The organism is Enhygromyxa salina, from assembly GCF_002994635.1.
In the GTDB taxonomy this organism is placed as follows: Bacteria; Myxococcota_A; Polyangia; order Nannocystales; family Nannocystaceae; genus Plesiocystis; species Plesiocystis salina_B.
In genome coordinates, this window is record NZ_PVNL01000045.1 from 1 (window position 1) to 57223 (window position 57223).

At 68.6% G+C, this 57223-nt stretch carries 51 protein-coding genes and 2 pseudogenes (1 of these 53 cut by a window edge); 19 read left to right on the plus strand and 34 right to left on the minus strand.

The genetic code is table 11. From position 1 onward, the window contains the following. Window positions 1–112: 112 nt before the first annotated feature. A complete protein-coding gene (locus tag ENSA7_RS11055; protein WP_181233634.1) occupies window positions 113–1339 on the minus strand; it encodes an MFS transporter in 1227 nt (408 codons plus the stop codon). A gap of 118 nt (window positions 1340–1457) precedes the next feature. Here ENSA7_RS11055 and ENSA7_RS11060 point away from each other — a divergent pair, with 118 nt between their 5' ends. Next, window positions 1458–2375, plus strand: a complete 918-nt coding sequence (locus ENSA7_RS11060) for a LysR family transcriptional regulator (protein ID WP_106089215.1) — start codon at window positions 1458–1460, stop codon at window positions 2373–2375. Between the two features lie 60 nt (window positions 2376–2435). Here the strand turns inward: ENSA7_RS11060 and ENSA7_RS43515 are convergent, their stop codons facing one another. From ENSA7_RS43515 to ENSA7_RS11080, 4 genes are all read right to left on the minus strand, one after another. Continuing rightward, complete coding sequence (locus tag ENSA7_RS43515) at window positions 2436–3065, minus strand: class I SAM-dependent methyltransferase (RefSeq protein WP_181233635.1); 630 nt, start codon at window positions 3063–3065, stop codon at window positions 2436–2438. A 61-nt stretch (window positions 3066–3126) separates the two neighbouring features. Next, window positions 3127–3879: a class I SAM-dependent methyltransferase gene (locus ENSA7_RS11070; protein ID WP_106089217.1), complete on the minus strand. Its 753-nt coding sequence runs from the start codon at window positions 3877–3879 to the stop codon at window positions 3127–3129. Between the two features lie 93 nt (window positions 3880–3972). After that, window positions 3973–5139: an NAD(P)/FAD-dependent oxidoreductase gene (locus ENSA7_RS11075; protein WP_181233636.1), complete on the minus strand. Its 1167-nt coding sequence runs from the start codon at window positions 5137–5139 to the stop codon at window positions 3973–3975. Next, window positions 5132–5593, minus strand: coding sequence for an Rrf2 family transcriptional regulator (locus ENSA7_RS11080; protein WP_106089220.1), 462 nt, complete (start codon window positions 5591–5593; stop codon window positions 5132–5134). Before ENSA7_RS11080 ends, ENSA7_RS11075 begins: the two co-directional genes overlap by 8 nt. Window positions 5594–5764: 171 nt before the next feature. Between ENSA7_RS11080 and ENSA7_RS11085 the strand changes: the two genes are divergently transcribed. Continuing rightward, entirely contained in the window at window positions 5765–6253 is a 489-nt protein-coding gene (locus ENSA7_RS11085) for a macro domain-containing protein (protein WP_106089221.1), read from the plus strand. 27 nt (window positions 6254–6280) lie between these two features. Here ENSA7_RS11085 and ENSA7_RS11090 read toward each other — a convergent pair whose 3' ends face one another. Further along, complete coding sequence (locus ENSA7_RS11090; RefSeq protein ID WP_106089222.1) at window positions 6281–6727, minus strand: hypothetical protein; 447 nt, start codon at window positions 6725–6727, stop codon at window positions 6281–6283. A 239-nt stretch (window positions 6728–6966) separates the two neighbouring features. Here ENSA7_RS11090 and ENSA7_RS11100 point away from each other — a divergent pair, with 239 nt between their 5' ends. The 4 genes from ENSA7_RS11100 (at window position 6967) to ENSA7_RS11120 (ending at window position 13461) form a co-directional block, all read left to right on the plus strand. After that, window positions 6967–8841, plus strand: a complete 1875-nt coding sequence (locus ENSA7_RS11100) for a choice-of-anchor I family protein (protein ID WP_244923773.1) — start codon at window positions 6967–6969, stop codon at window positions 8839–8841. A 368-nt stretch (window positions 8842–9209) separates the two neighbouring features. Continuing rightward, window positions 9210–11168 (plus strand): PAAR-like domain-containing protein, encoded by a 1959-nt coding sequence (locus tag ENSA7_RS11105; protein ID WP_106089226.1) that lies wholly within the window; start codon window positions 9210–9212, stop codon window positions 11166–11168. After that, window positions 11165–11977 (plus strand): hypothetical protein, encoded by an 813-nt coding sequence (locus ENSA7_RS11110; protein WP_106089227.1) that lies wholly within the window; start codon window positions 11165–11167, stop codon window positions 11975–11977. Before ENSA7_RS11105 ends, ENSA7_RS11110 begins: the two co-directional genes overlap by 4 nt. A gap of 152 nt (window positions 11978–12129) precedes the next feature. Next, on the plus strand, window positions 12130–13461 hold the full coding sequence (locus ENSA7_RS11120; protein ID WP_181233637.1) for a Vgb family protein: 1332 nt from the start codon (window positions 12130–12132) through the stop codon (window positions 13459–13461). A gap of 267 nt (window positions 13462–13728) precedes the next feature. Here ENSA7_RS11120 and ENSA7_RS11125 read toward each other — a convergent pair. The 5 genes and pseudogenes from ENSA7_RS11125 to ENSA7_RS11145 form a co-directional block, all read right to left on the minus strand. After that, window positions 13729–13995, minus strand: a pseudogene (locus ENSA7_RS11125) (IS1380 family transposase); the annotation flags it as partial. Between the two features lie 45 nt (window positions 13996–14040). Next, on the minus strand, window positions 14041–15036 hold the full coding sequence (locus ENSA7_RS11130) for an archaemetzincin (RefSeq protein ID WP_106089230.1): 996 nt from the start codon (window positions 15034–15036) through the stop codon (window positions 14041–14043). A 44-nt stretch (window positions 15037–15080) separates the two neighbouring features. Continuing rightward, window positions 15081–15518: an SRPBCC domain-containing protein gene (locus ENSA7_RS11135; protein ID WP_181233638.1), complete on the minus strand. Its 438-nt coding sequence runs from the start codon at window positions 15516–15518 to the stop codon at window positions 15081–15083. Between the two features lie 36 nt (window positions 15519–15554). After that, on the minus strand, window positions 15555–16331 hold the full coding sequence (locus ENSA7_RS11140; RefSeq protein WP_106089234.1) for a sulfite exporter TauE/SafE family protein: 777 nt from the start codon (window positions 16329–16331) through the stop codon (window positions 15555–15557). 36 nt (window positions 16332–16367) lie between these two features. Continuing rightward, entirely contained in the window at window positions 16368–16931 is a 564-nt protein-coding gene (locus tag ENSA7_RS11145; protein ID WP_106089235.1) for a hypothetical protein, read from the minus strand. Between the two features lie 97 nt (window positions 16932–17028). Between ENSA7_RS11145 and ENSA7_RS11150 the strand changes: the two genes are divergently transcribed. Continuing rightward, window positions 17029–17811, plus strand: coding sequence for a nucleotidyltransferase domain-containing protein (locus ENSA7_RS11150; protein WP_106089236.1), 783 nt, complete (start codon window positions 17029–17031; stop codon window positions 17809–17811). 14 nt (window positions 17812–17825) lie between these two features. Here the strand turns inward: ENSA7_RS11150 and ENSA7_RS11155 are convergent, their stop codons facing one another. From ENSA7_RS11155 to ENSA7_RS42215, 4 genes are all read right to left on the minus strand, one after another. Further along, window positions 17826–18875 (minus strand): hypothetical protein, encoded by a 1050-nt coding sequence (locus ENSA7_RS11155; RefSeq protein ID WP_146157576.1) that lies wholly within the window; start codon window positions 18873–18875, stop codon window positions 17826–17828. Between the two features lie 9 nt (window positions 18876–18884). After that, window positions 18885–20045, minus strand: a complete 1161-nt coding sequence (locus ENSA7_RS11160; RefSeq protein ID WP_106089238.1) for a DUF2169 family type VI secretion system accessory protein — start codon at window positions 20043–20045, stop codon at window positions 18885–18887. Then, window positions 20046–20999, minus strand: coding sequence for a hypothetical protein (locus tag ENSA7_RS11165; protein ID WP_106089239.1), 954 nt, complete (start codon window positions 20997–20999; stop codon window positions 20046–20048). 373 nt (window positions 21000–21372) lie between these two features. Continuing rightward, complete coding sequence (locus ENSA7_RS42215; RefSeq protein ID WP_146157577.1) at window positions 21373–22521, minus strand: hypothetical protein; 1149 nt, start codon at window positions 22519–22521, stop codon at window positions 21373–21375. A 152-nt stretch (window positions 22522–22673) separates the two neighbouring features. Here ENSA7_RS42215 and ENSA7_RS11180 point away from each other — a divergent pair, with 152 nt between their 5' ends. From ENSA7_RS11180 to ENSA7_RS11195, 5 genes and pseudogenes are all read left to right on the plus strand, one after another. Continuing rightward, the gene (locus ENSA7_RS11180; RefSeq protein ID WP_106089242.1) at window positions 22674–23375 is read left to right on the plus strand and encodes a hypothetical protein; all 702 of its coding nucleotides are present in this window, start codon (window positions 22674–22676) and stop codon (window positions 23373–23375) included. Beyond that, the gene (locus tag ENSA7_RS11185) at window positions 23372–23848 is read left to right on the plus strand and encodes a nucleoside deaminase (protein WP_181233639.1); all 477 of its coding nucleotides are present in this window, start codon (window positions 23372–23374) and stop codon (window positions 23846–23848) included. Before ENSA7_RS11180 ends, ENSA7_RS11185 begins: the two co-directional genes overlap by 4 nt. A 42-nt stretch (window positions 23849–23890) precedes the next feature. Then, the gene (locus ENSA7_RS11190) at window positions 23891–25288 is read left to right on the plus strand and encodes a Vgb family protein (RefSeq protein ID WP_106089244.1); all 1398 of its coding nucleotides are present in this window, start codon (window positions 23891–23893) and stop codon (window positions 25286–25288) included. Window positions 25289–25295: 7 nt separating this feature from the next. Next, a pseudogene (locus ENSA7_RS46120) lies at window positions 25296–25367 on the plus strand (SEC-C metal-binding domain-containing protein); the annotation flags it as partial. 39 nt (window positions 25368–25406) lie between these two features. Further along, window positions 25407–25721, plus strand: a complete 315-nt coding sequence (locus ENSA7_RS11195; RefSeq protein WP_244923774.1) for a YchJ family protein — start codon at window positions 25407–25409, stop codon at window positions 25719–25721. An 86-nt stretch (window positions 25722–25807) separates the two neighbouring features. Here ENSA7_RS11195 and ENSA7_RS11200 read toward each other — a convergent pair whose 3' ends face one another. The 6 genes from ENSA7_RS11200 to ENSA7_RS11225 all read right to left on the minus strand — a co-directional run bounded on the left by ENSA7_RS11200 (window position 25808) and on the right by ENSA7_RS11225 (window position 32384). Beyond that, a complete protein-coding gene (locus ENSA7_RS11200) occupies window positions 25808–26719 on the minus strand; it encodes a hypothetical protein (protein WP_106089246.1) in 912 nt (303 codons plus the stop codon). Window positions 26720–26834: 115 nt separating this feature from the next. Next, window positions 26835–27335, minus strand: a complete 501-nt coding sequence (locus ENSA7_RS11205) for a 3-hydroxyacyl-ACP dehydratase FabZ family protein (protein WP_106089247.1) — start codon at window positions 27333–27335, stop codon at window positions 26835–26837. Then, complete coding sequence (locus tag ENSA7_RS11210; protein ID WP_181233640.1) at window positions 27332–28294, minus strand: ACP S-malonyltransferase; 963 nt, start codon at window positions 28292–28294, stop codon at window positions 27332–27334. Before ENSA7_RS11210 ends, ENSA7_RS11205 begins: the two co-directional genes overlap by 4 nt. Further along, a complete protein-coding gene (locus ENSA7_RS11215; protein WP_106089249.1) occupies window positions 28261–29028 on the minus strand; it encodes an SDR family NAD(P)-dependent oxidoreductase in 768 nt (255 codons plus the stop codon). Before ENSA7_RS11215 ends, ENSA7_RS11210 begins: the two co-directional genes overlap by 34 nt. Next, entirely contained in the window at window positions 29006–30403 is a 1398-nt protein-coding gene (locus ENSA7_RS11220; RefSeq protein ID WP_106089250.1) for a phosphopantetheine-binding protein, read from the minus strand. Before ENSA7_RS11220 ends, ENSA7_RS11215 begins: the two co-directional genes overlap by 23 nt. Before the next feature lie 52 nt (window positions 30404–30455). Continuing rightward, window positions 30456–32384, minus strand: a complete 1929-nt coding sequence (locus ENSA7_RS11225) for a beta-ketoacyl synthase N-terminal-like domain-containing protein (RefSeq protein WP_106089251.1) — start codon at window positions 32382–32384, stop codon at window positions 30456–30458. Window positions 32385–32422: 38 nt separating this feature from the next. On the opposite strand from ENSA7_RS11225, the gene ENSA7_RS11230 reads away from it, so the two are divergent. Continuing rightward, a complete protein-coding gene (locus ENSA7_RS11230) occupies window positions 32423–34207 on the plus strand; it encodes an NAD(P)/FAD-dependent oxidoreductase (RefSeq protein ID WP_106089252.1) in 1785 nt (594 codons plus the stop codon). On the opposite strand, the gene ENSA7_RS11235 is transcribed toward ENSA7_RS11230, so the two are convergent. Both ENSA7_RS11235 and ENSA7_RS11240 read right to left on the minus strand, forming a co-directional pair. After that, complete coding sequence (locus ENSA7_RS11235) at window positions 34140–35381, minus strand: hypothetical protein (RefSeq protein WP_106089253.1); 1242 nt, start codon at window positions 35379–35381, stop codon at window positions 34140–34142. The genes ENSA7_RS11230 and ENSA7_RS11235 overlap by 68 nt on opposite strands. Window positions 35382–35416: 35 nt before the next feature. Then, window positions 35417–36295, minus strand: coding sequence for a TlpA family protein disulfide reductase (locus tag ENSA7_RS11240; protein WP_146157579.1), 879 nt, complete (start codon window positions 36293–36295; stop codon window positions 35417–35419). Between the two features lie 197 nt (window positions 36296–36492). On the opposite strand from ENSA7_RS11240, the gene ENSA7_RS11245 reads away from it, so the two are divergent. Continuing rightward, entirely contained in the window at window positions 36493–37137 is a 645-nt protein-coding gene (locus ENSA7_RS11245) for a response regulator (RefSeq protein ID WP_181233641.1), read from the plus strand. Here ENSA7_RS11245 and ENSA7_RS11250 read toward each other — a convergent pair. The 4 genes from ENSA7_RS11250 to ENSA7_RS11265 all read right to left on the minus strand — a co-directional run bounded on the left by ENSA7_RS11250 (window position 37061) and on the right by ENSA7_RS11265 (window position 43466). Beyond that, complete coding sequence (locus tag ENSA7_RS11250; protein WP_106089256.1) at window positions 37061–38422, minus strand: sensor histidine kinase; 1362 nt, start codon at window positions 38420–38422, stop codon at window positions 37061–37063. The genes ENSA7_RS11245 and ENSA7_RS11250 overlap by 77 nt on opposite strands. After that, the gene (locus tag ENSA7_RS11255; protein WP_106089257.1) at window positions 38419–39789 is read right to left on the minus strand and encodes a sensor histidine kinase; all 1371 of its coding nucleotides are present in this window, start codon (window positions 39787–39789) and stop codon (window positions 38419–38421) included. The genes ENSA7_RS11250 and ENSA7_RS11255 overlap by 4 nt, the downstream gene beginning before the upstream one ends. An 88-nt stretch (window positions 39790–39877) precedes the next feature. Next, window positions 39878–42274 carry a galactose-binding domain-containing protein gene (locus tag ENSA7_RS11260; protein ID WP_106089258.1) on the minus strand — a complete coding sequence of 799 codons (2397 nt, stop codon included), beginning with the start codon at window positions 42272–42274 and terminating at the stop codon, window positions 39878–39880. Between the two features lie 208 nt (window positions 42275–42482). Continuing rightward, on the minus strand, window positions 42483–43466 hold the full coding sequence (locus tag ENSA7_RS11265) for a TIGR03032 family protein (protein ID WP_106089259.1): 984 nt from the start codon (window positions 43464–43466) through the stop codon (window positions 42483–42485). Between the two features lie 121 nt (window positions 43467–43587). Here ENSA7_RS11265 and ENSA7_RS11275 point away from each other — a divergent pair, with 121 nt between their 5' ends. The 3 genes from ENSA7_RS11275 to ENSA7_RS11285 all read left to right on the plus strand — a co-directional run bounded on the left by ENSA7_RS11275 (window position 43588) and on the right by ENSA7_RS11285 (window position 46187). Further along, window positions 43588–45039, plus strand: a complete 1452-nt coding sequence (locus tag ENSA7_RS11275; protein WP_181233642.1) for a vWA domain-containing protein — start codon at window positions 43588–43590, stop codon at window positions 45037–45039. 87 nt (window positions 45040–45126) lie between these two features. Next, complete coding sequence (locus ENSA7_RS11280) at window positions 45127–45504, plus strand: hypothetical protein (RefSeq protein WP_106089262.1); 378 nt, start codon at window positions 45127–45129, stop codon at window positions 45502–45504. A 62-nt stretch (window positions 45505–45566) separates the two neighbouring features. Next, complete coding sequence (locus ENSA7_RS11285) at window positions 45567–46187, plus strand: RNA polymerase sigma factor (RefSeq protein WP_106089263.1); 621 nt, start codon at window positions 45567–45569, stop codon at window positions 46185–46187. On the opposite strand, the gene ENSA7_RS11290 is transcribed toward ENSA7_RS11285, so the two are convergent. Then, window positions 46188–46607: a hypothetical protein gene (locus ENSA7_RS11290; protein WP_106089264.1), complete on the minus strand. Its 420-nt coding sequence runs from the start codon at window positions 46605–46607 to the stop codon at window positions 46188–46190. 192 nt (window positions 46608–46799) lie between these two features. Between ENSA7_RS11290 and ENSA7_RS11295 the strand changes: the two genes are divergently transcribed. Then, window positions 46800–49058, plus strand: a complete 2259-nt coding sequence (locus ENSA7_RS11295) for a serine/threonine-protein kinase (RefSeq protein ID WP_106089265.1) — start codon at window positions 46800–46802, stop codon at window positions 49056–49058. A 53-nt stretch (window positions 49059–49111) separates the two neighbouring features. Here ENSA7_RS11295 and ENSA7_RS11300 read toward each other — a convergent pair whose 3' ends face one another. The 6 genes from ENSA7_RS11300 to ENSA7_RS11325 form a co-directional block, all read right to left on the minus strand. After that, the gene (locus ENSA7_RS11300) at window positions 49112–49591 is read right to left on the minus strand and encodes a hypothetical protein (protein ID WP_106089266.1); all 480 of its coding nucleotides are present in this window, start codon (window positions 49589–49591) and stop codon (window positions 49112–49114) included. A 425-nt stretch (window positions 49592–50016) separates the two neighbouring features. Beyond that, a complete protein-coding gene (locus ENSA7_RS11305; protein ID WP_106089267.1) occupies window positions 50017–51336 on the minus strand; it encodes a phosphatidylethanolamine N-methyltransferase family domain-containing protein in 1320 nt (439 codons plus the stop codon). A gap of 172 nt (window positions 51337–51508) precedes the next feature. After that, window positions 51509–52912: a carboxymuconolactone decarboxylase family protein gene (locus ENSA7_RS11310; protein ID WP_106089268.1), complete on the minus strand. Its 1404-nt coding sequence runs from the start codon at window positions 52910–52912 to the stop codon at window positions 51509–51511. A 78-nt stretch (window positions 52913–52990) separates the two neighbouring features. Next, complete coding sequence (locus ENSA7_RS11315; RefSeq protein WP_106089269.1) at window positions 52991–55072, minus strand: S9 family peptidase; 2082 nt, start codon at window positions 55070–55072, stop codon at window positions 52991–52993. 141 nt (window positions 55073–55213) lie between these two features. After that, window positions 55214–56023 (minus strand): hypothetical protein, encoded by an 810-nt coding sequence (locus tag ENSA7_RS11320; protein WP_106089270.1) that lies wholly within the window; start codon window positions 56021–56023, stop codon window positions 55214–55216. Between the two features lie 84 nt (window positions 56024–56107). Beyond that, the gene (locus ENSA7_RS11325) at window positions 56108–56722 is read right to left on the minus strand and encodes a class I SAM-dependent DNA methyltransferase (RefSeq protein ID WP_106089271.1); all 615 of its coding nucleotides are present in this window, start codon (window positions 56720–56722) and stop codon (window positions 56108–56110) included. A 327-nt stretch (window positions 56723–57049) separates the two neighbouring features. On the opposite strand from ENSA7_RS11325, the gene ENSA7_RS11335 reads away from it, so the two are divergent. Then, window positions 57050–57223: the start of a receptor L domain-containing protein gene (locus tag ENSA7_RS11335; RefSeq protein WP_106089273.1), read on the plus strand. Its footprint extends 516 nt past the window's final position; only the first 174 of its 690 coding nucleotides appear in the window; the start codon lies at window positions 57050–57052; the stop codon falls past the right edge of the window.

The following is a 57223-nucleotide window of genomic DNA, read 5'->3' on the forward strand; positions in this document are numbered from 1 at the left end:
ATGACTTCCAGAAGCCCAGGGGACACGCAGGGCGAAGTCCTCCCGCAGGGGAGGGGCCCCGATGACGGCTCCGCCGGCATTGGGGAGGGGCTGTGAAGCCCCTCATCAAAATCTAGAGCTGGTCCCCCGGCATCGGAGTTCCGGCAGGAACTTCGATGCCGGGGGACCAGCGCGCCGTTGCAGCTGAGCGAAATTCGGCGAACGCGAGGCTGGTCCCCATCACCACCGTAGCGATCGACGCGACCACGGTGAGCGCGTGCGCGGGGTCGCTGAAGCGATCGACGCTCGCGGCAGCCAGGGCCCCGGACAGGAACTGAAGGGTCCCGAGGATCGATGCACCGAGGCCGACGACCTGTGGCGGGACATCGAGGGCGCTCATCATCGCGGCCGGGATCATGATCCCGTTGCCGAACATGTAGAGGACGTAGCAGAAGCACCACGCGCTGGCGGCCCCCCCGGTCGCCCAGGTCGTGACGAGTCCGGCCGCAGCCAGGCCCACGACGCCTGCGCCGACCAGGGCCAGGCGTCCGCTCGCGGCACGTCGGGCCGCCGTCCGCGTGAACAGACCGCCCAGTACACACGCACACGCACCGCCGAGCAAAACCAGCGAGAAGCTGCGGGGGGTGAGCTGGCCCGAGCCGACCAACATGGTCGGACCGGCCGCGATGAAGGCGAAGTAGATCGACGCCATCGCTGCCAGACCCAGCGCGTAAGCAAGGAACAGCGGCTGAGACCACAAGCTGGCGAAGCCGCCCGCGCTCGCGGGCTCACGCGTGACCGTGGGCGGTCGTGTCTCCACCCACCGCGGCATCGCCAGGGCCAAGATCGCGACGGCGCCCAGTCCCATGATGCCGAACCCCCACCGCCAGCCGACCGCCGCGCCCAAGACGGGAGCGAAGGCCAGTCCAAGGGTCTGCAGAGTCGACAGCACGCTCATCGCCCGCGTGCCCTCGCGCCCGTCGAAGCTGTCGCGGACTGCCGCCCGGGCAATCACGAGCACCCCCGCCGCGGCCACGCCCTGAACCGCGCGAGCGATCAGGAGTTCACTCATCGATGAGGCCGCAGCTGCCGCGACGCTGGACACCGCGAGGGTCGCGAGGGCGGCGAGGGCCAGCGGGCGGCGACCCAACCGATCCGAGAGCCACCCCTGCGGGATCATCGTCGCCGCGAGCATGAAAATGTAGACCGAGATCGTGCTCGCGCCGCTGCCGGTCGAGCCGAGCTCAGAAGGGATTGATGCCAGCGACGGGACGTGGACGCCACCGCCGAACGGCGCGAGCGCACAGGCCGCGCCAAGCAGCCAAAGCGCCGGGGTCCTGACTGGTTTGTGTGGGTTCATCGTGCTTTCTCGGCCTGGAGGACCGACTTGGCCCTCAGCCATGAGCAACGTTGACCGATGCGAGGGGTCGACGAAACGCCGAGTTGCGCGCAACACTCGTGCCTGATACGCACGAATCGTGAATCTCCAAGCGATCGAGGCGTTCGTGCACACCGCCGAGCTCGGCAGCTTTGCCGCGGTGGCTCGGGCCAAGCATGTCGCTCCTTCCAGCATCTCGCGCCTCGTCGCCGAGCTCGAGGATGGCCTGCAGGTCCGCCTCTTCCAGCGCACGACCCGGCGGCTGAACCTGACCGAGGCCGGCCAGGCCTACCTCGACCGAGTCGCGCCGCTGCTCGAGGAGCTCGAGCGGGCCCGCGACGAGGCGCGGGATCTCGGCGCCAAGCCCCGGGGCACCCTCCGTGTCGCGTGCGCGCACACCTTCGCTCAGCTCCACCTGACCAAGTGGTTGCCACGGTTGTTGTCCGAGCACCCGGAGCTCGACGTCGAGCTGGTGCTCGACTCGGACTACACGGATCTCGTCAGCGCGGGCATCGACGTGGCCGTTCGGCTCGGGCAGGTGCAGGGCGCCTCGCTGATCGTCCGCAAGCTGTGCGACATGCCCCGCGTCGTGATCGCGAGTCCCAACCTGGTGGCGGGGCGCAAGCTAGCGCCGGCGGACATGGCGAGCGAGCCGTGTCTGCTGTTTCGCCACACCGGGTTCGCACCGGTCTGGCGGTTTCGGGATCGCCAGTCGCGAGTGCTCGAGGTCCAGCCGCGAGGTCGCGTGTTCACGGCGGATGGGGTGATCCTCCGCGACCTCGCGCTCGCTGGTGAGGGGATCGCGTTGCTGTCGCGGTGGTTGTGCGCGCGCGAGCTCGACAGTGGCTCGCTCGTCGATCTGTTTCCGAGCCACGATGTGACCGCCACGCAGTTCGACGCGGGGATCTTCGTGGTCTATCCGTCGCGTAGCTACCTGCCGCTGAAGGTCCGCGTGTTCGTCGACTTCCTGAGCTCGTGCGTGCGCGACGACCCAGCTTGGGAAACGTCCGCGAGCTGAACCCGAGGGCCCGCGTGAATCCGGCAGGTGTTGGCGAGCTCGGCGAGAAGCAACGCGAGCTCAGGACAGGCGCCGCGCACGGATCACCGCGTCGACCCCGGTCCCCGCGACAGACCGCGGACGCTCCTCCGCGACGACGACTTCCCAGCAGCACGGATCGAGCGCAGCGACCACCTGTTCGACACAGACCTGCACCTGACCGGCCGCGCTCGTCGCCGCTCCGGTGCTGGGATCGATCGGGCGGTGGCCGACCAACAACAGCGTTCCGCCCACCGCGACTGCGCTCGCCATCCTACGCACCATCTCGTCCACTGAGCCTGCCGCGTGAACGTAGAGGCAGATCACGAGATCGAAGCAACCAGGGTCCGCGGTCCAGGTCGCTAGATTGCCCTCGGTCCAATCAATGCGCGCCGCGACCTCCGCCCCAACGGCCTCGGCCATCGACCGACCGTGGGCCAGGGCGCTCGCCGAGAAGTCGACCGCCGTGACCTGCCAGCCATGCGCGGCCAGCCAGAGCGTGTCAGCGCCGTGTCCACAGCCCGCGTCGAGGGCACGCCCGGGGTGAAGGTTCACGACCTCGCCCGTGAGGTGTGCGCTCGGTCGACGGTGGGCGACCTTGTCCCCGTGCTCGCGCAGCGTCTTCGACCAGAGCGCCTCCCAGAAAGCCTGATCGTAAGTTGGCTTGGTCACTCGTGGCTCCCCGCAATCATCGTGATGGCTCGGGGCCGGTTGCTCACGACGCTGAACACAGTCACGTTGAGCCCGGCTCCTGCTGCTCGAGAGGCTCGAGGCTCGCCTCCACGATGTACTGATCGGGAAGCGCCACGAGCGACACCCTCGCTGCCAAGCCCGCCTCCTCGAGCTCCGCAACCAGCACCTCGGGCGCAACTCGCATGTTCGCTGGCGGACCACGGCGCCCCTCGAGGTTGAAGTCCACGATGAACAGCCTCCCGCCGGGCCGAAGCGCAGCGGCGAGACTTCGCGCGTAGTCGACCCGATCAGCGAGGTGGTGCCAAACGTGAACGATGAGGATGCGGTCAACGCTGCGCGGGGCGAGGCCCAACTCAGTGTGGGTGGCACGGACTGCGCGCAGGTTGGGCAGCTGCTCGTGGCGCGCGCGCTCGTTCAGGAAGCGCACCATATCGGGCGCCACGTCCGTCGCTATGACCTCACCAGCGGGCACAGCTCGCGCCAGGCGAACCGCGAAGTACCCAGTGCCCGCGCCGACGTCGGCGACGATCATCGTTGGTGTCAGCTCCAGCGCATGCAACACGTCGGCCGGGCGTTGCCATTCATCCCGCGCCGGATCGTCGAGCACCTTCGTCCACTCGTCTGCGCTCACGAAGGCATGCATATGTTCATTTCCATTTTCATTTTCATTTTCATGGGGGCGCGCTTCTTGGTGGGCGCCGCTGTCTGCTGTCGAAATCCCGGCGGGAGTCGATATCGAACCGCACGCGCCACCCAGCGTTGCGACAAAAAATGCTGCCAGTAAGCGGTTCATCAGCTCTCTCCTGTTAGAACGTGGCTAGATGGTGGTTCGGCGCGAGTGTGCGACCCGCACCACGCGCCCTCGCGCTCCCGCCTCCAGAAACCATCAAATCGCGCCACTGGAAGCGAGCTCCATCGTTAGTTCGACGTTGATCATCGCTGCCGCGCGAACGCCAGCCGCCGCCGCCGTGATGGCCGCTTGCATTCGCGTTGTCAGGTCGCCAGCTGCATAGATGCCCGGAATCGAGGTCTCGCTCTTCATCGAGTCGATCTCGACGTAGCCATTGTCATCGAGCGCGACGCCCAGCGATCGGACCAGCTCGACCTGACGTTGGGGAGGGTGGGCGAAGATGACGTCGCAGGGCACGGTGGTGCCGTTCGCGAGTTCGACGGCCTCGAGCCGCGTCTCGCTCCCCACCACGAGACGCGTCACGGGGGCCGTCTCGAGCTGAATCCCGGCGCCCTGGAGCTGCCCGCGGATCTCCTCCGAGACCTCGAACGCGCCGCCTGTAAAGACGGTGAGATCGCGTGTCCAGCCTCGCGCATGGAGGGCGAAATGCACCAGCATCTGTGGTTCGGCGGGGCTGACGAGGAACCCCCACCGGCGATCCTGAACCTCCCAACCGTGGCAGTAGGGGCACTGAAAGATCGACTGTCCCCAGAGCTCGTTGAATCCCTCGATCGGGAGGCGCTCGTCGATCATCCCGGTGCACAGCAGAATCCGCCGCGCTTCGACAGTTCCCGCCTCCAGGCTGACCTGAAACCCACCGCGGGTTCCTGCGATCGACTCGACACGAACGTCGCGCACCTCCACGCTCGGATAGGTAGCGAGCTGCTGACGACCGATTCGTCGGAATTCCTGTGGGGGCGTGCCGTCGCGTGTGACGAAATTGTGGATGTGCTCCGCGGCCGCGTTTCGTATCGGGCCTGAATCGCAGAGCAGAACCCGCTTGCGCGAGCGGCCGAGTGTGAGCGCAGCCGCCAGGCCGCCAGGCCCACCTCCGATGATGATGACGTCGTACAGCATGTTGGGTTTTGTCATGGATGAACCAGTAGGCCGCTCGGTCGGCCGGAGCGCCGATGCGCACCCCGGGACGACGATCGCGGCGCCGATAATCGCGCTGGCCTGAAGCCAGTCGCGCCGAGTGAAGCGTGAATCGACGACTTCGTTTGCCTCAATCCCGTCGTCGTCGTGCCGCGATCGTGGCGAGCCCTGCGTCGGGTCTTCGCGCTGGTCGGCGGGACTCTCACTGTGGAAGGACCGCCTACGCATCGGCCTTGTCCGGATGCCGCGAGAGACCACGGGCAGCGAGGCGATCAACAACGTCGGCGTTCAGCATGGCGAGCGTCACTTCGCCGAGCCGCGCGAGCAGCAGGGCTTCCGCATCCTGGAAGGACTTGTTGAGCGCCGCGTTGACCGCCTCTTCGACGATGCAGCCGGGCGACTCCGTTCGGTTTCCCATTGCGAGCAGTGAAGGACAGCCAAGCGCGGTGTAGACGTCGCGCAGCGTCAGCTCGGAGAGGTCGCAGGCCAGCGTCCAGCCGCCGCCATGTCCCTTCTGGGAGCGGACGTATCCCCGCTCGCGGAGCCCGGACATGATCCGCCGAATCACGACGGGGTTGGTGTCCATGGACTTCGCCATCTCCTCTGACCTCAACGGCCCGTCATGCTCCGCCATGTGCAGGAGGACGTGCAGCGCACCTGACAGTCGGCTGTCCCGTCTCACGTAACTTACGATATTACTTGATTGTCCGAGCGTCAACAGAAAATTTTGTCCCGACGGGCGAACCGCCTGCTTCGGCGTGACAGATCGTCACCCAGCAGCTCCGCCGCACCCCCGCCACACGCCAAGATCCGCCCGCGCAACCCGGGTATGCGTGTTGCAGCGGACCACGAGATGCGGCTCACGACCGTCAACGGCGACCTCCTCGATCAGGACGTGGACGCGATCGTCAACGCCTGGAACCGAAACGTGATCCCGTGGTGGCTCCTCATTCCCCAAGGAGTGTCCGGCGCGATCAAGCGGCGCGCGGGTCGCGAGCCATTTCGGGAGGTCGGGCGGCGCGGGCCCATGCCGCTCGGCTCGGCCGTGTGGACCAGCGCTGGTCAGCTACCGTTCGTGGGGATCATCCACGTCGCGGGTATCAACCTCCTGTGGCGCGCGAGCGAGTCGAGCATCCGTGACAGCATCCGACATGCGGTCGAGCTGGCCGTGGACCACGGCGTCGCACGACTCGCCACACCGATCATCGGCGCCGGCTCTGGAGGGCTCCGCGAGGAGGATGCCTACCGGATCATCGTTGACGAGGCCGAGCGGATCGACGCCGAGCTCGTCTTGACGCTCGTGCGGTTCCGACGGGGCGACACGACGACGCAACGCGCGTGAGCGGAGAGACACCGCGCGGGCTGGCGCTCAGTTGCTCTGCCCCTCGGCGCCCGGGCCCTGGCGACCGAGGACGGTGCCGGGTGGCACCTCGGTGGCGGTGATGCGGTAGTAGTGCATCACCGGTGTCAGCCCGCCGAACGCCACGATGCCCTGCTGCTCGTCCGGAAAGTAGAAGAAGGTCCCGATGTAGCGGCCCGCGGCGATCATCCCGTGGATCAGCCCGCTCGGCGGGTGCTGCTGCATCTGCGCCTGCGGTGTCGCGAGCTTGGGATCGTTGGCGTGCTTGCGCAGAATCTCCTCGAGCATCACGCGCGTGGTCTTGCCGTTGAACGGCTTGCAGACGTCGAGCAGCTCGGAGGTCTCGGTGACTGCGAGAAAGTCGCTGAATACCTCGGAGAAGCTGTCCGACTGGGAGCCGTCGGCGTCGCGCAGTGACTCGCGGAGCGCGGTGAGCTGCTGGGTGAGCTTGGCCATAGCCCCACACCAAAACATCGAGCCGCCGCCGTCAAGCGGTCAGCTTGTCTTGGCCGGATCACGACGTTGGGATCAATTTGCTCGTAAGAGCGACTAAGCCCAGCAAAGTTAGCTCGCACGTCGTACCGCCGCAAGACCCCGACCACGGCGACGTCGGCGATCGATGGCCCGCGTGAGCGCGCCGCGCGATCGCACGGGTTGTTCACGAACTTGCGATCGGAACGTGGCGGGATCGAAACGTGGATCAGCGACACCTCCGCCGCGCGAGCGATGAAGTCGCGCCGGAGCCCGTGTCCATGTTCATGCGAATACCGACGACCTCCACCCTTCTCTTTCTTCCCCTGCTCGCGCTCGCCCTGTCCGGGTGTGGCGATGATGTCACGAGCGACACCGAAGCCGGCAGCAGCGAGACCGGCGATGGCGATGGCGATCCGGACGACGGGGAACCCGGCGACGGGGATCCCGGTGATGGCGATGGCGACCCCGGTGATGGCGATGGCGACCCCGGTGATGGCGATGGCGACCCCGGTGATGGCGACGGTGACGGTGACGGTGACGGCGACGGCGACGGTGACGGCGATGGTGACGGTGATGGCGACGGCGACATCGACCTGACGCTGGTGGGCATCGAGCCGATCGGTGGCTACGAGACCGGAGTGTACGACGGCGGCGCGGCGGAGATCACCGCCTTCGACCCCGCGAGCGCGCGGTTGTTCGTCGTCAACGGCGACGCCGCGGCTGTCGATGTGCTCGATCTCTCCGACCCGACCAACCCCACGCTGATCGACAGCTTCGACGTGACGATGTACGGCGACTCGCCGAGCAGCGTCGACGTGCGCGACGGATTGGTCGCGGTCGCGGTGCCCTCGGATCCGGCCCAAGATCCCGGCCACGTCGTGTTCTTCAACGCCGACGATCTCTCGTACATCAACGATCTGCAGGTCGGGGCGCTGCCGGACATGCTGACGTTCAGCCCCAACGGCAACAAGCTGGTCGTCGCCTGCGAGGGCGAGCCCGAGGACGACTACCTCGTCGACCCCGAGGGCAGCGTGGCGATCATCGACGTCAGCGGCGACGTGGCGACGCTGACCGACGCCGACGTGAGGCTCGCGGAGTTCGGCGCGTTCAACCTCAGCAACATCGACCCGCAGATCCGCATCTACGGCCCGGGCTCCAGCGTCGCGCAGGATCTCGAGCCGGAGTACGTGGCGATCTCGGCCGACTCGACGACCGCGTGGGTCAGCCTGCAGGAGAACAACGCGATCGCGATCGTCGATCTCGCCGACGCCACGGTCACCGATCTCGTCGGACTCGGCTTCAAGAACCACTCACAGGTCGGCAAGGGGCTCGATGCCAGCGACGCCGACGATCAGATCGCTATCGCCAATTGGCCGGTGTTCGGGATGTACCAGCCCGACGCGCTGGTCCGCTTCACCATCGACGGAACCGACTACCTGCTGAGCGCCAACGAGGGCGACACCCGCGACTACGACGCGATCTCCGAGGAGGTGCGGATCAAGAACCTCGACCTCGATCCGCAGGTGTTCCCCAACGCCGACGAGCTGCAGCAAGACGAGCAGCTCGGTCGCCTGACCGTCTCGTACCTCGACGGTGACCTCGGCCACGACGGCGACTACGAGCGGCTGTTCGTGCCTGGCACCCGCTCGGTCGCGGTCTGGTCGAGCGCGGCCGCGCTGGTGTGGGACAGCGGCGACGAGATCGAGCAGACGACCGCGGCCGCGCTGCCCGACAACTTCAACGCCAGCAATGACGCCAATGACTCGTTCGACAGCCGCAGCGACAACAAGGGCCCCGAGCCCGAAGGTGCGGTCGTCGCCGAGCTGTGGGGCAAGTCCTACGCGTTCGTGGGCCTCGAGCGAGTCGGCGGCGTGGTCGTCTACGACGTGTCGAATCCACTGAGCCCGAGCTTGGTGCTGTACGACAACTCGACGCGCGACTTCGAAGGCGACGCCGAGCTCGGCACCGCCGGAGATCTGGGACCCGAGGGTCTCGAGGTCGTGCTCGCAGCGGACAGCCCGACTGGGGAGCCGCTGTTGATCGTCGCCAACGAGGTCAGCGGCAGCGTCCGCATCTATCGGATCATCGCCGAGTAGTGTGGGGACCAGGCTCGAGCGTCACGCTCGCGCCTGGCCGAGCTCTCAACCGGTCAGCACCGGTGCAGCACCACGACGGAGAACTGGACCGCGCCCCCGCCAACCTGGCGCTGTCCCTTACCCCCGGCCCTGCGGGCCGCGTTGACGGCCACGATCGAGCGCGAGTTCGACCCGGGGGAGCGGCAAGTCATGATGTTCACGCTCGCCCAGATCCCGGAGTGAGCGGCGGCGCGGAGGCATCGCAGCGCGGGCGCCCGACAGCCCCAGAGCGTCCCAGACTCGGCTGCGATCCCATCCCAGACCGTTCGGACGGGCGAACTCGACTCCCCGCACCGAGCCCGCCCATCGGTGATACCGTCCCTGCACCCATGGCATTGACGGTCTTCGCTGAGCAGATGGGCTTCTTCCACAAGGGCTGCGGCGGCACGGGCGTCGGGCCGGTCGACGTGTGCCTGTCGCCGCCGCCAGGGCCGGTGCCGATCCCCTACGTCAACGTGCTGTTCGCCCAAGATCTGATCAAGGGCAGCAAGACCGTACGGATCGACGGCGAGCCCACCTTCCTCGAGGACGTGTCGATGACCTCGAAGAGCATCGGCGACGAGGGCGGCACGCTCGGCGGCAGCGTCGTGACCGGGGTGATCCTCAAGAACGGCTACTTCACGGTGTGGTCGTCGACCGTGCAGATCGAGGGCCTCGGGGTCGCGCGCCACGGCGACATCATGGGCCACAACAGCGCCGGGGGCCCGCCGCCCTCCAACCTGAACTCGGGCGCGATCTGTCAGCCCGCCCAGGTCTCGGCCCCAGTGCCGGGTCCCGTCGCCTCCAAGCGGGCCGCCGAGGCCAAGGTCCTCGAGGCGACCGGCCCCGGCGACTCCGAGCCGGCCAAGGTGATCCCCTGCGACTTCGAGAAGATCAGCATCAAGTGCAGCCACACTGGCAGCGGTGACGGCAAGCGCGGGTTTGGTCCGTTCGAGTACACCTTCAACGGCCAGATCAAGGACAACCTGCCGCGGCCCAAGAAGGGCTCGAAGACCGCGTTCGTCCCCAACATTCAGGTGATCGCGGGCGAGGATGATCGCCGCGCCGACAAGGTCGAGATCGAGATCACCGGCGGCCCCGGGTACAGCTGCAGCCACTCGCACCCGCACGTGGCCGTGACCAACCGGGCGACCGGCGAGGTCACCAAGCACGAGGGCAAGACCAAGCTCGAGCTCCCGCTGAAGTGCAAGAAGATCGAGCTGCCAGCGATCGCCTACATGAGCCCGGCGGCGGTGATCGGCTACTTCTTCTTCTCGCCCAAGTCGACCAATCGCTACATCGTCGAGGTCAGCTCGTGCGGGGTGCTCGAGGATCAGAGCCCCGGATTTCGCAAGCTCTCGCGCACGATCGACGTGTACTCGAGCGACAAGTACAAGCTCTCGCTCGAGATCCCGGCGATCAGCAAGCGCAACTACGCGAACACGGCGACCAAGGCGCTCGCGCCCAACGCCAAGTGGGTCGACGGCAAGGACGACGGCTGGAACAAGAAGACCGACTGGGTCGACGACCCAAAGGCCCCAGGTGGTGCGCCGGTCCGCAAGCCGATCGCCGGGGTCGTCGGCGCCAGCATCTCGCTCACGCGCAACAGCGAGGACGTCAAAGCCACCGCCAAGCTCGGCGAGATCATCCAGGCGTTCGTCAACATCCAAAACGAGATCCAGTCGGTCATGAACTTCATCAAGAAGTTTCAGCCGCAGGTCGGCTGGAAGTTCGGGTTCTCGATTGGGTTCTTCACCGGAAGTCTGTCATTCGAGTGGGCGGCCAAGGAGGCCAAGAACCACACGGTCTTCAGGTGGTGGAAATTCGAGGCCGCGCTCACGCTGGTCTCGATCGAGCTCGAGGCCAGCTTTGGGGTCGACTTCAAGGTCTGGCGGTTCACCGTCACGACCCTGCTGTTCGGCAAGGTCTCGGGCGAGGCCAAGCTCAGCGCCTCGTGTGAAGCCACCCCCGAGAAGCCCGACTGGGGCACGCAGATCGGCGTCGAGATCAAGGGGGAGCTTGGGATCAAGGCCGCGCTCGGAGCCGACTGGGTCGCCGCCGCAGGCAAGATCGAGCTTGGCTTCCCGTTCGAAGCCTCGCCCAAGATCGACGACAAAGAGGGCTTGCAGATCGACTGGAAGCTGGCCTTCAACGGCCTCGAAGCCAACGTCACCGGCCACATCAAATTCGCGGGCAGCTTCGCCCGCAAGTGGGACATCATGGACAAGCGCACGCTCGGCCAGGGCACGTTCCCCAGCGGCGAGAAGCAGGCGACCGGGATCCCCAGCCCCCAAGGTGCGATCAAGTGAGCAAGCCGATCTTCTATCTGCACGTGGAGGCCCGCGGCGTCCAGGCCGAGGTCCGACTCAACGACGCCCCGATCCTCGAGCTGTCTCTCGAGTATCCGCAGCACGCGTTCCCGACGATCAGCGAGTGGGTCATCAACGGCGAGAACCTGCTGAGCGTGCACGTGGAGCAGGCCGACGAGTCCGCGCAGCTACGCATTACGCTGTGCCAGGCCTCGCTCGGCGACATCCCCGAGCCGGGCAGCGAGATCGAGCTGGCGATCGTCGAGTGGCCGCCGCCGCTGCTCGCTGCGGTCGGCGAGATCGCGGAGCCCCCCACACCGCCGCCGCCGATGCCCCCCGTGCTCAGCGCGGTCGGCTTCGCCGCGCACGCGTGGGCGCCCTGGTACTGGCAGAGCGCCCCACCCTTCACCGCTGATCGTCGCAGCGTGGCCGAGCTCACCACCTGGCTTCGCGACCTGCACGCGACCCTGGCCGCCGGCCAGATCGATCCGCTCGCGGCCAACAGCCGGTTCAAGTTCTCCGAGGTCGCGCCGATCTACGACATGACCAGCGCAGACGCGCAGACCCGACTCACACAGACATGGGCGCACATCAGCGCACAGACAGGCTGGGAGCTCGCGCCGTTCGACGAGGCGGATCTCGACCTGCGCGTGCGCTGTGACGGGCGCCTGATCGAGCCCTGTACCCGCGATGGGTTGCCGATCATTCGGCAGGTCCGACCGGTTGGGGGCGATCGCTGGTCAATGCCGATCTTCGTTGCGCGAACCAATCGCGACTATGTCGCGGGGTACTTGGCGATCGTCCGCTGAGTACAAGCGCCCACGGTCAGGGCGCACCCGCGGCTCCGCGTGTGAGTGTGCCGTCTTTGTGCCAGGCACCACGCATGTTGCAACTTCGCGAGTCCTGGTTGTAGAGTGCCGCGGGGGGTGTACTCGTGAAGAAGTCAGCAATTATTTGTACTGTGAGTCTGGCGCTCGTCGCCTGCGGTGGAACCGGAGCCGAAGGTGACTCGGGAGCCGCCGAAGGCATCAGCGCCAGCGGCGAGACCGGCAACAGCAACAGCAACAGCGCCGAAGGTGTCGACAGCAACAGCGGCGACGGTGACGGCGACTCCGGTGACGGCGACAGCGACTCCGGTGACGGCGACGGTGATCCCGGCGACGGCGACGGCGACACCGGCAACGAAAGCGGCAACCAGAAGTGGGACACGTTGACGGTCCCGGACGCCGCATTCAACTGCGGTGCGGGTGGCGGCAACGAAGATCCCGAGTTCTCGTACCTGTGGGCGGCCAACAGCTCGCAGGGCACGATCACCAAGATCGACACCAAGACCGTCACCGAGGTCGGCCGCTACCAGGTCCGCCCCGACGGCTCAGGCTCGCCCTCGCGCACCTCGGTCAGCCTCTCCGGCCACGTCGCGGTCGCCAGCCGCAGCGGTGGCGTGACCAAGATCTACGCCAACGAAGAGTTCTGCGAGGAGTCCAACGGGATGCCCGGCATCCAGACCTCCAACAACAACCAGGCCCTGCCGTGGGGCACCGAAGAGTGCGTCGCGTGGCACAAGCCCATGCAGTACGCCTCGCAGCGCCCGGTCGCCTGGGGTGCGGGTCAGTTCAACGACGGCACCTGCCTGTGGGAGGACGAGGAGCTGTGGACCGCCGCGACCCAGGGCCAGACCATCGACGTCTACGTGCTCGATGGTGAAGACGGCGCGACCAAAGAGATGATCACCCTGGAGGGGGTCGCCGCCGGCTACTACGGCATCTACGGCGGCGCAGTCGATGGTAACGGCGACTTCTGGGGCTCGCAGCTCGGCTCCGGCAAGCTGGTCCGGGTCAACCGCGTGGACATGACCTACGACATCTGGCAGATGCCCGTGAGTGGGTACGGCATGACCGTCGACTCCGAGGGCTACGTGTGGACCTGCAGCAGCAGCGTCGCCCGCTTCGACCCCATGACGGAGACCTGGCAGACCGCGAACGTCGGCGGCTACACCGGCTGCATGGCCGACGCAGGCGAAGACGGCCTGCTGTGGGTGTCGCAGGGCGGCAGCGGGGTCATCGGCGTCAACCGTGACACCTTGATGATCGAGAAGCAGTGGCAAGCCGGCGGTTCGTACGGCATCAGCATCGACTTCGAGGGCTACGTGTGGGCCGTCGCCAACGGCAGCACCGCCAGCAAGATCGACCCCGAGACCGGGCAGTTCTGGACGTACAACGGGCTGGTGGGTGCGTACACGTACTCGGACATGACCGGCTACGCGCTCACCAACGTCGGCTCGCCCAGCGGCTGATCTCGCTGGTCGCTCAGCTAAGGCGTTTCGCGGCGGGCCAGACATCTGGCCCGCCCGCGTTCCGGCCGACGCCCGGCGATGAGGGATCAGCTCCAGCTGCTCGCGCTGAGTGGGATCGTCCACGTCTGACCGCGCTCGTCGATGTACTCGATCTCGAACGGCTCGAGCAGCCATGTGTCTCGGCGCTTCGAGATCTGGATCTCCCCCGAGTTCGAAATGGCCGCCAGTCCTTGCACGCAGCGGCGAGTTTCGGCCGGTTTGGATGTTCCACACGCGGTCTTGAATCTCGTCGATCGCACCGCGCAGGTCCTCGAGTTTGTCCGTGGCGACGAAGCGCCGCAGAAAGTCACCCGAAGTGGTCGGGTCCGGTGCTCGGACAGCGCCGAGCATCTTCAGCAGCGCTGGGTCCTGCTGGATGAGCGACATGTCCTCGAGACAGGTGCCCCCGGCGTAGAGCATCAGCGCCTGCGACACGACGTGGTCCGACTCGTGGTAGGGTACGTGACGCCTGAAAACCTCGACGCGCTCGTCGAGGAGTTCGGGGACCTTGAAGCTAGCGAGCTAGCCGCCGAGATCGGATCACCCGACTCCAAGCAGCCGCAGGCACGCGTCAAACCACGCGCACTCCTGCGGCTGCTCTAATTCGTCGCACAGCTCCGCCAGCCGTTGCCAGCGCTCGACCAGCGACACCCCGCTGACCACCCACAGCTTGCGCAGGCACACCGGGCACAGGTGCAGCGGCGCGCGATCGATGTCCGCGATCCCAGCGGTCGCGTTCATCAAGCAGTGGAAGTGCACGCAGTGGCGCAGCCCAAACATGTGGGCGACCTCGTGGGCGAGCACGCGCAGCGCTCGAGCGCGGATCGTCGCTTCAAACGCCGGCCCGCGAGCCTCCGTGTCGTCGAACCCAGGGTCATAGCGAAGCATGCTGTGCACGCCCACGCGCTTGTCGACCGAGGCGTAGCCAAACACCCACGCGGCGTCCTCAGCGTAGAGATCCTCGAGAGTCAGGGCGACCACGCAGGTCGCGTCGGCGGGCCGACGCTGGCGTACCCACTCGAGTAGCGCGGCCGCGTCGAGCTGGCGGCGTCCATCGAGCTCGCGCGCGGGCAAGCGCTCGAGCGGCTCGTCCGTCATCGCGGGCAGGATCGTCGTCGGCAACCCAAACCACGCCGAGATGAAGCGGGCGAGCAGCTCGGGCTCGGGGCTGCGGACCAATCGAACGGCGTCGTACTCGACGACGAACCCGCGCGGGTACTCCCCGATCGGCAAGATCGCGATGGTGCGCGCGTCGGGCCGCGGCCGCGGTGGGTGCTCGGCCAGGAACTCGGCGAAGCTCTGCGGCGGCTCACCTGAAGCCGTGACGCTCCGCGGCGGCGGAGCATGACCGGTCAAACTAAACGCCGGCCGCAACACCGCTGGAATGTCATCGAGGGATCCCAGCGGACTCGCGGGCGCGGGCGCGGGCGCGGCGGTCGGCAGTTCGGGAGCATCGTCGCGGGCCGCAAGCTCGGGCTTGGCCCGCTCGCAGGCGCCAACTCCGAGCGCCAGGATCAAGAACTCGCGCCGCCGCATCGCCGGTCGAGTCTCGCACGCCCGGTGCCCACGCGCGGGCGAGCTCAGCCGGCCTCAGCCCGGCGCTTGAGCGCGGCCCCGAGCCGGTCGAAGCCCCGCTGGACCTTGCCACCGAACAACAGCTCGACGATCGGCGAGAGCAGCCCGGCGAACGCGTCCTCGCTGACGTAGCGACTGCGCTGGTCCCCGAGCACCTCGACCCGCTGAATTCGCTCGGCCCTAAAGAACCACGCCGGACCGATCGTCATGCCCCAGCGCAGCTCCTGGCCGGGCGCCCAGCGACGCAGGATCTCGACCTGCCTGCGCGGCTTGGCGCCGTCAAAGCTGACGTGCAGCACGATCGGCTCCCCGACGACGAAGCTCGTCTCGATCCGCGGGGTGAACGGGTTCCAGTCCGGGTACGCGTCGAGGTCCTCGAGGATCGCCCAGACCCGGTCGGCGCTGGCGGTGATCTCGACGCGCGTCGCAAACAGCTTGGCCACGCCGATGCGTAGCAAGAAAAGGCCCCGCAGGCACCGCTATAGATTGGTGACCAGCTCGAACACGCCCAGGCCCAGGATCGCCGCGAGCAGCACGCGCTGGCCCGCGTGCTCGCCAAACCGAGCCTGAATCCGAGCGCGCACGCGCGGCCCCAGCCCGTAGCCCAGCAGCATCATCGGCAGCGCGAAGGCGGCGAGCATGAGCACCTCGTGGGTCCACAGCCCGGCCAGCCCGTGGCCCGCGATCGTGACCAGACCCAGGGGCAAAAACAGCGCTTGAAAGTTGATGCGCAGGGTCTCGCTGGACCAGCCGCGCAACGCCGCGTAGGCCAGCAGCGGCGGACCAGCGATGTCGAACGCGGCCGAGCTCGCGCCGGTGACCAGGCCAAACCCGAGGTCGCGGATCCACGCGTGGGCGCCCGCTCGCTCGGCCGTGACCGCGGGTTCAGGCGCGATCCGACCCGCGGGCGACAGCAGCCGCCACGCACCAAAACCGAGCAACAGCACGGCGAGGCCCCGGTGGGCCCAGACGGGTGGCAGCGCGACCAGTACATACAGCCCGAGCGGGACCCCAGCGACGGCGCCGAGCAGCAGCCGCGCCACCGTCCAGGTCTCGATCGCGCTGGGCCGCTCACGCACCAGCAGCAGCGCGATCGCGGTGCCTGCCAGCGCGAGCACCGGGGCGCCGCGCTCGAGGCCGATCAGCGCCGCGAGCAGCGGGATCGCAAACATCGCGTCGCCGAAGCCGAACACGGCGCGCAGCAACATCGCGATCAAGATGACGCCGAGCACCGCGCTGATCAGGGCCGGGGACATGCGGGGGCGCAGAGTAGCCGGTCCCGGCCAAGTTCGTCAGTCGCCGAGCTTGGCGAAGTCGGCGAGCGTCCACGTGTTGGCGCCATGGTTGTGGAGGTGAAACGTCACGGTCGCGCCCGGCTCGGCCGCGACCGTGCTCGCAAACTGGATCGATTGGGCATCCGAGGCTCCCGGGATCTCGACGTGGGTCTCCCACACCAGCGCGCCGTCGATCAGCAGCGCGAGGTGGCCGGTGGCCGGCTGGTGGGCGATCAGCGACTGCCACCAGACCTGGACACGCAGCTGGTCACCAACCTCGATCGGCTCGGCCAGCGGCTGCTCGACGCTGAAGTAGTTGCACCCGCTGGTCGAGACCTCGAGGGTTCCGAACTCCTCCCCCCAGGCGGTGGGCGGGCAGATCGTCTGGGCGGGGCGGTGGTCGGCGAGCGGATCGTCCTGCGGCGCGGTCGGCGTCCAGTCCTCGGCGAACACGAGCGGGCGCGGTTCGGTGTCGATCTCGCGCGGGGCTTCGTCGATCGGCTCGGCCACGTCACAGGCCGAGGCGAGGGTCAGGACTAACGCGGCGGTGCTGAGCAGCAGGAGGATCGCGGTGGCGCGCATGGTTGATCGACGCAACACCGCCAGGCCGGGCGAGTGTCACCTGCGGTGAGATATCGACTGTCCAGCGGCAGGCCCGCCGACGTGCTAATCAGCTGAGATGCCGGATCAGAATCCCCCGGACCTCGAGCTCTGCCGTCGCTACCTGGCCCTGCGACCGCCGCCAGGCCGGCTGCTCTTGTGCGGCGTGACCGGCAGCCACCACTACGGGTTCTCTTCGGCCGACAGCGACATCGATCTCAAGGGCATCCACCAGGCCCCGACCGAGCAGATCCTGTCGTTGTTTCCCGGCCGCGACAACCACGACGCGCTCGAGGACTTCGAGGGGGTCGAGTGCGACCTCACCACCAACGAGCTGTCGCAGGCGCTCCGGCTGCTGATCAAGGGCAACGGCAACCTCCACGAGCGCCTCGCTACGCCGTTTCAGCTGGTCGAGAGCCAGCTCGTCGCCGAGCTTCAGGACCTGGGGTTGCGCGCGCGCAGCCGGGCCAGCCACGGGCACTATCGCGGCTACCTCCACGGCATGCGGCGCGAGCACCTCAAGCAGGATCCGCCCCGGGCCAAGTCCCTGCTCTACACGTTCCGGGTGGCCCTGACCGGCATCCACCTGCTCGAGACCGGAGAGCTCGTCGCCCACCTGCCCAGCCTCGCGCCGGAGTACGGGTTTGCCGAGGTGCTCGAGCTGGCCGAGGTCAAGATCGCGGGCGCGGAGAAGGAGCCCGCACCCGAGCCGCTGGCGACCGAGCTGCGGGCGCGCTGGCCCGAGCTCGAGGAGCGGTTGGACGCCGCCCGAGATCGCAGCCCGCTGCCCGAGCAGGCTACCAACGTCGACGAGATCGAGGCGTGGCTGGTCGCCCGCCGACGCGAGGGCTTTGGATCCTGACTCGACGCCTCGGTCTAACGCAAAATCACGACGCCGCGCAGCTCCGCGTCCGAGCGCACCTGCACGGCCGCGGTCGTTCCCGCTGCGTACTCGCCTTCAATCGCTGCCGCCGCGACGATCAACGCCAGCACCCCACCCGCGACGCCGATCTCCCCGACCGACGAAGATGGCCACAGCACGGGCAGCCGCTCGCGCGCGGTCCTGTAGCCCCGCAGCAGCGCGTGCGTGTGCTCCCACGCGTCGTAGCGCTCGCCGTTGAAGTTGCCGGCGATGAACGCGATCTCGCCCTCGGGGATGTCCGCGTCCTGGCTCGCGGTCTCGAGCGCCGACGTGAACGCCTCGCCGACGGAGTACTCGGTCCCGCGCACGGTCGCGCGCTCGTAGCCCAGGCCGATGCCACGCACGCCCACGCGCTCGCGCGAGTCCTCGCCTGGGTTCGCGCCAGCGCGTCCAACCCGGACGAACGCCGCCCCCTCCCCCGGCACCAGGCCCTGGGATTGCTTGGGGCCGAGCAGACGGTTTCCGCGGGCCAGCTCGCGCAGGTCGGCGTCGCGCAGCAGCGAGTCTGCGCCCCCGATCACACACCCCACGTCACCCGTGACCGCGCCAGCGTCCAGCAGCTCGCGGGCGATCCCCAGCGCCTCGACGCAGCCCGCCGCGCCGCTTCGCAGCACCCGTGAGCAGGGCGCAAACCCAACGCCGAGCTGCAGCTCGAGCCGCCGGAGCAGCTCACTGTCGCCCACGCCCGCGCTCAGCGGGTGCCCACGCTCATCCTCGGGGACCAGCCACAGCAGCGCCGGCTCGGCGCCCGCGGCCGGCTTGCCGACACACTCGGCCAACGCCCGCCCGGCCAGGTTGAGCAGCCACTGACTCGGGTCCGCGCGCAGGCGTGGATCGGCGGACACCCGCGCGCCGATCTGCGGCTCGTCGTCGTCGAGGATCTGCGCTTCGATCGGCGCGAAGCGCTTGATGCCTGATCGGATCGCCGCGCAGGTCTGCGCCGCCGTGAGCCCGACGGCCGTCACCGCTCCATACCCGAGGATGTCCATGCTCGCGTCCGTCACCATCACACCTCACCAAAAGTATGGGCGCCCGACCGCGACCTGATCCGCACCACGCAATTCCACGTAGCACTTGCCGCTGGCTCGCGCGCGCAGCCAGCCCGGCGGCGCATGACCGATCACCAGCTCCTCGAGCGGCGCCTGGGTCCGCTCGACCGGGAGCGCGAGCCGACCGGTCAGGATCAGCCGCCGCCGCGCGGGCTCGATCTCGATCGTGTCGATCCGCAGGCCGACGCGCTCGAGCTGCCCGGCCCGGATCGCGTGCACGGGCAAGTTTAGGTGCGGCAGCCTGAACAGCCACTCGCTGTCGGGCGTGAGGTTGACCAGCCGCACCGGCTCGCCGCCGACGAAGCGCTCGAGCTGCTGATCCTCGGCGACCGACTGGTTGCAGGCAGGGTCGTGATCGTGCGGCAGCAGCGGCCAGCGGCGGCGCTTCCAGGCGATGTCGAAGGTCCCCGACAGCGCCCGCCGGGGCAGCCACGCCCGCGACACCACGCCGAAGCCCGCGGGCACGCAGGCGGTCTGGCGGCGGACCATGTTGGACGCGGGATCCTCGACGTTGGGCAGCTCGCTGAGCACCGCCGGATCACTCGATCGCGCCCCGGCCCAGCCGATGCCCAGCGGGTTGCGGTCGTCCAGATCGAGCTCGGGCTCGGGTGATCCACCGTTCGCAGCAACGGTACCGCCGTAGGCTCGCTCCCAGCCGAGCGGCATGGTCACGAACGGCAGCGGGTCGCTGGGTTGATCGTCGACCCACACCCGGTCACCCGTGACCAACAAGCTCTTGATCAGCTGGGCCTGGCTGGCGTCGTGGGCCGCCTCGCTGCTCTGCACGCCGTCGGGGTGGCCAACGTGTAGTTCCACGAACAGCTTGTCGATCGGGCGCCCCCGCGGCGCGTGGGCCTGGGCGCCGACCACCACCACGTCCACGCGCGGCTTGAACAGCGCGAGGTCGGTGTCCGCGAGCGGGTGGCCCAGCTTGGGATCGCCGACGTACTCGTCACACAGGCGGATCGGCGCGGGCTCGGGGGACAGCTGCACGCGGCCGTCGTCGCCGATCTCGAACGTGGCCTTGACCACCAGCAGCACCGCCTCTCCGCCGTGCCCGTCGGGCGTCAGCAGGTGCGTGGCCGCGAACGGCGTGCGGTTGTCCAGCCTGGAGATCGTCGACACCTAGCTCCACCTTCCTGCGCGGTCGAGCCCCACCGGCCAGTAGGGCATGGCCGTGAGCGCGTCGACCCAGGTCTGGTGACGCTCGTCTCGCAGCCAACCCAGCAGCATCTGCTCGGGGGCGACGTGGCGCTCGACCTCGATCAGCGCCGCGTTGATCTCGTGGCACAGCGCCCAGTAGGCCTGGATCACGCCGATCACCTGCGGGTGGCCGACGGGCCCGACGACGTGGGTCGCGTAGGCACGCTCGCGCGCTTGCTCGGGGCTCGCGCCGCGCTGCTGATGGTCGCCGAGCTCCCGCGCCCACCAGCGCTCGGCCTGAGCGAGGGCGCGTCCGAGCGCCCGCAGGTACGAGTTGTACGCGAGCCCGTGGAACTCGCTGGCGTGCTCGAGGGCGACGGGCTCGTACACCCGCGGCCGGAGATCGAAGCCCGCGCCGAGCAGTCGCTCGAGCCCGCGCTGGGTCCCGTGACGCCCCTCGAAGTCGAACGCCTGGGGTCGGTGGGTCTCCGCCTCGACGATCTGGAGGGTCCGCATGCTCGGCCGCGGCTCCGGGGTCACGCCGACCGGCGACATCACCAGATACGCGAGCTTGGCGTGGAGCGCGGGTGCCTCGATGGAGAGGCGCTCGATCAGCAGGCGCTCGGGCGCGGGTGGGATCAGCAGCTCGGGGGGGCCCTCGGCCTCGCTGCCCCAGCTCGCGTCGTCGTCGAAGCGCGGTGGTGGTCCGCCGCGCGGGGCTGACGCCAGCGCGGAGAAGCGGTGGTGGTAGTCGCGGTAGATCGCCAGGACCTGCGGGTGCGAGGCCACGCCGGCCGGCCAGCGCAGCTTCGTGGCCTTGCGGCCGAGCGTGGCGAGGAGCCGCGCCCACCAGGGCTCGAGGTCGTTGATCGCTGTGGTTAGCTCGCCGACGTAGGCGGAGTAGAGCTCCGCGACCTCTCCCTCCAAGTTCGGCATAGCGACTGTGGGGGCATGGTAGCGCCCAAACATCACCGGTGTCGACGACGCCCTGCCCGGACGACGCCCTGCCCGAAGGTCCTGTCACCTCATATTCGTATAGTATTGAACGGATGAACAGCTACATCCACGAGTCCCGGCCAGCGCCCAAGGGGATCTTGCTCATCCGTTCAACACTGGACGAGTATGAGGTGACGGGACCTTCGGGCAGGGGATCGCGGCCCAAGAAACATTAGTGGAGCCCTCATGAGAATCGCTTCCATCGGTACAGATACCGAACGGCGAAATCCACTGCCGAGACTGCCGCTCGAAGTGCGTCAATTCCCGCAATCCGTCCTGACCGGACAACCGCGCTTCATATCATCGGTGAACCCTAAGACTCCCCCGGGGGCTTTGGCTGAAACGGGGTCATCAACCGCAGCAGCTCGGCCTGGTGGACCATCTCGGTCTCGGGGTCGTCCCCGTCGAAGTCCTCGTCATCATCATCGTCGTCATCGTCGTCGAGCGGGGCCCCAACGAAGCCGACGTAACCCTGCGACGGGGGCTGAACCGCCGGCGCCGGAGCCTGAGGCACGACGGCGGCGGCGGGCCGCGCCGGCGCCGGTCGGACGGGCGCGCGTATCGGCGACGAGCCCACCCCCGCGGGCAACCGCGACGGTGGCACTTGCGTGGCTGCGGGAGCGGGAGCGGGAGTGGGCGCGGACCGCCACGGCGTGGGCGTGGGCGCGGACGCGGACGGTCGCGGCGTGGCAACCGACGCGGGCGGCCGCGGCGTGGGGACCGGGGCGGCGACCGGACGCACCAGCGGCGGACCCGCGACGTGACCAGGAGGCGCGACGGGCATCCGGTGCACGGGCGGCCGATCCAAATACTCGGGCGCAGGCGCGGGCGCGGGCGCGCGACTCGGGCTCGCCCCCTCACTCGAAGCCGAAACTCCCGGAAGCTCCGCGCCCGGAGCCAGCACGACAGTCGCCTCGGTCCGCCCTGCCCGACTCGCAGCCGCCCCCGCTCCACCGCCCCCCTGAGCACCAAACAGCTCTTCGCTAGTCAGGAATTGCGTCGGGACCTCCTGCTCGTCGTCGCCATCGTCATCCTCACCGAACAGCTCCTCCGAGCTCAGGAATTGCGTCTTCGGCTCGGCCTCGGGAAACAGCTCGGACGCCGACAAGAACTCCGTGCGCATGCCGGGCTCCGGCAGTTGATCGGTGGGCTCGCTGAGCAACAGCGTGCGCTTGGGCGAGGACGTGCTCGACGACGAGCTCATGAACTCGGTGCGCCGTGGCTTCGATGGGCCCGCGTCGCTCCCGAACAGCTCGGCCTCCGAGATGAACTGGGTGCTCGGCTCATCCTCGTCGCCGTAGCCGTCGTCGACCTGGGGCTGCTCGGGGATCACGGGCGCGTACCCGCCGGTCGGGCGCGACTTCGGTCGCCGCGGTCGAGCGCGCGACCACAGCGACCACGCGATCAACACGCACGACGCCGCCCCGAGCAAGCTGGCGCCGACGATCACGTAGATGCCCACCCCCTATCGGTTAGACCCGACGACCCTCCGCCGTCAACCAATGCGACATCCGGAGCCGAGTTGTCGGCGTCTTTGATCCTTTGGACAGCAGCGCGATACCGCGCGAGCGGTTGACAGCCGGCGCCAACCCAAGCATCCCATGCGCGAAACCCATGAATGACGACCTGCTGGCACCCGGGCTGCCCCCGCCCGATCCGGGCTCGACCTCGAGCGCTCCCCCGATCGCCGCGATCGTCGCGATCGGGGCCCTGCTGATCGCGGCGCTCGGCTTCGTGGTGTTTGGCGTCGGCTACGGGCTGGGCTGGTGGGGACAGGGCGACGATGAGACCGAGCCCGAGCCCGAGCCCGCGGTGGCCAAGGCCAAGCCCGAGGTCGACGAGCCCCCAGCCGGGCCTGCGTTCGCCGGCGCCGAGCTCACCCCCGAGGTCGACCCGCTCGCCAAGCCGGCCGCGGTCGAGTCAGACGATCGCGTGCTCGAGGGCCTCGAGCCCGTCCCGGAGATCGAGCCGCGCGACGCCGGGCGCGGCGGGCAAGCCGGCTCGGGCGCGGGCGCGTCCAACGGGTCGGGTCAGGCGGGCGGCGGCTCGGGCAGCGGCAAGTACACGGGCCCACGCGTGAGCGTGACGCTGATCCTCAAGCACTACCAGCGGGTCGAGGTCAAGCTCGGCGGCCGGGTGCTCGAGCTCGACAGCGACAAGACCGTCAAGATCCGGCCCGGCGGCTACCGCATCGAGCTGCGCAAGGCGATCGACTCCCCCTGGCAGCCGGCCGGGCTGATCGAGATCGAGGTCGGCCACGACTACCAGGTGACGCTGCTCGATCCGCCCCTCGCCAAGCTCGAGATCGTGAAGTGAGCGACGATTGTCAGCTCCTCGCGCGCGCGGTCGAGCTCGCGCTGGCCAACGAGGCGCGCGGTGGCCTGCCGGTCGGAGCCGTGATCGCGCTGGACGGCCGCGTCATCGCCGAGGGCGCGTCCGAGGTCCCGGGCCCGCCCTATCATCCAGGTCGCCACGCCGAGATGCAGGCGCTCTCGCGGGTCGCGATCGAGCTGTGGCCGCGCGCCGCCGAGATGGTCGTGGTCACCACCCTCGAGCCCTGCTTGATGTGCTTTGGCGCGTGCTTGTTGCACGGTGTCGGGCGCGTGGTGTTTGGCGCGATCGATCAGCGCGGCGGAGCCGGCTTCATCCGCCCCCACCTGCCGCCCTACTACGGGCCCAACGGCGGTCCGGGGTGGTGCGGTCCGCTGGATCCGATCACCTGCGACCCGCTCTATCAGCGCACGGATCGCGCGTTCGCGAAGCTCCCCTGCGGACGCGCACCGACCTGATCGCGCGGTTGCGATCGCGGTCATCGTGGTAGCCTCGCCCGCATGTGGATTGAACGACTTGCGGTCGCGGGCGCCCTGGTGCTGGCCGGTTGTGGCGACGACGTGGGCAGCGACGCCGACACCCAGAGCTCGACCGTCCCCGAGACCTCTGGCAGCAACGATCAAAGCGGCGACGGAGATGGCGACGGCGATCCCGGCGACGGTGATCCCGGCGACGGCGATGGCGACGGCGACCCGGGTGACGGCGATGGCGATCCCGGCGACGGCGACGGCGACGGCGATCCCGGGGTCAAGTTCGACATGGCGCCGCTCCCCGATGAGACCGGCGGCGAAGGCTGCATGGGCATGGGCGGCGGCGAGGACGTCGAGTTCTCGTACATCTGGGTCGCCAACAGCTCCGAGGGCACGCTCAGCAAGATCAACACCGAGACCCTCGTGGAAGAGGCTCGCTACATCACGCGACCCGATCACGCGGGTCGACCGTCGCGCACCTCCGTCAACCTCTCGGGCGACGTCGCGGTTGCCAGCCGCGATGGTGGGATCAGCAAATTCCTCGCGCGCCTGGATGACTGCGCCGAGCAAAACGGCATGCCGGACATCCAGACCTCGACCGGCAAGAACGACGTCGTCGCGTGGGATCTCGAGGAGTGTCGGGCCTGGTACACGGAGTTTGTCGGGCAGAACCTCGCCAACCGGCCAGTCGCGTGGACGGCCGGCGTGTTTGATCAGGGCAGCTGCACGTGGGTCGACCAAAAGCTGTGGACCCAGACCGCGCTGCTCGGGCAGGCCAACTCCATGCAGATCCACCGGCTCGACGGGGAGACCGGCGCGATCGAAGACACGGTCCCGGCCCCCAACGTCGACCTGGGCTCGTGGGGTGCGTACGGCGGGGCCGTCGACGGCGAGGATAATTTTTGGTTCTCGACCCACGGCAGCGGCAGCCCGCCCACGCTCAGCCGCGTCGACAACGACACGCTGGTGCTCACGACCTGGCCCGTTCCCAACGGTCTGTCGCCCTACGGCATGACCGTCGACAGCGAGGGCCACGCCTGGGTCGCCGGCTACTCGGGCGGCACCGCCCGCTTCACCCCCGACAGCGAGACCTGGGACGTCGTCAACGTGACCGGGCTCGGCATGCAGGCCGACAGCGACGGGCGCGTGTGGGTTGGCACCTACGGCGGTCAGGGCTCGGGCGTGACCTCGATCGACGTCAACACCCTCGAGATTCTGGACTTCATCCCGCTGCCGAACGCGGGCGTGACCAAGGGGGTGAGCATCGACTTTTATGGCTACGTGTGGATCGTGAACATGGCCAGCAGCGCGTATCGTGTTGATCCGGACACCCACATGTTCCAGTCCTACGACGGCCTCAACGGAGCCTACACCTACTCCGACATGACCGGCGCTGGGCTCAAGAACGTCGCGTTTCCTCAGGGGTAGCGGGAGTATGCCGCCGCGATCCCCGGCCGCTGCCTGTCCGTGTGGCAGCGGGCGCACCTTCAAGCGCTGCTGTCGGCGCCTGCACCAGGGCCACCCGGCGGGTGGGGCTGAGGCGTTGATGCGGTCTCGTTACTCGGCTTATGTGGTTGGGGCGGTTGACTATGTTGTTGCGACTACGGATCCCGAAGGTCCGCTGGCCCGTGATGATCGCGACGTGTGGGCGGAGGAGATCCGGGCGTTCTCGGTGCGGACGCGGTTTGAGAAGCTGGAGGTGCGGGAGGTTGCGCAGATCGATGAAGAGCACGCGGAGGTGCTGTTCTTTGCCAGGCTGTCCCGCGACGGGGAGGACGTCTCGTTTGGCGAGCGTAGTCGCTTCGTGCGCCGGAATGGGCGGTGGCTGTATGTGTGTGGTGAGGTCGCGGGCTCGGGCTGAGCGCGTCTACGGGCGGATTCAACCGCGGTCGGCTTGGCACGCGAAGTCGAGGCCGGGCAGCGCCTCGAGGTCACCGACTTGCGCGGCTAGCCGAACAAGCGCTCCCGCGTGAGCACGGTGAAGCTGTTGTTCTCTGTTGCCCCGTCGTTGGTTTGGTCGGAATAGTAGTTGGCCCCAAGGTGGACACCGACCAGAAAGGAGCGTGTACCCGTCGAGTCGATGGCGAAGATAGGTCCACCGGAGTCTCCCTCGAGTGCGGTGTCCGTGGGTGTGGAGGGGAAGCTGAAGACCTGCTCGTAGCCCTCGTCGGTCGTGGCGATATAGTTCGAGGTGGCGTTGACCGCGGCGACATCGACCATCCGCTCGCGAAATTCGTAGCCGGCCATCGCCGAATCGGCGATCTTGCCGTAGCCGAACTGCAGCAGCTTGTAGTTTTTGCGTGGAGAGAAGCCCCAGCCGTTGGCGAGCATCTCTTGGGCGTCGTCTTCCTCGAATGTTTCGAACAGAGGTCGGCCGCCATCAAGTGCCTGGCGCTGCCATGAAGGTGAGGTGAACAGCCAGGATATACCTTTGCTTCGATCGACGTGGGCATTTACCTGTGTAGCGAACGACAAGTCCGAGCATTTGAGCAAGCAGACGTCGTAGTGTTGATCTTCGACGGTCTCGTCGGGGTAGCGAATGCTGGCGATGGTCGCAGTACAGACGCCGCCAGCGTGTTTGCGCAGCTCCACGGAGATTTTCTGCTTGAAGTACTTCTCGAGGGCTTCCCCAGATTTGCCCGTACCCTTCCCTGCGACGTGGAGATTGTGCTTTGCCGTGAGGATGTAGACGTCGGGACCTTTGGTGAGGAACACGACGCCGCTGCCAGTGAAGACACCGCCTTGAACTCCGCCGGTCAGTTTAACCGTCATCATACGGAGCAGCCTGATGTGCGCGGGGTCGAGTTCCTCGTCGATGTAGGTCGCCGTAGCTTGAGAGGTCAGGGCCTCGAGCAGCATGGCGAGAGCCTATCCCCAGGGAGGCGGAAGGCCAAAAAGGTGGAGCGAGTGGGGCTCTTGACCTCGGTCGCCACCCGCGAGGCTGTCGACTGGGTCGCGCAACCAAAGATCTGCCCTACGACTCGACCGCCACCGCGATCGAGCCGCGCGCGACCACCCGCCGACCAACCGCAGCGCTGACCTCGACGCGATGAACCGGCCCGCGCCCTCCGACCAGCCGCGCCGCGTACTCGAGCAGGTCTCCAGGCTCGACCACGTGCAGCAGCTTGACCTCGACGGACGCGAGCAAACCCCGATGCGCGACGGCTTCAGGCTCGCGCGCCGCCGCCAGGTCCACCGTCAACGCCCCGTCCTCACCGATCAGCGGCAACAGCACCCCGAGCAGGTTCGCGGTCTGGGCCAGTCCCTCGATCGTCAACACCCCCGGCCAGATCGGCCGACCCGGAAAGTGGCCCGCGAGGATCGGGTGGTCCGCCGCCACTCGAAAGCTGGCCCGGAGCTCGGACCGCGGCGGCCCGTGGAAGGCGGTCACGCGATCGACCAGCAGGATCGGCGATCGATGGGGCAACAGCACCTCGATACCCGAACGCTCGAGCGGCGCAGCCAGCAAATTCATGCGAGCGCCTCGACCGCGGCGTCCAGCTCTCGGCGGCTCTCGACCCGGTGGATCCGCAATTGCCCAGCGTCGATCTGTGCGCCCAGGTTCGCCCGCAGCAACCCGGCGAGCGTCTTGCTTGGGCCCACGAGCACGACGTCGCCAACCTCGAGCTCAGCCAGCGTGCGCAGGCACGCGGACCAGCGCACGGTCCCTGTCATCTGCGCGACGAAGGGGGCGACAAAGTCGTCATTCGGCCTGCACAGACGGCCGTCTTGGTTGGCAACAATCCCGATCGTGCGCGGCCGGGCGGTGGCGGCCGCCGCTTCGACGGCGGCCCGAAACGCGTCCACGCCGTCGGCCATCAGGCGGCTGTGCCAGGCCCCGTCGGTGGCCACGAAGGTCCCGCCCACGCGACCCGCGATCACCCCCAGCGCCGCCCGCTCGCCCGACAACACCCACTGACCAGGAGCGTTGTGAACAGCCACATCGACGACCCCATGCGCTCGCCCGAGCGCGAGCGCGGCGTCGAGCACAGCGCTGTCATCCGCCCCAACCTCCAGCCGCAGCGCCAGCATCCCGCCAGGACGCGCCCGCGCGAGCTCGGCGAGGATCGCCCCGCGCCGCGCGGCGAGCGTGACAGCCTCGCTCGCCGTGATCGCCCCGCTCGCCGACCAGGCCGCCAGCTCACCCAGCGAGTGCCCCAGACACAGCTGCCACGCCACCCCGCGCTCGGCCAGGGTCGCGAGGATCGTCAAATTGACCGCGGTCAGCAGCGGCTGAACCACCTGCGTGTGATGCAGGCCGGGCCCGCCGCGGCGTAGCAGCTTGCTGGCATCGAACCCACCGAGCGCCGCCGCGAGCTCGACGAGCGGCGACGCTGGCCCAACCAAGTCGCCACCCATGCCCGGATGCTCGGCCCCGTGCCCGGCGAACAGCACGGCGATCACAGCGACAGACCCCCGTCGACGATCAGGCACTGACCCACCACGTAGCTGCTCGCGTCGCTGACCAGGAACGCGACGGCCGCGGCCAGCTCCTCGGCCTGCCCCGGCCGACCCGCGGGAATGTGGGCGGCCCACTGCTCGACCAGATCCCGACGCATGCGCTTGAACATGCCCGCGTCGAACATGCCGGGCACCACCGCGTTGACCCGCACGCCGCGAGGGATCAGCTCCAACGCCAGCGCCCGCGTCAGCGCCTCGATCCCACCCTTGGCGGCCGTGTACGCGGCCCGGGCCGGGCGCCCGCGCTGCACGGTGACCGACGAGACGTTGACGATCGTCCCGCGCCCGGCGGCCAGCATTGGACGCACGACCGCGCGGCAGCAGTTCGCGGTGCCATCGAGGTTGTGGGCCAGCGACTCGCGCCAGCTGTCGGCGCTCGACATCGCAAACAGCTCGTCGCGGGCCACGCCCGCGTTGTTGACCAGGATCTCGATGCTCCCGCGCCGGGTCACGAGCTCGTCGACGATCGCCTGGACCGCGGCGGCGTCGGTGATCTCGATCGCCACACACTCGCCCGAGCCGCCGGCCGCGAGGATCGTGTCGAGCACCCGCTGCGCGTCCTCGGCCCGGCGGCGGTAGCCCACGACCACGTGCGCGCCGTCGTGGGCGAGCCGCGTGGCGATCGCGGCACCCAGCCCGCGCGACGCGCCGGTGACCAGGGCCGTGCGTCCGGCCAGCGGGGGCTCAGACCAGGTCGATGAGCCCATCGGCCTCTCGCGTGGCAAAGGTGTGGCGCTGGGGATCCACGGACAAGCTCGAGCTGCGGACCAGCGGCGCGACGGCGGTGGCGAGCAGCGGCTGACCGCTCGCGTCTGTCAGCGACAAGCCTGGCTCGGACCACGCGAGCTCGAGCAGCGCGATCCCAACGTGGGCGCCCACGGCCGCCGATCGATGCGCGAGCAAGACCTCGCCGACCCGGGTGCCCTCGCGCCATAACGCTGCGCCTGCCGCTGGCGTCTGCGCGTTGTCGGCCACGAACCAGCGGATCTGATGAACCGGCTCCCCGCGCGCTCGGGCGGCTCGCAGCGCGGCCATTCCGGGGACCTCGCGGGTGTCCGAGATCCGACACTGCAGCTGCAGCTCGAGCGGCGAGCGCCCCCGCAGCGCGCTCTCCCGGGCGCAGAAGAACCCCGTCTCGATCGCGCACAGATCGATCGCCGCGTCGCTGACCTCGCGCAGCTCGAACCCCTCACCAAGCTCGCGCAGGCGCTGCTCGGCCGCGCTGGCCTGCGCGCGCGGGATCAACAGTTGGTAGGCGTACTCGCCGGTCTTGCCCATGCGAAACGCGAGCCCGCCGAGCTCGGGCAGGTCGAAGAAATTCAGGTACGGGATCCCGAGCACCTCGGGCCCGACCAGCCGGTCCATCAGCTCCCAGGCGAACGGACCGCTCAGATCCAGGCATGCGTGGGTGTCTTCGAGATCGAGGATCTCCACCGACTCACCGGGCGTGATCGCGTCGCGCAGGTAGTCGAGGAGCTCGGTCCGACTCGGACCTTCGACGAACAGCACGAAGTCGTCATCGTCGGCGGCCGCGTGTACGTCGGCCCAGGCGTGGCCGCGCGGATCCAGGAACAAGGTGTGCAGGATCTGCCCGCTGCGAATGAACACGTCGCGCGAGCTCAGGCGATCGATCAGGTCGAAGGCCGCCGGCCCCTGCACGCGAACGCGGCGGAGATCCGGTGCACAGATCAGCCCAACGCGACGCCGCAGCGCCTCGCAGTCGCGCGCCAGCGGGGAGGGATCATCGGCCGCAAAGCGCAGCGGGGTGGGCGGCTCGGCTTCGCCACCGTCGGCGCTGGCCAGCGCGTGGTCGAGCAGCACCTCCACCAAGGTCCCGAGCGTGCGCAGGGCCTGCCGACTCTCTGGCGTGTCACCCACACGGACCCGGCGTCGCCGCTCGATCTCGACCGCGAGATCGACGGCGTCGACCGAGTCGAGCGCCAGCCCTGACCCAAACAAGATGGTGTCTGGATCGAGCTGCTCGGGCGGCAGCGTCACCCGCAATCGCTCGATCAGGATCGCCCGAAGCTCGTCGAGGATCTCGTGACGCAGCGTGATGATCTCTTGCTCGCTCGCGGTCATGGGCCAGCGACACCATCGCACACACGCGCGCGACCGGCTGCTGGATTACGCGTCAGCTCGACACGTCATGGGCCTCCAACGCGATCGCACACGCCAGCGCGCCGCGATGCTGATCCACGATCAGCGCCCGCTCGATCTCCCCTGCACGGATCGCGGAGCAGGCCCGCGCGACCGCGGCTTGGCTCAGCGGCGGTTGCTCGTGCCCGGTGTACAGGCTCGGCTCGACCGAGGCGGCGTCCCAGCCCGCGCGCTCGAGCACCTGTCGCCGCGCCTGGTCCCCGGCGGTGGCTGGCGCGAGCGCGTGCGCGACGACCCGAACCACTCGACCCGCCCGCGGAGCCACGTCGAGCGCCAAGCCGACCGCGTGAGCGTGCTCGAGATCCCCGCACAGCTCCCCCGCCAGCATCGTCCGCGCGGCGCCCTCTCGCGCGGCCTCGACCGCGTGGACCAGCGCGACCAGCCCCGCGCACCGACCCTCCGTGGTCACGCCAAACGGACCACGCAGTCCCAGCGCCGAAGCACAGGCCGACGCCGGGTGCCCCAGAAAGGTCTCCGTGAAGATGTTGGCGCTCGCGCCGTAGAGCCCCTCGCGGGCGTACTCGGTCGCGAGCAGCTGGGTCTGAGCGAGCGACACCTGGGCCTGCCCCACGAACAGACCGGTTGGATCGCGCCGCGACGGTCGCAGGCCGGCCGCGCGCAGGGCCTCACCAAGCGCGACGCACAGGGCCACGGTCCAGGTCCCGAGCGGGCGCAGATCCACACCGCGAACGGCCCGGCACAGATCCAAGCTCGCAACTTGGGTAGGATCGACGACGGCGGCCCCACAGATATAGACCTCGCGCCGCGCCAGCTCGCTGTCCGCCATCGCAGGCTCGCGGGTCACGACCAGCGCCGCGTTCGAGCCCCCAAACCCCGCGTTGACGCTGACGAGCGTACGCGGCCCGCCCACCCGCGGTCGCGGCCCCACGACATCCGGTGGCGCGCCGGGCCGCGGCTGCGTGAAGCCGATCGTCGGCGGGTGAGCGTCGTGCTCGAGCGCGATCAGGCTCGCGACCAGCTCGACCAGCCCGCACGCGCCCTGGGTATGGCCAACCAACGACTTGAGCGACGACACGGCCACGCCCTGCCCCGCCAGCGCGCGCGAGAGACCGACCCACTCGGCGCCGTCGTTGGCGGCGGTCCCGGTTCCATGCGCGCTGACGTGCGCGACCAAGCTGGGATCACAGCCCGCCAGCGCCAGCGCCGACTCGAGCGCGCGCGCGACCCCGTCGCCGCCTGGGTGCGGCTGGGTCGGGTGATGAGCATCGTTGGCGCTGCCCCACCCCGACACCCGCAGGCCCTCGCCCTGCCCGCTCGGACCCGGCGAGGACTCGAGCAGCAGCGCCCCGGCCCCCTCGCCCAGGCTGGTCCCGATCAAGCTCGAGAACGGCACGCAGGGCGTCTCGGCGAGGAGCCCGAGCTGATCGAAGCCAGCGATCACGCGCGGCGTGATCACGTCGCTGGCGACGACGAGGACCCGCGCCGCGTCGCCGCTCGCGACCAGCCGCGCCCCGATCCCCACCGCCAAGGTCGCGCTCGCGCAGGCGACCGACACCCCCAACCGTGGCCCATCCAGCCCGAGCTCGTCGGCGAGCGTGGCCGCGAGCTCGGCCATCAGCATGTGGTGATCTTCGACGTTCGACGCCCACACCAGCGCGGTCTCGGCCCGACCGCTCGGCACCAGGTCAGCTGCGGCCTGCCCCGCCGCGTGCCGGGCCATGGCCAGACACAGCTGCGCCGCGCTCTGATCCGGCGCGACCGTGTGCTTCAGCGTCGGCTCGATCGCCGCGCTCGCGACCCAGGCGTTGCGCCCGGGCGGCACCGAGAACCGCCGCACCGGACCGATCGCGGTCACCCCGGAGCACATCGCCGCCCAGACCTCCGCAGCGGAACCGCCGGCACCACACACGATGCCCGCACCGGTGATCCACACTCTCGTCATGGACGCGCGCAGGGCTTGGATGTTAGCAGTCGATCTGCATGGCGGATAGCTTCGAGGTTGCGATCCTCGGCGGAGGTCTGGCCGCCCAGTGCCTGGCTCGGCACCTGCGACGAGCTGGCGTGACCGGCCCGATCGTCGTGATCGATCGCGGCGCGCTGCCGATCCCTGCGACCACGCTCAAGCTCGGCGAGTCCACGGTCGAGGCCGGCGCGTGGTACCTGGGCCAGCGCCTGGGCCTGCACGATCGGCTGCTCGCCGAGCACGAGATGAAGTTCGGCCTGCGCTTCTTCTTCAGCGCAGGCAACAACGACGACGTGGGTGACCGGCTCGAGCTGGGCCCGCAGCACGCCGCCCGGTTCCGCCGGGGCCTGCGACCGCCGGCCTACCAGCTGCACCGCGGCCGGCTCGAGCACATGCTGACCCGGCTCAACGAAGCCGCTGGCGTGACCATGTGGCCGGGCACCCTGGTCGGCGAGATCACGCTGGCCACGACCAACGAACGCCACCGCGTCGAGCTGCGCGACCAGGCCAGCGGCCGCGCCCGCACGATCCACGCGCGCTGGCTGATCGACGCCAGCGGTCGCGCGGGGCTGTTGACCCGGCCCCAGCAGCTGCGTCGCCCGCTCGCGCATCGGGTCCGCGTCGCGCATGGCTGGGTCGCCGGGCGGATCGATCCCGAGCGCTGGACCGCCCGCCCCGAGTTTGGCGATCGGATCGAGCCCGACCTGCGCTGGCGCAGCACGGTCCACTTGATCGGGCCGGGCTACTCGATCTGGATGATCCCCGTGGATCCGCAGATCACCTCGATCGGGGTGGTCGCGCGGGCCGGCGGCGGGGTGCTCGACCCGATCAGCGACGCGGCCACGCTCAACCGCTGGCTCGCCGAGCGCGAGCCCCAGCTGGCGGCCACGATCGCCCGCAGCGCGTGGATCGACGGACCCCACTTCGGCGATGTCGAGGCCCACGTGTCGCGGGTGGTCGTGTCGCCGCGGCGGTTTGCCGTCTGTGGTGAGGCGGCCGCCCACCTCGACCCGCTGTATTCTTCGGGCTTCGATCTGCTGGCGATCGCCAACGAGCTGATCGTCGCCACGGTGCTCGACGACGCCCAGGCTCGCCCGCTCGCGCCGATCTGCGAGCAGCGCAACGTCGTGTTCGCCCAGGTCGCCCGGCAGCTGCTCAGCGTCTACGCGGACGCCTACCGCCTGCTCGACGCCCCGCGAATTGCCACCCACAAGATCACCTGGGACATCGCTACTTACCTGGGCTACCTCGCGCCGCTGATCATGTCGGGGACGTTTGCGCAGGCCCAGCCGCTCGCCGATCACATCCAGATCGCCGCGCGGGTGGTCCGGCTCAACCGCCGCATGCAGCAGCTATTCTCGAGCTGGCGGGCGCGCGCGGGTCGAGCCGGCCACGAGGTCCCGTCGGTCAACCTCGCCCACCTGCCGCCGGTTGCCAGCTGCTTCGCGCGGCTCGGCGACATGGACCCGAGCGACCCACCCGCGCGCTGGCACCAATTGCTGCGAGACAACCTGCGGCTGCTCGAGGATCAGGCGATCGCTACTTTCCTGGACGCCGCCGCCGACCTCGGCCTCACGCTCCCCGACGGCAGGATCGACGCCCACGCGATCAGCCTCGAGCCCCGGGCCTGGGCCGCCGACGGCCTGATCCTGCGCGAGCCAACCCCACACGACACGGAGACCGCCGAGCAACGCGTGAGCGCGACCCGGCGCGGGATGTCGGGGCAGGGTTCGCTCAGCTCACCTTTGGTACTCGAGCCAGATACACGATCCCCGTCACCAGCAGACCGATCCCCGGCGTAATCGGAATTGCTCCGATCCCAAGGGTGAACGGCGCCGCCGCTGCGCCCACGATGATCAGCGCGATCCCGATCCCCAACATCACGCCGCCGGCGCGGCGGGTTCGCTCGGCGCGGGCCCGCTGCGCGACCGACCACGGCGGCGGCGCGGCCTTTTGTACATCCCGGCGGTTCACGACCAGTCGCCGCGCGCGGGTCGTGTTCAGCACCACCTCTGCGCCGTTGGACGACCGCACGAAGTACACGTCGGCGTCGATGTTCCTGATCTTGACGTGGGCCCACTGGCCAATGAAGTACTCGATCGGCGCCGTCGCAATGAACTCGCCCGCCATGACCACGGGCGGACCGGCGCGATCGTAGGTCGGCAGCACGCCCTCGGTGTCAGTGCTGCTGGGCGGTGGCTGCTCGCTCTCACCGACCGCCGGCTCGCTCGAAGCTGGCACCGAGGGCGCCTGGGTCGTCGGGTCACCCGGCTGCCCGAGCGCCGGCCCAGCTTCGTCACCGGGCTCGTCGGGCAGCACGGGCGGCCCCTCGGCGGCCCGCGCCAGCAAGCGATTCGAGCGGGTCGCAAACTCGGCCATCACCAGCCCTGGGTCTTGCCGCTCGAGTCGCCAGCTGAGCTGCTTGGCGGTCCGACGCAGGCGATCGCGGGAGGCCAGCGGCGTGCCCACGCTCTCGCTGAGCTGCTCGAAGATGTCGCAGACCTCCATGGGCAGCCGCGGCTTGTCGCGCAGGACCTGCAAGAGGTCGTCGTTGTTGCCCTCGGCCATGGTCTCGACCTGCGAGAGCGAGCCGAGCACCGACGCGTCGATGTCGACGGCGGTCCGTCGAATGATCTTGCGCAGGTCTGGATCGTCGCGGCCGAACTCGTGGGCCGCGCCCGCGACCAGCATCGTGCGCAGGTGCTCTTGCAGCTGCATGTCGTGGTAGCGAACCATCGCCGGGGCGTGCCCCGTCTTGGCGCCCAGGCCCTGGTAGTCGGCGTGATAGCGAAACTCCTTCGTGCCTTCGAGCAGCGCCTCGAGCCGATCGAGCTCACGACCACGACGCCCGCCCGGGCCCGCGCTCGACCCAGCGCTCGAGGTCGACGACGCCGCGCACCCGGTCGAGGCCGCACCGACCACCGTCAGGCCACCTTGCAACAAGAAGTTTCGTCGATCGATCGAGATGCCGGCCATCCCCGCGAGCATGCCATGCCTGGCCAGCGGACAGGCTACAGATACTCGTCGACCACCCCAACCGGGGGATACGGGTTGCTGCTGGTCTGGTCGTCTGGACCCGGGCGGTACTTGACCAGCATCTCCGGGCCGATCAGCATGAAGTGTGGAAACCCCGAGCCGCGGTAGTGGCTAAAGATCAGCCCGTCCGGGTCGACGAGCAACGGGATCTTGTCATCGGGGTGCTGGTCGTACCAAACCGCCACATCCGCCCACGCAGCCGGCTCGCCGTCGTTGTTCTGCACCAAGAAGGTAATCCACCAGACGCGCCGCCTGGCGACCTTCTCGCGCACGGTGGGGTAGTAGGGATCGAAGTAGCCGAGCGCAAACTCGTACTCGCCCCACAGCCAGTCTGCGACAGCGTGGCACGGCCCACACCACTGCGCCGAGAGGTCGAACATCACGTACGCCCGCTGATCGTCCGCGTTGACGTAGTTCGTGAAGTCATAGAGGTCGACCAGCTCACCGTGACGGTCGAGGAACGCCTCACGCGGGACTCGTGCGCCAACGTCGATGCCGGCCGCGTCCCAGCTGCCTGGGTCGAGCGCGTCCTTGTCCGGGTTGTACGGCCAAAACCCGGTGTAGATGCGGCTGTCGTAGTCGAGCGGGTCGGTCCCTTCGGTCAGCTCCCAGCTGTCCCAGTAGCCGTCTGCGTCGGTGTCCACGTTGTGGGGATCGGTCCCGTGCTCCGCCTCCTGTTCGTCGGTCAGGCCGTCCTGGTCAGCGTCGGATGGCCCGGCTGGCCCGCCTGTCGTGTCGCTGCTGGTGTCCTCGGTAGCCGCATCGCTGCCGACCCCGTCACCAGCCTGGGCGTCGCATCCAAGCGTGAGAAACAACAACATCCACGTGTATCGCTGCGGTAGGTGTTCGCTCATCGCCAACCCAGCGTAGCGAAAACCACCCGATGTGAGAGCGGCGGCACACGAGGGTGGCATGAGGACAACACCCTATTGTGCTGGCGCCCACCTGCAGGAGGGCGCCAGCACAACGGCCCTGGACCCGGGGATCCCGGGCTGATATGTCTGCCCCGCGACGGTATGCGACCAAGGCCCCAACCGCGCGAGCCAAGCCCATGATCCGCGTGTTCGTTGCCGATGATCATGCGGTCGTGCGAGAGGGCCTCGCGCTGGTCCTCGAGGCCACGCCGGGCATGGTCTACGCGGGCGCGGCGGGCGAAACTCGCGAGTTGCTCGCAAAAGTTCGCGACGGGCAGTGGGACGTGCTGGTCCTCGATCTCTCGATGCCCGGGGGCGGCGGCCTCGAGATCCTGCGGCAGATCCAGGGCCTCCGACCCGACATCCGCACGGTCGTCTATTCCATGTACCCCGAGGAGCAGTATGGCGCCCGAGTGCTGCAGATGGGCGCCGCCGCCTACCTCTCGAAGAGCCGGTCGACCGATGAGTTGCTCGCGGCGATCTCCCGGGCGTACCAGGGGCTTCGCTACGTCACCCAGCCGATCGCCGAGCAATTCCTCGATCCGCGCTCGGGCGACGCGCTCGCACCGAGCCTGAGCGACCGCGAGCTACAGATCCTCGAGCTCATCGCCGACGGCGTCCGAACCTCGGATATCGCCGCGACCTTGTGTATCAGCGCGAGCACGGTCAGCACTCACCTCAAGCGGATCAAGGGCAAGTTTCGGGTCAGCTCGACGACGGAGCTGGTCCAAGCTGCGCTGCGGACGGGCGTGGTCGTCCGCGATCCGCCAGCGCCAGACTGACGCGGGTGCCCCCGGCTGCGAGCGACTCGATGTCGAGCGTCGCGCCCAGATCCCGCGCTCGCTCGCGCATCGACAGCAAGCCGTGCCCGCTGCCCGGGGCGGGGGCTGGGTCCGACGTCCGCCCGAGCCCGATCCCGATCCCGTCGTCGCAGATCTCCAGGACCATGCCCGGCCCCACGGTCGCGGCCCGAACGACGATGCGCGACGCGGACGCGTGGCGGATCGCGTTGGTCAGCGCCTCTTGGGCCACGCGATAGGCCGCCCGAGCGACCCGTGGATCCACGTCGACGAGCTTGGGATCGATCTCGGCGTCCAGCTCGGTCGTCGGCAGCGGACGCATGGTCGCGACCAGCTGCTCGAGGCTCGCGGCCAGATCCCCGCCGGGGGTCGGCTCGCGCCAGAGGTTGGAGACGATCCCGCGGGTGCTCGCGCGCAGGTCCTCGGTCAGTCGCACGACCCGCTCGAGCGTGGGCGCCCCGGCGGCGCGCGACTCCATCGCGTCGAGCTCTGCGCGCATGTGCTCGACGAGGCGCTCGGTCCGGCCCCCGAGCACGTCGGCGACCCGGCGGCGCTCCGCGGCGTGCAGCGCCGTCGCGCGCTCGGTCAGGGCGTCGAGCTCGCGGGTCTGCCACATCACCTGCTGCTCGAGCCCCAGCTTCGCGCGCTCGAGATCCCGCGCGAGCGTGAACTGCCGCCACGACAGGGTCCACACGATGTGACCGATCGTGACGCTGACCAGCGAGGCGACGATCATCGTGAGCACGAACGACCAGGTGTCAGGCGAGGCCCGCTCACCCGGGAACAGCACGAAGTAGCTCAGCACGAACGCGCCCGTGACCGCGGCGGTCAAGGTCAGGCGCCGTCGAAACCCCGAGAGGCTCAAGACCGTGACGAAGGGCAGCAGGTAGCAGTGATCGATCCACGGGAGGTCGAGGCCCGCGCGCTCGGCATTGCAGGCGCAGCCGACGATCGTCACGAGCACGATCCCGGAGAACGCCAGGTCGGGGCGTCGTCGCAGCGCGTCGATCTTGGCGAACCCGAGCCCGTAGACGACCGCCAGGGCCGGGCAGAACAGGCGAAACAGCGCGAGGCTGCGAGCGGCTTGCGAGTCGAGCAGCAGGTCGAGGGGCCACGCCAGCACGATCGCTGTCGCGAGCACCACGGCGCCGTGGCGAAGGTTGCGGAGCGTGCTCGCGCGCGAGCGCTCCGCGAACGCGTCCGCGTCGCGCCCAGCTGGCTGCGACGCGACGAGAGCCGCGCGCCAGGATGCCCAGGACTCCCTCATGCGCTCGGCTCCCGCGGCGGCAGGGGGGCCTCGACAGCGATCGCCGCAGGTGCCTCGCGGCGAAGCTCCACGCGCGCGCCGAGCATCCGAGCCCGCTCGATGATCTCGGCGAGCTCGTCGCTGACCAGGATGCCGTCGCGCGACTCGGACTGCGGGTCGGGCAGCACCCCCTCGGCCGTGACCCGGACCGCCAGGCCCGCGCCCATGGTGTCGAGCTCGATCGCCAGCCCCGCTGTGGACTCGAACCGGACGAACAGGCCGAGCGAGGCCTGCGCGATTCGATACAGGCCGATCCGCGCGGCCGAGCTCAGGCCCGCGCACGGGCCCGCGCGCTCGAGCGACGCGAGGCTCGGGTCCCAGCGCTCGCCGTCGATCGTCAGGCGGACGCTCGCGGGCGTGCTCGCGGCCAGCCCGGCGAGCGCAGGCAGGAGCCCGAGATCGTCGAGGCCGCTCGGCCGGAGGTCGCGGACGATCTCGTGGATCGCCGTGAACAGCTCGTCGAGCATGGCGTCGAGCCGAGCGAGGCGCGCGGCCGAGGGACCCGTGTCGACCTCGCGGCGCAAAAGGCCGATGCCGAGGCGCAGCCCCGTCAACACCTGCCCGGTCGCGTCATGGAGCTCGCGAGCGAGGCGCAGGCGCTCGTCCTCACGAGTGCCGACGATGTCGTAGTAGCCGGCCCGGAGCTCGGCCTGACGTCGAGTGATCCGCGCTTCCAACCCGCGATTGGTGGCCTCGAGCGCCTGCGCGGACGCGTGCGTGCGCTCGAGCAGGCGGGTCAAGGTGTGGCCGAGATAGACGCTCAAGCCGACGGCGAGACCCGCGACCAAGAGGTTGACCCACGCGAACTCGCGGCCGATCACCTCGGGGTTGAGCGCGACGTACAGGCCGATCCCGCCCGCGCTCAGGCCCGCGGTGATCATGACCCGGCGACCCAGGGGAACCAACAACGCACACGTCGCGAGCGGGAGCAGGTAGCCGAGGTCCATCCAGCCGCGATCGAGCGCGGCGTAGGGCCCGAGGCTGATCAAAGTCAGGGCCGTCGCGGCGAAGGCCCCGACGCTCAGAGCGGCCGCCGGGGATCGGCGCACGACGGGGACCCGCGCGACCAACCAGGCCAGCAACACGCAGCAGCCGACCGCGAGCAGGCGGTAGCAGGCAAACCGGATCAGGCCCTGTCGATCGGCCCCGACCACCAGCAGGTCCGTCGGCCAGAACAGCAACAGCGCGAGCGCCGAGCAGCCCGCGATGGTCGCCACGTTGGTGGCCGACAGCTCCCTCGCCCGGCGCTCGAAGCCCACGAGACCGTCGCGCAGTGGCTCGCTGGCGTCGGGGGGCGCCGCGTCGCGGGTGGGGGACATCTTCGCCATGAAAACGCGAATTGTACGGGCCGGCAAATGGAGGTCGCCATCCCTCGCACGCGGCGAAGCGATGGCGACCGCCTCAGCTCAGCTCAGCTCAGAGCTCGGGCCCCCAGACCTCGACCTCGGCGAGTGACAGGTAGTCGCTACCGTCGAGGCGGACGCGGACGTAGCGGCCGGTCGCGCCGCCCATGTCGAAGTCGCGACGCGCGGGTGAGGCCCCGGAGTGGGAGCGAGTGGCGACCACGTCGAGCTGCTCGTCGAGGAGCTCGACCTTGTAGTTGGACAGGCGCTGGCCGCAGCAGTCGGTCCGGTTGCGCACGGTCACGTCGTTGACGGTCCGCATCGATCCGAGATCGACCCGCCACCACGCCTGATTCTCGGATGCCGTGTGCGTTACAGACCCCTTGTCCCAATCGCCGTTGGTCCCACCGTCGACGGCACGACTGGCCGAGCCGCCGAACTCGGTCGACGACTGCGTCGTTGGCCGACCGTAGGCGAGGTTGCGATCGGGCTCATCCGCCCGGAGGATCCGGACCCGGTCAAAGTACACCGACCCCATCTCGCCAGCGTAGATCCCGACGCTGCCACCCCCGAGGGTGTTGTCGAGGCTGGTCAAGAGCTTGACGCCGTCGAGATACAAGTGGTGAGCGGTCCCCGAGCGGACCAACTTCAGCTCGTGCAACATCCCGGTGGTAAACTGGCAGGGGACCTCGCCGAGGATCGTCCCGACGCCATCCACGAACTTCACGATTCGCGCGAAGTTTCGCTTCTTGTCGACCGCGGCCCGATAGTAGTTTCCGGCGTCCTGGATCCCGTACATCAGGCCCCAGCTGTCAGTATCGTCAGGCCAGACGTCGGCGACGAGCGTCCCGTCGCGCATGTGACTGTCGAACGCCTCGAGGTAGGTCCCGCGCAAGAGACCGTCGGCTCCGATGCCCCACGAATTGCCAGTCATGTGAACCCAGTTGCCCGGCACGACCTGCCAGGCCGCGCTGTCGTGGGCGCCCTCGACCACGGTCAGCCAGCGCTCGGGGATCGAGTCGGGGCTCCAGGTCTCGTCGAACCGCTGGGTCCCAGCGTGGGGCAGGCTGACCGCGCCAAAGTCGATGGCCACGTTGCGCGCGTGGTCACGCGTGAACCTGGTGTGATGCTGTTCGTTGGATTCCCACGGCCAGGGGCTCGTCACGACCCACACGTGCTCGTACGCGACCGAGTAGTTGAGCTTGGTCAGGGCGACCCCTTCGAAGCCCTCGTCGGCCCAATACACGGTCTCGAATTCGGGTGAGAGCGTGGTCGTGGCCAGCGCTGGCGGACTCGCGACCTTGGAACTGTTGCCGTTGACGAGATCGTCCCAGCTGTCGTAAGCACCCTCGGGTGAATTCGACATCATGAAGCGCCAGGTCGAGCGACTGAGTGAGGAGTGATCGAAGACCTCGAAGTCCGGGATGTTCCGGCTCTCCGATGTCCCCTGGTTGACCGAGACGCTGACCGTGGGCACGCCGAACGACGCGGTGATCGAGGTCTCGGTGTTGGTCGAGCTCGTATAGGTCGTCTCCCCGTTGGGGGTCTGTGGCGCGTGCTTCTCGGCCACCAGCGCGTCGTGCAGCGGCTCGATGTCGATCGACACCGACTCCTGGTAGTAGCCGCGATCCTCGGAGGTGTCCTTGTACATCGTTCCGGCGCTGATCCCCGACCCCGTCTCGCTGACGATCATGTACTTGCGCTCGTCGTCGACGTCCACATACAAGTCGACGCGGAACCCGATGTTTCGCGTCACGGTCTGGGCGCCGCTCGAGATGCTCGTCGAGTGGTTGCTTGGCTCGACCAGGAACAACATGTGGCTGCCGTCGGGATAGCCGCCCGACGCGGCCAGCTCCGGCAGACCGGCGAGGTCGTCGATCAGCTCGACGACCTCGCTGCTCCCGACCCACGCGCCCGCGTCCAGCTGCAGCGCATCCGCTTCAGACAGTGGCTCGCCGGCCTCAGTGAGCAACTCCGGCTCGTCACCGAGCACGTGCAGCTTGAAGCCCCGGACCGGCGCGAGGCTCTCGGCCACGACCACCTTGCCCTCGACTCCGAACCCGACCGCCGCAGCCATCACGCTGGTGTCGTCGACGTTCGTGAACACGATCGGCGTACGCTGCCGCCAGGCCTCGTCGAACATCGGCTTCCACTCGGCGATGTCCTCCGCCGTCGACGACGAGATGTCGACGGCCAGCGCCCGACTCTCGCTCAAGGCGTCGAAGCGGACCGACGCGTCCATGCCGGCGGTCGAGACCAGCGCGATCTGGTCCCCGAGCTCGTCGATCAGCTCCGACCCCGATCCGAGCACCAGCACCCCGCCATCGGCTGGCGTGACGTCGAGGTCCGCGGCGGCGCTTGGCTCGACGTCCTGCTCGGCCTCGAGGGCGTCGGGCGCTGCACCGAACTCGGCCTCGTCGGCGTCGCAGGCACCGGCCACGAGGACCGCGAGGGTCAAGAGTCCAAACACGCCGCGGCTTGGGCCTCGACGCAGATTGAGAAGGTGATTGTGAGTATTTCCGATGGTCATGTCGTGTCCCCGTCTCGCCGGTCAAGCCCAGCGATGACGTTGGCAACATGGCAGCTCGGCCGTCGCAGCGCAGTCGAAGCAGTTTGAATCGGCTGTCGAATAAATTCGAATCTTCGACGCGACCCCGAGCTGATCGGCGCTCGACCGCTCAGGCCAAGACGACCGTACGCCGGGCCGCGTCGGTGCTGACCCCAGCAAAGCTCGCCGCTGTGCCGGGCAGCGCGACCACGTCGTAGAGCTCGTCAAACGGCGCGGGCAGATCCAGAACGTGCTCGACCGTCCGGCCGTCCGGGCTCAGCACCCGCACCCCGCAGCGAGCCGGCTCCGCGAACATCCCCAGCGGCAGCCCCAAGAACGCTCCGACTCGCCGCGGCCGCGACAAGGTCACCAGCGGATGCCCGCCGACGAACGACATCCCGCGCACGAACCCCGGCAGCTGCACGAGGCGCTGCACCGATCCGCCCGGCTCCACGCGCAGCAGCGTGCCCGACCCCGCCTCGAGCACCCACAGGCACCCGAGGTGGCTGCGTGGCGAGTGCGGCATGACGAGCTCGCCGACGACCACCGAGCCCGAGCACGTGTCGTACACCACCCCGTCGCCGGTCCGCAATCGCCAGCCCTGCGCCGCGTCGCTGCGCGCAAACATGCTCACGTAGCGCAGCCCCTCGTCGTCACAGCCGAGGCCGTTGAGGTGACAGCGATCCTCCGCGACGAGCTCGGTGACGAACGGCGGGCGCCAGCTCGGCTCGAAGCTCGCCGACTCCGAGAGCCGCCCCACGCAGTCGTACGCCGTCACCGCCATCGCCAACCCGCGACCCGGCTCGAGCGCCAGATCGTGCACGTCCAGATCCCCGGTGATCAGCTGGGCCCGCGGCAGCCACCCACGCCTACCCGCGTGCTCGAACCGCCACACACCAAGCGCGCACGCGATGAACAGCGTCCCCCCGGCGACCGCCAGCCCCATCGGCCGCGGCATCCCATGCACGCCAACCCCGACTGCTTCACCCTCCCCCGCCGAGATCGACAGCACACGGTCGGCGGCCGGCGCCGAGACCAGCAGCGAGACATCGTGCGCGCGCAGCCACCCCGACAGCCCCGGAGACACAGACGGCAGCACTGACCCGGGCGGCATCCGGCCCGCACGTTAGCAACCTTTTGTCGATGCCCGGGATCTGAGCGGCATAGATGATCGATTCGACCGCTCGGGGCACCCCTTGGGTATGTCCCGCCTTACGCCCTCCTCCCTGGCTGTGTTGTCCCTCGCGCTCGCCAGCCTCCCCGCCTGTGGCCAGACCACACCGCTCGAGAACAGCCCGCTCGTCGGCGGCGACGCCGAGTGGCCCGAGGCGCCGATCCCTCAGCCGGGAGGCAACGGCGCGCCCGGCAGCGAGTCGACCGGAGGCGACGAAGGCGGCGCGAGTGATTCCGGTGATCCCGGGGGCGACGAGTGGGACGGTGATCCGGGCGATGGCGATGGCGATCCCGGCTCGGGCGACGGCGACGGCGATGGCGACGGCGACGGCGACGGCGACGGCGACACCCTGTTCGACTGCATCAGCCCCGAGGACCCAGGCGCGTGCGGTGTCGAGCCGATGATCTGCGAGGCGTTCCCCTGGACCGACGGCCTGGGCGAGCCGCCGCCCATGACCCCCGCCTGCTGCGTCGACGACGACTGCGGCTGCGTCGACGGCCTGTGCACGTCGGCGGCGTGCACGGCCGACGGGTTCTGCGACTGCAACTGTCAGCTCGACGAAGATCCCGACTGCGCCGTCGACAGCTGCGCGATGCCAGGGCACGCCGCCGAGCCGCCCGACGCCGCGTGCCCTGACTCGCTCGATCCGGTCGTGCTCTACATGAGCAACGACGACAGCAATTCGCAGGCGTCGCCGACCTTCGTGCGCCGCCTGGTGGCCGACAACATGGTCGTCCCCGCCGCACGCGTGCGCGTGCACGAGTTCCTCAACTACTACGACCTGAGCTACGGCAACACCACGACCGACCTGCTCGACGTCGGCGTTCAGATGCGCCGGACCAAAGCCGAGACTGGTGAGTTCACGCTGCTGCTCTACGCCCAGGGCCAGCACCTCGACCCCAAGGACCGCCCGCCCTTCAACCTGGTCTACACCCTGGACATGTCGGGCTCGATGAGCGGCGAGCCGATCGAGCTGCTGATCGACACCGTGACCGCGACCGCCGGGCAGCTGCGGGCGGGCGATAAAATTTCGCTGCTCGGGTGGGACACCGAGCAATCGATTCTGCTCGATGGCTATCAGGTCACCGGTCCCAATGATCCGGTGCTCATGAACGCGATCGGCCAGATCGCCGCTGGCGGCGGCACCAACCTGCATGACGGGTTGGTCACGGGATACGCCCTCGCCAATCAGCACTACATCAAGGGCGGCATCAACCGGGTGTTCCTCGTCAGCGACGGTGGGGCCAACGCCGGTATCACCGACATCGACCTGATCGCCGCCGAGGCCAGCGACTCCAACGGCGAAGGCATCTACCTGATCGGCGTGGGCGTCAGCGAGGCCAGCGGCTACAACGACGAGCTGATGGACGACGTCACCGACGCGGGTAAGGGCGCGTACCTGTTCGTCGACAGCGCGGCCGAGGCCGAGCGCATGTTTGGCGACCCCGAGCGGTTCCTGGCCAACACCACGATCGCCGCGCGCGACGTCCAGATGGAGCTGACGATGCCCTAATACTTCGGCATCAAGGAGTTCCACGGCGAGGAGTACAGCGCCGATCCTGCCGAGGTCGAGCCCCAGCACCTCGCGGCCAACGACGCGATGAGCTTCCACCAGGTCATCCAGACCTGTGATCCCGACGCCCCGCACACGCTCGACACGATCAAGGCCAAGGCCACCTACCTCGATCCGGTCACGCTCGCCAAGAAGAGCGACGAGTACGTCGTTACGCTCGGTGACCTGGTCAACGCCGACGCCTCACAACTGTACAAAGGTGACGTGGTCGTCAACTTCGCCAAAGCATTCATTGCAATCTCGGCGATGGTCGACGCGAAACAATACGACGACGCGATCGGCACCGCCGACGCGATGGTCGGCTGGCTGCAACAGGCCGCGCAAGACCTCGGCGACGCCGAGATCGCCGACATGGTCAGTGTCATGAGCGACTACGCGGCTCTGCTCACCCAGAGGTTCGGGTGAGCGTGTCTCACAAATGGGGCTAAAGTAGCCGCGCCCGAGTGCATCGGGCTATTGTCGGCCGCATGTCCACGCCCCCAGACCCCCAGAAGCTGCGGGAGGGTGAGGCGGCAGCCTCCGAGGCATTTCGGAGGCTGCTGCGCGCACACATTTGCGGCTATTTCAACAAAGAGAGCCAAGTTCACGACGTCACCCAGGACGCGCTCTTGGACCTGCTCGCCAAGCTCGAGGCTGGCGCCGAGCCCAAGCACCCCGAATATTGGGCGCTCAATGCAGCAAACAACGCCGTCCGCCGCGAGCTCACGCGCTTGCGACGGCGCGCGATCGAGTACCAATCCCAGCTACATGGGTACGGCCAGGACGATGGCGCAGACCACGCAGAGCTGCTCGACGCGCGCGAGGACCTGCGCAAAATCAACGCGCTATTGGCCGACTGTGACGAGGTCCCATTCCGCGCGCTGACGGCTGCGGTCGAGGGACGCAATCATCGTGAGATTGCCGAGGAGCTGGGCATCAGCCCAGGTGCCGCCCGCATGACCCTGGCGCGTGCTCGGAGCGAGCTCAGTGGCCGTTTCACCGCGCGCCAGAAGATCGATCACTTGATGTGGTTGGCCCGTCGCGCCGGGCTCATTGAGGCGCCCCAGCCTGCGGACGAAGCGGCGCCTGGCTCTTCCTCGTCATCGTGATCATGCTCGTCCAGTAGTCGCCTGGTTCGCCAAGACATAGCGGGTCCCCGACGTCTTGCCCGAGCGCACCAACAGCCCCCGATCCGCCATCTCGGCCAACACTTTTTGCGCCGTCCACCGCTCGAGACCCATGTATCGACAGAAAAAGCCCGAGGCCAGCTGGCGGTCGGGCAGCTGATGGAACACGCGCAAGATTGCGGCCTCCAGTGACTCGCCTGATTTGACCTCGAGCGCCGACGAGTGAATGGAATGCGGACGCAGCAACTCACTGACGGTAATTTCTTGCAGCTCCTGAGCGTACGTTCCCTTGGCGATCAGCGCCTGAAGCTGCTCGATCGTCAGGCCCGGACGCCCTCGCACGGCTTGTATCAACGCGGCACGCCGCGCCTGTTCAGCTAGCACCACTGCGGTATCGACCATTGTGAGATCCTCCCTTTCCGCTCCCCAGATGTCAGTAGTCTCGATGAGGTGTCACGACTTTAATGCAATCAGGCAAATGTTCCCGGTGACGCCCCATCGATGTTCAGAGCAGCTCGCACGGCATAAACTTGCGCTCAGCGGGGGACGCCCGGAGTTCGCCCGTGCTTCGCATGCTTGTTACCATCAACAGCAATGGTGAACGTCCTACAGGTGTTCGACCCAGATCGTTTTCAAGACGTGCAGCGCATCGGCGCCGGCAACAACGCGACGGTGTTCAGCGCGTGGGATCGGGACCTCGAGCGCCGGGTCGCGCTGAAGATCTCGATGCAGGACACGCTGCTGGACATCCTTGGCAACGATCGACTCGCCGATCTAGGCATCGCGGCGGGCTTGCAACAGTTCATCGACGAGGTCGGCGGCCCGGACCATCGCTACACGCTGCTGCGCGAGGCCAGGTTGCTCGCGCGGGTCCACCACCCCAACGTGGTCCCGGCCCTCGACGTCGGCGTGCTCGATGGCTCGATCGCCCTCGTGATGCCCTTGATGACCGGCGGCGTGCTCGATGGCGAGGCCCGCGACGGCACCTGGCAGCAGGTGCTCGCGCTCGCGCTCGACATTGGCGAAGGCCTCGCCGCGCTGCACGAGGCCGGCATCCTCCACCGCGACGTCAAGCCCAACAACGTGCTGTTCGACGGGCGCGGCCGCCCGCACCTCACCGATCTCGGGCTCGCCTGCTCGCTCGACGACGACGCCGCGATGGCCGACTGGCCGGGCACGCGCGACTACATGGCTCCGGAGACGCGCGCGCGCAGCCACCGGGACCAACGCGACGATCTCTATGCCTACTGCATCGTCGTGTTTCAGATGTTCTATGGCCACCTGCCCTTCGCCTCGAAGGCCGCGCGGGTCGAGGGTCGGGTCTCACAGATCGTCCGGCCTGGCGAGATGCCGCCGGCCCTGCGCGAGGTGTTGGTGGGCGGGCTGCACCCGGCGGCCGATCGACGCTGGCCCGACATGCCCACGCTGCTCCACGAGATGCGCCAGGCCAGCGCGCCCGTGTCTGGGCGCAAGTGGCCGCTGCTCGCCGCCTCGGTCGCGGCCGCGTTCGCGGTTGGGGTGTTCGCGTCGTCGAGCGAGGTGCTGGCCGACGCGTGTGACGACATCTCCAGCGAGATCGCGTGGGACCAGAGCCTCGCCCACGAGCTTCGCCGCACGCTCGGCAGTCGGTCGGTCAGCGACTCGCTCGACAGCTGGGCCGCGCGCTGGGTCGCGATGCGCGGGCAGGAGTGTCACGCGGCCAAGCGCGCCGGCCAGCCCCAGGTCCCCAGCGCGTGCGCGGCCCGACTGCAGTCGCGGTTCAACGCGACGATCCGGGTGCTGTTGGACGCGCCGCCGGAAGCCACGATCAACTACGCCAAGATGATCAACGATCTGCCGCCGCCCGAGCGCTGCCTCGACGACCCCACCCGCGACAGCGCGACCACGCCCCGCGAGCTGAGCGACCTCGGCTCGCTCAGCTCGCTCAGCTTGCTCAGCACGGACAGCTCACCGGGCATGCTCGAGCTGCGTGACCGCGACGACGAGCTCGCGGCGTTGCTCGCAATGGACGACTTCGACGAGTGCTGCGAGCACCCCGCCCAGGTCAAGCAGGCCGAGTATCTGGCCCTCGCGTGGGTCCACCAGAGCGGCTACGACATCGCGCGCGCGCTGTACTGGCGCGGCAAGATCCATCGACGCAAGCACGACCTCGACGCGGCTCAGCGCGACCTCACCAGCGCGTTCGAGCGCGCGACCTCAGTCGGCGCCGACGAGCTCGGGGCCGAGGCGATGCTCGAGCTCGCCGTCGTCGCCGGGGAGCGCGGCCAGATCGCCAACGTCGACGCCTACGCCCTGGTGGCCCGCGGCATGTTCACCCACACCCGCGCCGACCGAGTCGCCGAGGTCTCGCGCGTGCATGGCTTCGGGTTGCTCTCGGGCTCGCGCGCGGATCAAGCCCGCGGCGTCGAGCTGCTCGAGCAGGCGGTCAGCATGTACGAGGCCCAGCACGCCCGCTACGGCGGCCCGCGTGAGGACATCGCAACGGCCAAGCTCGCCCTCGCCCAGGGCCTGCTCGCGCTCGACCGGCACGAGCAAGCGCTCGCCGTCGCCCGCAGCAGCCTCGAGATCCATCAGGAGGCGTTCATTGGCCGGACCCCGCAGACCCACGCGCTCCACCGGCTGATCTTCGTCGCCCAGGTCGAGCTCGGCCAGCTCCGCGAGGCCTCGTTCACCACCGACGAGCTGCTGCAGCCGCTGTTCGACTCGGACGCGGTCGGGGCTGGCATCGAGGAGTGCGAGTGGATCGCCGCGACCTACGCCGAGCTCGGCGACAACACCGTCGCCGAAGCCTGGCGCGTAAAAGGGCGCCGGGCCGCCGTGCTCCTCAAGCCCGACATGCCCGACGCCCTATAGTGGCGCGCGAGTCAGCTCGCGCTGGCCCTAATCTCAGGCCCTAATCCCAGGCCCTAATCCCAGTCCACGCAGTCGAGCGTACCGTCCTCGAACGTGGCCAGGCTCGAGCACCAGTAGATGTCCTGCTCCTCGCAGTACCCATCGTACAACTCGGTGCAGATGCCCCAAGAGCAGCAGATGAACGCGGCCTCCGGCTGCTGATTGTACCCGGGCGGCTTGGGGTTGCACTCGTGGACCTCACAGTAGTCAGGGACCTCGAAGTAGCAATCGACCCCGCCGTTGCCGTTGGCCTCGCCGAGATCGCAGTGGTAGCGCGTCTCCCCCGCGCGGCAGCTGGGACCCGCCATTGCGAAGCAGTCAGTGCCCGCACAGCAGACATCTGCGTCATACGACGGCGCGCCCTCGACGTGGGGGCTGCAGATGACCGGAGTGCCGGTCGCGCGATGGACGACGTCACACAGATCACGGATACCGTCACCCGCGGGCGTCATTGTTGCGAAGTACGTGAGGAGGAGATTGATGGCGATGTTCATCGTGTTGATTCCTTTCGCTCGCGGCGTGCGAGCTCCAGCAATGGTCGCACCCCGTCAATTGCCCCCTTTCGAGCTGGTCCAGTCGGTCAGCAGTAAATCATGACACTCATGCATATCGATCGGGTTTGGCCTAGCAAAGACGTCGGGTCATGAATGTCGACCCTCAAACTCCCGACTCGCGCCGACCCTCGTGCTGAACGGCTGCCCCGCGGCGAAACCATCAATTTGAGCCGGCGCGCGACGAAACTGCCCGACTAATTGGCCTAAAGTCACGTGGCGACGACCCGCTCCCGCCCGCGGTTCTCCCCGGAGCGGGCCTCGTCCATCGCCACAAAAACCAGAGCGCGCGAAGCTTGCGGCGTTGTGACTCTCCGCATATCGAAGCCGCGTTCGCGCGGCGCGACCCCGACGAGGCGGTCCTTGGATCAGAACACCCCTGGCAGCATCCGCCACGGAACCAGCCGCCGGTATTCCACCCACGCCTCACCGTATTTTCGGGCGCAACGATCGTCGTCGCGCAGCGACCGGTGGACCAACAAGATGGTCAAGAACATCACGTAGAACCACGGCAGCCCGCGCTCGAAGCCGACCGGGATCGTCCACGCCACCGCGAGCGCGAGCTCGGGCAAGTAGTGGAAGTGGCGGGCGACCCCCCACCAGCCCGACACCAACAACAGGTTCTGACGGGGCACGCCATCGGCCGGGGTGTAGGACGCGACGATCGTGCGCGGCGGTCGGCCCCAGATCTTGGTGTTGCCGTCGGTCGCCCGGACCCGCTGGCGCTGCGCGTCGGCTTGATAGTTCACGTAGATCGCCGTGACCCCCGCCACGAAGATCACCGCGGCCGTGGGCCAGCCAAGCGGGAACGGATGATCGACGAGGAACAAGGTCGAGATCGTGTAGACGCTCGGCAGCCAGCCGCACACGCCCCACGCGATGTAGAAGCCAAACCGGTCGTGCATGATGTCGATCGACTGGAAGTAGCCGGACTCCCACACGAAGAACTTGAACACGTAGACGACCTGCAGCGAGACGGCCACCAACATGGAGGTGCTCAGCTCGCCGTGTCGCGCGATCTGGGCCGACGCGTCGGACAGCACCATGATGCTCCAGCCCATCATCGCGTAGCGGCAATTGATCAGCTGCTTGAGCTCGACGCCGCCGATCTTCGGGTGCAGCTGGGTCCCCCAATAGAAGTCCCAGATCGGCCGGCCCGTCCCGCCCGCGTCCCGCGACGCCGGCATCTTCAGCCCGGTCGCGTAGAGCCACAGGCACAGGACCAGCGCCAGCAGACTCGAGGTCACCAGCAGCTCGCCAAAGTGATCGTAGACGACCGATCCCTCGAACAGCCCGAGCGGACCGGTCGCCAGGAACCACGCGATGTGGGTGACGATGAACGCCGCGACGCCGTTGATCCAGTAGTGGGGTCGGTTGCCTGCGGGCGACACTGGCCCCTCGCGGACCTCACCCGGCAGCAGGATCAGCAGCGCGGCCTGAAAGGTCAGCCACACCCCCAGCATGCCCGCCGCCTGCCACGACGGCCGCGGCAGCCGAGACAACACCTCGAGCGGCTGCTCGAGCGCCGCGAGCACGCTGCCGTCATAGTGCACCGTGACCACATAGAGCAGCAGCACGAACAACGGCGAGCCAAACACCAGCACGGCCGGGACCAAGGCCCTCGTCCACCACGCGCCACCGCCCGCCAACCAGCCGCCAGCCTGCTTCAGTTCATCTTCTGCGCTCATTCGACCTAGCCTGGGTTTGCGCGGTCGCGCCCACAACCAAAACGACTTTGGAATCCGTGACGCGCGTCACCCGACGGATGACTGAGCCGTGCTCGACGTGTCTCACTCGCGCAACAGCGTAGCCCCGTGTTGCTTCAGCGCACAGCGGATCACCGCGAATCGTGGTTCGGCGTCACGCGGATCGCTGCACGCTGGCCACCTGCTGGTCCCAGCTCGCCGCGTGCGAGTTGGGCTGCGCCGCCAGACCTAGCGCCTCCCCGTGGGCCTCGACGAACGCCGCGATTGGCGGCTCGTAGCTGACCGCCGGATAGGTCGAGGTGTAGCGATGGAGCAGCGTGTACGTGGCGAGCGTGACGATCAACTCGATGATGCCGACCGGGCTGTGCCCGCGCATCAGGCTGAGGATCTGGTCGTTGCGCAGCTCCACGGGCGGGCTGGAGATCGCCCGGGCGAGCGCGAACGCAGCCGCCTCGCGGGTCTCGGCCTGACTGGGCTCGAGCGCGTCGCGCAGCATCCCCACGTTCGCGCCGCTGCGCATTGCCCCGTATGCATAATGGGCAGCGAGCAGCTCGTTGTGGCTCGCCTTCGCGGCCACGAAGCCCATCGCGTATTTGAGCCACATCCCCGTGGGCCCCTGCATGGTGTGCAGTCGCTCGATCAGCAGGTGGGCGAGCACGCGCTTGGCTGGGGTTCGGCTGATCCGCAGCAGGTAGCTGGGCACGAAGCCCAGCGCCGCCTCGACCTGCGCGTAGATCTTGTCCGGGCGCTTCTCGATGGTGCTGAGCGACGCGCGGCTGTAGCCGATGACCCCCGCGATCGTCTGCGCGAGCTCGAGCGGGTTGAGGGTCTCGCCGTCGTCGGTCTCCGCGTCGGCCTCCACCACTTCGCGATCATAGCGCTCATCGTAGTTCTTGCTTGGCGTCCACGCGCTCGCGGCCAGGTGCGCCTGCGACTGGGTGAGCAGCCGTTGCTCGAGCACCACGCCCAGCGTGTCCACGGCGCAGTTGAGGAAGCCCATCAGCGTGGCCGCGAGCACCACCGACTCTTCGTCGCGCTCGCTAAAGTGCCTGGCCAGGGCCAGTCGATGGTCGAGGGTGACCTCTGTGGGCATCTGCGCGACCGCGGTCGCGTAGTCGATCGCCGCGAGGTCACTCGGCTCGAACTTGCTCGAGTCCAGCGGCGCCATGGCCTCGGCGTTGCGCAGCAGCGAGCCACCGGGACCCTTGAAGATCGTGCCCATCCCCGCCGCGTGGGCCGAGCAGTACGCACAATCGTAGGAGCGACTGGCCACATACACCACGAGGCTGCGCAGATCCGGCGAGATGCCACGCCCGAGATCACAGCGGGGGATGTCGAGCAGGCTCGGCACCAGCACGCTGTAGGTCGTGAACGCTGGCGGCCAGATCTCGAAGTAGCCCATCGCGTGGGGGACCACGCCAAGGATCTGGCGGACCATCAGCGCGACCGCCCGGTAGCGCTTGACGATCTCTTCGCGACTGACGGCAAATGGACGCAGCGCGTATTCCAGCGTGGGCTTGCCGGGGGCGTGGTCGGGGGTCGTAGCGTCGTCGTCCAACGCAGCAATTCATATCACGACTTCGCCGCTGGGATCCCTACCGGCGCGCGCACACCAGCGCATTTTTTTGTCGCAGGTTTAGAGCGGGGCTGTGTCCGACTCGGCCGGCTCCCCGGCTTCGCCGAGCAGGTGCCGCTCGAAGAACGTCGCCAGCAACCCATAGAACGTGTCGCGATTGATCGCCTTGCGAAACCCGTGGCCCTCGGTCGGCGCGAGCATGTACCAGACCTCTTGGCCACGCTCACGCAGTGCCGCGACGATCTGCTCGGCCTCGTCGACTGGCACCCGGGGGTCGTTTGCACCGTGCGCGACGAACAGCGGCGCGCGAATCTGCTCGACGTTGGTGATCGGCGAGAGCTGCTGCAGGACCGCGCGGACGTCGGGGTCACGCTCGTCACCATACTCCGCGCGACGCAGGTCCCTGCGGTAGCCGCGGGTGTTCTCGAGGAAGCTGACGAGGTTCGCGATGCCGACCATGTCGCAGCCAGCGACCAGGCGATCCGCGTACGCGGCCAGGCTCGCCAGCACGATGTACCCACCGTACGAGCCACCCACCATGCCAACCCGCGCCGCGTCCAGCGTGGGCTCGCCCGCGATCCAGTCCAGCACCGCCCCGACATCTTCAATTGCACCGCCCCGAAGCACGCCGTCGTCGAGACCGCGAAACCGACGCCCGTAGCCGTCGGATCCGCGAATGTTGGGACCGAGCACCGCGATCCCACGCGACACGAAGAACTGAATGATCGGGCTGAACTCGGGCCTGAACTGATCCTCGGGGCCGCCGTGGATCCACACCAACACCGGATGAGGGCCCGGCCCCGGGGGCGAATAGATGAACACCGCCAGCGGCACACCGTCGCCGCTCTGGACCCGCGCGAGCCGGGGGTGCACGAACCCGGTTGGGTCGGCGCCGGTCGGGCTCTGCGTCCAGCGGGTCAGATCACCGCGGCGAACGTCGAGGCTGTAGATGTCGGCGGGCTGGACCGCCGACCCGGCCGCGAACGCCAGCTTGTCGGGTCCGGCCGCGCGCAGCCCCGTGAGCACCCCACCGCGCGGCAGGTCCAGCTCGCGCGCGCCCTTGCTCGCCGCGTCGTTCGGGTCGAGCAGGAACAGGCGGCTGCGGCCATCCTCGTTGATCGCATAGGCGATCCGCCCGCCCGACAAGAGCGCGAGGCTCTCCACGTCCCACGGCACGCTTGGGGTGACCGCCGACCAACTCCCCTGGAGATCGAGCGCGTGGAGTCCGACGTGATCCTGACCGCGATCACTGAGCACCAGCAAGCTGCCGTCGGCGAGGTAGCGGGCGTCGAGGTAGGCCGCGTCGGGCTCGTGGGTGTCGGGGAGCTCGGCCAGCGAGCCATCGTCCAGCGTGTAGCGCATGATCGCCGAGCGCTCGACCGACCAGAACCGCCGCAGCAGCACCTCGGCGCCGTCGGGGCGGATCGCCTGCACGATCCACTGGCCATCGAGCTCGCCCGCGAGCGTGAGCGTGGCCCCGAGCTCCTCCGAGCCCAGCCCGCGCGAGACGTAGAGATCCATGTCCGGCTCGCTGCGGGCGTTCCCCGTCAGCACCACCATCGGGCTGGGCGTCGCCGCCACGCGAAACGGGCCGTGGCGACTGTACCCGTCCGTCAACAGGGTCTCGATCCCGTTGAGGTAGTCCTGGTGATAGACTTGGTGATCTTCGCTGCCGTCGATGTCGCGGCGAAACAACAGCTCGTCGGGTCGACCCGGCAGCGGCGTGGCCTGCACGACCGGCTCGGCGCCCGACGTCAGCGGACGCGGCTCGGCGCCCGGCTGGCTCACCAGCATCACCTGCGTCGTCGAGCCGTGGCGGCCGAGCACGAGGATCTGATCGGTCTCGGGCATCACCGCCGCGAGTCGCATGCGGCTGGCGTCGAGGTAGGGACGCAGCGCCTCGGACATGGTCTCGGAGATCGGCGGCGTCCCGTCGAGGATCGGCAGCACGCCGTCGGGGCTGTCGACCTCGAACTCGAAGTCGGTTGGATCCACCGAGCCGCCGATCACCCCGCGCTCGTCCTCCGGCTCGGGCTTGGGCTCGGGCAGCGCGACCTCGGCCGGGAGCGGCGGGGTCGGATCGGGTCGAGGCGTGCACGCCAGCGCGGCGAGGCATGCGAGCCAGGTGGCGCGGGGGTTCACGCTGCGGAGGATAGCGGTGGATGCCGCAAGCGCGAAGCGCGAGGGCGAGGATGCTGGGTGAGGGGGAATGTCGAACGCTTGGCGCTCGGGGTGCCGGCGACCGTCCTTCGTCGTGATCGAGGTACTCGAGGCTGCGTTCGATCATGCACCAGTACAACCACGAATCTGAGCGTCGACGCGGCGTGAGAGTGACGAGGCCCTCATCCGCGCGAGGCGACGTCGACACTCCCGCCCGACGTGGCGCAAGGTCCCCGTGACGAGGCCCGCGAAGCTGATCGGGACGAGCGTCAAGAGTCCGGTTCCCTGGTTGTAGTCGGGGTTTTCGCGCAGAAACAGACGCGCCATTGGATCGCAGCGCGCGGTCCATGCAGCGCGCTCGGCTTCGCTCTCGCGGGTGATCCAGCCGACCCCGCACACACCGGGGCGGGCCCCGTCGACGGGCTCGAGGCCGAACTCGACCGCGAGGCGATCCATCACCGATCGCGTCTGCGTTGGCGTGGGCTGGTCCCAGTGTGGGTAGATCTCTGGCGCCACATGAGCCAGGGCCAGATAGGCCGAGGGATGCACGAAGCAGCCCAGGAAAACCTTGTTCGCCCCCGGATAGCGGACGCACACGCGCAGGACCTCGGAGATCATCAGCCCGCCCAACGCGGCGCGGCGATAGGCCGGCAGCTTGCCCGTCTCGCCCCGAACGACCACCCACTGCTGGCCTTCGATCTCGCGCACGAACGTGTGCACGGCCAGATAGCCGACGACCTGGCCTCCGGCCCGGTACACTGCGATGCGCGTGCGATCGGCCAGCGAGTCGATGACGTAGGCGACAAAGCGCTCGCGCGAGACCCCCGTGAAGATCGCCGCGTGGGTGGCGTAGAGGTCGTCGATCAACGCCTGCTTGCGCGAGGATGGGAGCCGATGGGGATCGATGACTTCGCTGCGGATCCGATCGAGCATGACGCCGAGCCAGTCGGGGTCGGGTCGGGGACGATCAATAAATGCTTGTACGCTGCTGAATTCGTCGAGTTCGGCCCGACTCTCTCACCTGCGGCGCGCGAGGCAGACCGTGTGTGAGTCGCAGTCGGGATCCTCGGCCACAAACGCCTCGATGACAAAGCCTTCGCGCTCGAGCAGTGACGCGTACTCGGCGGGCGACAAGCTGGAATGGTAGACCGGCTCCCCTTCGACGGTCCCGACCACCTCACCATCGTGCGGGCCACACGTGAACAACAGCACTCCCCCGCTGGCCGTGTGCCGGGCGAGTCGCGGCAGGGTTGTGCGTTGTTCATTGCGCGTGAGGTGGAAGAAGCTGTCCCACGCGACGACCCCACCAAACAGCTCGCCAAGCTCGAGCTGACGCATGTCGCCCGAGATCCAGCGCTGGTCGGGAAACCGAGCGCGACACAGCTCGAGCATCGACTCGGCGAAGTCGACACCGACCACCACGCGGCCCGCGTCGATCAGGTAACGAGCGATCGGCTCGCCCGCGCCACAGCCCACGTCGAGCAACGGCAGGTTGGGCGGGCACAGGGCGAGCAGTCGATCGAGCCACTTGCGCTCGGTCAGCACGCGGTGCCGGTGCTGGTCAAACGCAACAGCGTGACGCTCGTAGGTGGCGCGAGTCCCCTCAGCGAGGTCCGGAGGGAGCGTCGTCATGGCCCGGCGCCCGAGACCTCGACGTTGCGACAGCAGCCGCTCACGGCGACGGCCGGCCACGCGAGTGTGTTCAGGCTCCGAGCGGCCACGCCTTACTTTTACTACATCTGTGGACACCGAACCCTGCAAGACCTCGATGGGAGTCGCTCGTCCGATTCGAGCCAGTCCTGGTTCCAGCCCCAGAACGCAACATCGACGTGTCTGTGGTGGCGGGCCAACGAGACGCAGTGGACCATGCCGGTGCCGATCGGCGCCGGGCATGTGGCGTTTTCACCAAATAACGGGTCGGACGTGATCGAGTGATGCCGCCGATGGCACACCAGCATTGTGTCTTACCGAAGCTTGATCTCGAGCACGCCCCTCCTCCTCCTCCTCGTCCTCGCCGGCTGCGACCTCGGCGAGCCCAAGCAGCTAGGCGAGGACGATGAGGACGACCTGCAGGGCTGCGATGAGGAGAACGACGACGACGACGACGACGACGATGACGACGACGACGACGAC

What these genes read in the sequence shown, in the direction of transcription:
- ENSA7_RS11055 (WP_181233634.1), bottom strand. Translation starts at nt 1,339, where the DNA reads ATGAACCCACACAAACCAGTCAGGACCCCGGCGCTTTGGCTGCTTGGC.
- ENSA7_RS11070 (WP_106089217.1), bottom strand. Translation starts at nt 3,879, where the DNA reads ATGAACCGCTTACTGGCAGCATTTTTTGTCGCAACGCTGGGTGGCGCG.
- ENSA7_RS11075 (WP_181233636.1), bottom strand. Translation starts at nt 5,139, where the DNA reads ATGCGTAGGCGGTCCTTCCACAGTGAGAGTCCCGCCGACCAGCGCGAA.
- ENSA7_RS11085 (WP_106089221.1), top strand. Translation starts at nt 5,765, where the DNA reads ATGCGGCTCACGACCGTCAACGGCGACCTCCTCGATCAGGACGTGGAC.
- ENSA7_RS11090 (WP_106089222.1), bottom strand. Translation starts at nt 6,727, where the DNA reads ATGGCCAAGCTCACCCAGCAGCTCACCGCGCTCCGCGAGTCACTGCGC.
- ENSA7_RS11105 (WP_106089226.1), top strand. Translation starts at nt 9,210, where the DNA reads ATGGCATTGACGGTCTTCGCTGAGCAGATGGGCTTCTTCCACAAGGGC.
- ENSA7_RS11130 (WP_106089230.1), bottom strand. Translation starts at nt 15,036, where the DNA reads ATGCGGCGGCGCGAGTTCTTGATCCTGGCGCTCGGAGTTGGCGCCTGC.
- ENSA7_RS11140 (WP_106089234.1), bottom strand. Translation starts at nt 16,331, where the DNA reads ATGTCCCCGGCCCTGATCAGCGCGGTGCTCGGCGTCATCTTGATCGCG.
- ENSA7_RS11145 (WP_106089235.1), bottom strand. Translation starts at nt 16,931, where the DNA reads ATGCGCGCCACCGCGATCCTCCTGCTGCTCAGCACCGCCGCGTTAGTC.
- ENSA7_RS11150 (WP_106089236.1), top strand. Translation starts at nt 17,029, where the DNA reads ATGCCGGATCAGAATCCCCCGGACCTCGAGCTCTGCCGTCGCTACCTG.
- ENSA7_RS11165 (WP_106089239.1), bottom strand. Translation starts at nt 20,999, where the DNA reads ATGCCGAACTTGGAGGGAGAGGTCGCGGAGCTCTACTCCGCCTACGTC.
- ENSA7_RS11180 (WP_106089242.1), top strand. Translation starts at nt 22,674, where the DNA reads ATGAATGACGACCTGCTGGCACCCGGGCTGCCCCCGCCCGATCCGGGC.
- ENSA7_RS11190 (WP_106089244.1), top strand. Translation starts at nt 23,891, where the DNA reads ATGTGGATTGAACGACTTGCGGTCGCGGGCGCCCTGGTGCTGGCCGGT.
- ENSA7_RS11195 (WP_244923774.1), top strand. Translation starts at nt 25,407, where the DNA reads ATGCGGTCTCGTTACTCGGCTTATGTGGTTGGGGCGGTTGACTATGTT.
- ENSA7_RS11200 (WP_106089246.1), bottom strand. Translation starts at nt 26,719, where the DNA reads ATGCTGCTCGAGGCCCTGACCTCTCAAGCTACGGCGACCTACATCGAC.
- ENSA7_RS11205 (WP_106089247.1), bottom strand. Translation starts at nt 27,335, where the DNA reads ATGAATTTGCTGGCTGCGCCGCTCGAGCGTTCGGGTATCGAGGTGCTG.
- ENSA7_RS11215 (WP_106089249.1), bottom strand. Translation starts at nt 29,028, where the DNA reads ATGGGCTCATCGACCTGGTCTGAGCCCCCGCTGGCCGGACGCACGGCC.
- ENSA7_RS11220 (WP_106089250.1), bottom strand. Translation starts at nt 30,403, where the DNA reads ATGACCGCGAGCGAGCAAGAGATCATCACGCTGCGTCACGAGATCCTC.
- ENSA7_RS11225 (WP_106089251.1), bottom strand. Translation starts at nt 32,384, where the DNA reads ATGACGAGAGTGTGGATCACCGGTGCGGGCATCGTGTGTGGTGCCGGC.
- ENSA7_RS11230 (WP_106089252.1), top strand. Translation starts at nt 32,423, where the DNA reads ATGGCGGATAGCTTCGAGGTTGCGATCCTCGGCGGAGGTCTGGCCGCC.
- ENSA7_RS11235 (WP_106089253.1), bottom strand. Translation starts at nt 35,381, where the DNA reads ATGGCCGGCATCTCGATCGATCGACGAAACTTCTTGTTGCAAGGTGGC.
- ENSA7_RS11240 (WP_146157579.1), bottom strand. Translation starts at nt 36,295, where the DNA reads ATGAGCGAACACCTACCGCAGCGATACACGTGGATGTTGTTGTTTCTC.
- ENSA7_RS11245 (WP_181233641.1), top strand. Translation starts at nt 36,493, where the DNA reads ATGATCCGCGTGTTCGTTGCCGATGATCATGCGGTCGTGCGAGAGGGC.
- ENSA7_RS11250 (WP_106089256.1), bottom strand. Translation starts at nt 38,422, where the DNA reads ATGAGGGAGTCCTGGGCATCCTGGCGCGCGGCTCTCGTCGCGTCGCAG.
- ENSA7_RS11255 (WP_106089257.1), bottom strand. Translation starts at nt 39,789, where the DNA reads ATGGCGAAGATGTCCCCCACCCGCGACGCGGCGCCCCCCGACGCCAGC.
- ENSA7_RS11265 (WP_106089259.1), bottom strand. Translation starts at nt 43,466, where the DNA reads ATGCCGCCCGGGTCAGTGCTGCCGTCTGTGTCTCCGGGGCTGTCGGGG.
- ENSA7_RS11280 (WP_106089262.1), top strand. Translation starts at nt 45,127, where the DNA reads ATGAGCTTCCACCAGGTCATCCAGACCTGTGATCCCGACGCCCCGCAC.
- ENSA7_RS11285 (WP_106089263.1), top strand. Translation starts at nt 45,567, where the DNA reads ATGTCCACGCCCCCAGACCCCCAGAAGCTGCGGGAGGGTGAGGCGGCA.
- ENSA7_RS11290 (WP_106089264.1), bottom strand. Translation starts at nt 46,607, where the DNA reads ATGGTCGATACCGCAGTGGTGCTAGCTGAACAGGCGCGGCGTGCCGCG.
- ENSA7_RS11295 (WP_106089265.1), top strand. Translation starts at nt 46,800, where the DNA reads ATGGTGAACGTCCTACAGGTGTTCGACCCAGATCGTTTTCAAGACGTG.
- ENSA7_RS11300 (WP_106089266.1), bottom strand. Translation starts at nt 49,591, where the DNA reads ATGAACATCGCCATCAATCTCCTCCTCACGTACTTCGCAACAATGACG.
- ENSA7_RS11305 (WP_106089267.1), bottom strand. Translation starts at nt 51,336, where the DNA reads ATGAGCGCAGAAGATGAACTGAAGCAGGCTGGCGGCTGGTTGGCGGGC.
- ENSA7_RS11320 (WP_106089270.1), bottom strand. Translation starts at nt 56,023, where the DNA reads ATGCTCGATCGGATCCGCAGCGAAGTCATCGATCCCCATCGGCTCCCA.
- ENSA7_RS11325 (WP_106089271.1), bottom strand. Translation starts at nt 56,722, where the DNA reads ATGACGACGCTCCCTCCGGACCTCGCTGAGGGGACTCGCGCCACCTAC.